This window comes from Streptomyces poriticola (genome assembly GCF_036689765.1).
In the GTDB taxonomy this organism is placed as follows: Bacteria; Actinomycetota; Actinomycetes; order Streptomycetales; family Streptomycetaceae; genus Streptomyces; species Streptomyces poriticola.
Genome location: NZ_JBAGKH010000024.1, coordinates 57,672 through 101,095, shown reverse-complemented (window position 1 = coordinate 101,095; position 43,424 = coordinate 57,672). Strand labels below are relative to the sequence as shown.

The window sequence follows — 43,424 nt, the reverse complement described above, 5'->3', positions numbered from 1 at the left end:
CACCGGGCAGGGCGGGAACGGCGTCGTACGGGTCGTGCAGTTGAGGTTGACGCAACCACGCGCTGAAGATCCACAGCGTGATTGACCGGCCACGTCCCAGAGACAGTGGACTGCTGGGCCTTCTGGGCCTCGTCAAGTAGCTACTTCGGCCTCCAGATCACCCCCTCGTTGGGGGCCAGCACAAGCGAGTCGCCGCTCGCGGAGGCCGCAGGGCAAGTGGAAAGGGACCGCCCCCAGTCACGGCCACCGAGGATCTGGTCGATAGGAACCGTGCGATCAATCAAGTTGAGCGTGATCAGGAGGCTTTCGGCCCCTGGCTGTCTGGAGCGCGTATAGGCCAACACTTCGGTGGGGCTGTCGAGGAATTCGATCACGCCGAGTCCGAGTGCCGGTTGGTTGCGGCGCAGATCCAGCAGTGCCCGTGTGAGCCGGAGCAAGGATCGGGGATCATCTTCCTGCGCTACTGCGGTGCCTCCGGGGGGAAGCGTCAGGGGAAGCCAGGGACATACGCCTGGCTTGGTGAACCCCGCGGTCGGGCCGTCGTTCCAAGGCATGGGAGAGCGTGCGGGATCGCGGCTCAGTCCGGGGGCTCTCAGTCCCCAGGGGTCCCGGATGTCTTCGGGAGTGATGTCCGCGTTTGGTAAGCCGAGTTCGTCGCCGTTGTACAGGATGGCTGTGCCAGGCAGGGTGAGGAGCAGCATCATGGCGTTGGGGGCTTGTGCTGTTCCGACTCGTGAGGCAACCCTCGGGTCGTCGTGGCTGCCCATGACCCAGGTCGGCACCGCCGTGCTGGGAAGCACACGGGTGACGGCGCGAACGAGTTCTCTGATGGCCTGGGCCCGCCAAGGGGTCTGGAGCAGGCCGAAGTTGATGGGGAGATGGATTTCGTCGAGGTCGCGGCCGAAATAGCGGCTCCAGGCCGACCAGTCGTATTCGTGGATCTCTCCCATGGAGATACGCGCGTCCAGACCTTCCCCGTACGAGTCGAGTAGCCTGCGGAAGTCGCGGTAGATCTCGTGGATGTCGGGATGTCCCTGGTCGTAAATGTGCTGCTGGCTGTCGTAGTCGCCCATGGGGCGGTGATGGGCCGTGGCACCTTTTGGTGCCGGGGGGTTGTCAGGTAGTTCGGGGTCTTTGGCAAGGAGCGGGGCGCAGTCCACGCGGAATCCGTCGATGCCGCGGTCGAGCCAGAAGCGCGCTACGTCGAACATGGCCTTTTTGGCCGCCGGATTACGCCAGTTCAGGTCGGGCATGGACGACAGGAATGAGTGCAGATAGTACTGGCCGCTTTCGGGGTCCTGGGTCCATGCGGGTTCCCCGAACAATGTGATCCAGTTGTTGGGTGGCCCGCCGCCGGGGGCCGGATCTCGCCATATGTACCAGTCGCGCTGGTGACTGTCCGGTCCCGCTCTCGACTCGCGGAACCAAGGGTGCTCGGCGGATGTGTGATTGGGCACGTAGTCGATCAGTACGCGCAGACCATGGCTGTGCGCCGTGCGGATGAGTGTGTCGAAGTCTTCCAGATCCCCGAAGAGGGGATCGACCGCGGTGTGATCCCGGATGTCGTACCCGAAATCCTCCATGGGCGAGGAGAAGAAGGGCGACAGCCACAGCGCGTCGACACCGAGGGAGGCAAGGTAGGGGATCCGCTGGCTGATGCCTCGCAGATCACCGACGCCGTCCCCGTTGGCGTCGAGGAAACTCCGCGGATAGACGTGGTAGATCACAGCGCCGTTCCACCAGGACCGCTTGGTCATCGGCTGACAACCCGGCCGCGCTCAGAAGGAGCCGGTCTCGCAACGGCGGACCCAGTCAGTCGCTGCAATTGCGTACGCGGGATCCGGGTTCAGTTTGTCTTCGCGCCGGCAGGCTTCCACGTACTTGATGGCGTGCGGGTCCTCGGTCGAAAGGGCTCGTTCGGCGAGTGTGGCGTAGTCCTGGGCCGGCTCCTCGGGGTGATGCTCACGTTGTCCGGTGCCGTAGGCGCTGCGGATGGCCGCCGAGAAGCGGACTGCGGCAGCGACGCTGGGCCAGTGGAGTTCGGTGGGCAGGCTCGGCAGCACCAGGCGTACCGCCGCGGGCGTGGTGAGCGCGTGGACGAAGGCCATGGGTGTCTTGTGATCGTCTGTGAGATAGCTCCCGGCGGCGGCTAGGGTGAGCCGGCTCAGCGCCCCGTCGGCGTCCTTCTCAGGGAGCAGCGAGTCCACGGCCGGCGCGAAGTCCGGTTCGAGCCATACAGTTTCGAGCCGGATCCTAAAGATCATGCCCATGCCCTGGTCGCTGCGCAGCCTGGGGACGGCCTCCCACGCTTGCGTCAGGTCCCGCTCGCGCGGTGTCGACGGTGCCTCGGGGAGTTCCTGGTACCGGGCGGCCCAGTAGCCCAGTCCGCGGGCGAGTTCCTCAAGGCGCCATGGCGTGTGGGCCTCCGTCAGCATGCGCACAGCGTGCCCGGTACGGATGACGCCGTGGCCTCCTCCTGCAGCGAAGCCCGGCAGCAGGCGCGGCCACCAGCGGGCGAGGACATCGGTCCAGGCGGCGCCGTCGAGTTCCCGCCGGAAGAATTCGGTCCAGTCGCCGAGGAGACGCATGTTGCCGAGGGCGGGGCGCCAGTTGTCGTGGGTGATCTCGTGGGAGCGCCCGTAGGTGTCCTCGTAGAGGATCTTCCGGTACGAGGACACCCAGGCTCCGATCGCGTCGGTGTGCCCGAGTTGTCCCAGGGCTTCGGCAGCCATGGGGCCGTGGTTGCTCACGCCCGGGCCGAACTCGGGCCCGGAGTCGCTGAGATACTGCAGTGCGCCGTCCAGATCGTCCACTGTTCCCCCTAAGATCGCTTCCTCTCCATGGAAGGATGCGGCGGCCCCTTGGGCAACATGGTCGATACACATTGGCTCATTCCGGGGCTGCCGGAAGGCTCGCGGCCGGCGGCCGTCCGGCACCGACGGGTGGGTTTCGGCAATGGGCACGAGGAACCGCGATCATGCATATATGCGAGCCTGTGCAGGCGGTGGCAATAGCCGCGAGGGACACGCCCATACGATCTTGGCTCATTTCAGAGGGATTTTCAGGCTGGCGGAAGCATGTGAAAACAAGACAGTCGCCTGGGCGGCGTTGACTCGGGCATTTGCCAAAACTAGAGTCCTTCCTCGGCCGTAAAGCGGCCCCTCGCCCACGCCCGGCTAGAACCCGATCCGCGTTTCGTCTAAACGCCTCTCACTGCTCATTCAGTCAGCGGTCTTCATCCGCGCCATCAATGTGGCGTCATCGCTCCGCGTGGGGCACACCTGTGCCCGTTCTCCGGGGCTGACACGTGACGACAAGGGGAATTCATGATTAAGCACACGTCGCCGATCAGTGGAATCGACGCCCACGGCGAACTCGTGGTGACCGCCGGCTACGACAACAGAGTCATTCTCTGGAATGAGTCGACCCGCACCGCTATCACCGAGGCACGCCACGACCACCTCGCTAATCAGTGCCGGTTCTCCACTTCCGGTCGCATCGTCGTGACATCGAGCAGTGACTATTCGGCCCGCTTATGGTCCGTGCCCGATCTGCGTCTCATCACGGTCCTCACGGACCAGAAGGACGACGTGGAGATGACCGTGGTCTCGTCCGACGAGACACGGGTGGCCACGGCATCGCGCGACCACATCGCGCGGATCTACGACCTGGACGGGCGGCTGATCCACCGCCTGGAGGGGCACGAGGCCGACGTCCTGTCCGTCGAGTGGGTGCGGGACGGCACCGAGTTGGTGACTACCAGCGACGACGGCACCGTCCGCCGCTGGGACGCAGCCAGCGGATCCCTGTTGAGCACCATCGACCTCGGGGACGTCGAGACGGACACGGTCGCGGTCCTGGGCGTGGACAGCTTCGCGCTCGGCAACGACGAGGGGGAGCTGATCCTTATCAGCCCGTCGGGCACGAGGCGTCACCGTGTGCACGACGCCGGGATCAAGCGGCTCGCCTACGATGCCGAGGGCGGCATCCTGCTCAGTTCCAGCTACGACCGCACGGTGCGGCTGTGGCGCCTGGACCGGGAGACGGACCCCGTCCACCTTCTGACGAGCGAGGTACCGGCCGACGTCTGGCTGCGTTCCTGCGCCAAACTGGATGCCACCCGCTGGGTCTTCGGGACTTTCGGATCGAGTTACGCCGTCTTCAACCGGGATGCCGGCAGTTGGGACCTGACCGGCGTCGAGCCCACGCCGGGCCTGAACGCGGTCGCGAGTACCCCCCTCGGGCGGTTCACGGTCGGTGACAGCGGCACTGTCCGGCGCGATGACGAGGTGTCGGCCGAACTCGGCAGCTGCTGCAACTTCGTCACCCCGGTCGCGGGCACGGTCGTCAGCGGCGGCCAGCTCGGTGCCCTGTACGACGCGACCACCGGTGCGATGCTGTACCAGCACCGCTCTCCCCTCAACTGCGCGGCCGTGCACGCGACACCGGACGGCGACATGCTCGTCGTCGGCACCTACACCGGTGAGGCGCTCGTCCTGCGCGACGAGGCAGGAACCGGACTGAAGCTGGTCGGCGAGCACCGCATCCAGGAGAACGCCATCAAGGGTGTGGCCGTCCAGGGCGACGTGCTCTTCAGCGTGTGCGCCACGGGTGCCGCGAGGTGGCATTCCCTGCCGGATCTCAAGCTTGTCGCCGACAACGACGAGGCGCACGCGCGCATAGCCAACGGCGCGGCGGCTCTTCCGGACGGACGGTTCGTCAGCGTGAGCCGCGACCTGACGCTGAGGATCTGGACCGCCGGCGGGAAGCAGCAGGCAGTCGTGCCGACTCCGCACCGCAACAGCATCAAGTGCGTCACCGTCGACCCGCACACCAGCCTGATCGCGACGGGCGGCTACCACGGCCGGGTCGCCGTCTATGACCCCGTGGCCGGTGAGTGGGTGCGCGACGCGCGGCCGACGACGGCCGGCATCTCGGCGCTGGCTGCCGCAGGCTCGCCGGGGCGGTTCCTGGCCTCCTCCTACGACGGCCGCGTGTACGAGATCGAGGCGCCTGTCGCCGTCATATCCGCCGACCGGAGCAAGTAGGAGCCGCCTGATGACAACATCCGATGAGACGGTGGTGGCACGCCTTGCGAGTGCCCCCGTCCCGGTCGGCTCCACCATCATGCAGCTGACCGTCTTCGGGCAGGTCGGCGCGGACGGCCAGGAGACGGAGGAAGTGGTCACCTTGCGGACGGTCGCGCCGCGGAGCGAATCCGCCGCGCCGCCGATCACGCGCATCCACAGCGCCTGCTTCACCGGGGACGTCCTCGGCTCCGAGAAGTGCGACTGCGGTCCCCAGCTGTCCGCGGCCCTTGCCGCCATCGTCCAGTCGTACAACGGAGTTCTCGTCTACATGCTCCGGCAGGAAGGGCGGGGCATCGGCCTGGCGAACAAGATCCGAGCCTACGCCCTGCAAGCAGCCGGCCACGACACCATCAGCGCGAACCTTGCCCTCGGCTTCCCGGCAGAGGGCCGTGACTTCCGGATGGCCGCCGACTGCCTGCGGCATCTGGGCATCGCCCGGGTCCGACTCATGACCAACAACCCGGAGAAGGTCGGACAACTCGCCGCCCAGGGGATCGTGGTCGAGGACCGGGTCCCGCTCGGAGGCTTCCGTACTCCCTTCAACGAGGCATACCTCGAAGTCAAGGACCGGCTGATGGGCCACCTCGATGCACTGGGCACCACGCGTCCGCTCACCGCACTGCCCGTCGGTGTCTCGCCACAGGGGGCGCGGTGACAATCGATGCTTCCGAGGACGGACAGACCTTCTCCGAAGAGGAGCGGGCCGCGATGGCGCGGGCCGTGTCGCTGGCCCGGCGCGGACTCGGCTCCGTCGCGCCGAACCCGGTCGTCGGGGCAGTGGTCCTCGACCGCGCGGGCCGGCAGGTCGGCGAGGGCTGGCACCAAAAGGCCGGGGGGCCACACGCCGAGGTCCACGCACTTCGCGCGGCGGGACCCCTCACCGCGGGCGGCACCGCCGTGGTCACCCTGGAACCCTGCAGCCGGCAGGGGCGTAGCGGCCCCTGCACCCAGGCCCTGCTCGACGCCGGGATTCGCCGAGTGATCTTCGCGGTCCCTGATCCCACCCTGTCAGGCGAGGGCACGGCAGCACTGCACGCCGCCGGAATCGATGTTCGGTCCGGGCTCTTCGAAGAACGCGCCGCAGAGGTCAACCACGCCTGGCTGACCTCTGCAGTCACCCGGCGCCCGCACGTCACCCTCAAACTCGCGTCCACGCTCGACGGGCGGATCGCGGCGCGCGACGGAAGCAGCCGCTGGATCACCGGCCCGCCGGCACGCCGGGACACCCATTTGCTGCGGGCCAGGACCGACGCGATTGCCGTCGGCAGCACCACCGCTCTGATCGACGATCCCGAACTCACCGCCCGCAGTGCCACTGGCCGCCCCAGGACGCGACAGCCGGTCCGGGTGGTCTTCGACCGCCGACTGCGCACCCCTGTCGATTCGCGCCTCGCCTCCGACGGCGCGGCCCCCACCTGGATCCTCACCACGCGGTCAGCGGGGGACAAGCCCCTGGGGAAGGCCGAGCTGATCACCATAGATCCCGGCTCGGGCTTCCTCACGACCTCCCTGTCCGAGCTCTACAACAGGGGCATCCGGTCGCTCCTCGTCGAGGGAGGCGCCACACTGGCCGGCGCCCTCCTGACCGAGGCACTGGTGGACCGGATCATCTGGTACAGCGCCGCCAGGCTACTCGGACAGGACGGTGCGCCCGCCATCCGCGGTCTCGACGTACCGTCCTGCGGCGCGGCACCGAGCTTCCGCGTCCTCGGCACGCGTCGGCTCGGCGAGGACGTGCGCACGGTACTGGAACCGGAATCCGCCCGCGGGAAGCAGGAGTGACGTGACGTCTCACATCGTGCACGCGAACCTGGTCGACGCCGACATCAACGCCCTGACCGACAGGGCAGCGATGGGGCTGCCCGAAGGCTACGTAGAACCCAGAGCGGAACGCCTTGATCACTTCGCGCAGGTGGTCGGCCGCCCGCCGGCCCAGCTGGCCGACCTGGTCCAGGACGAGTCACTCCCCCTCGAACATCGTGTGGCGGCCGGCACCGCGCTGGCGCTCGCGGGCGACCCCCGGATTCGCTGGGAGACTCCGGACATGCTGCACGTCCCCGCAGGCCGGGCACTCCTCGGAACGCCGGACAGCGAGGTCGACGCACTGCACGCCGACGCCGCACAGTTCGGCGTGCAGCGGTCCTGGGTGGAGAAGGAATGCCCCCGCCACACGCTCCAGATCCCAGCCTTCAACATCGCCAAATACCCGGTGACCAATGACGAGTTCGCAGTCTTCCTCAAGGACACCGGCCATGTGGAGATCCCGAGCAACTGGAACTACGGCCGGTTCGATCCCGCTGCCTCCAACCACCCCGTGTACACGGTCACGGCACAGAGCGCCGACGCCTACGCGAACTGGCTCAGCCGTCGCACCGGCCGCCGCTTTCGTCTGCCCACCGAGCAGGAATGGGAGTACGCCGCGGCAGGGCCGGCGGGGCTGCGTCATCCCTGGGGCGACAGCTGGAGCGCCCAGGCGGCCAACACACTGGAGACCGGCCTTCTCATGACCAGCCCGGTCGGGGCCTTCCCCGAGGGCCGGTCATGGTGCGGAGCCTTGGACATGGCGGGCAACGTCGAGGAGTACACCAGCAGCACCTACGGACCGTACCCGGGCGGGGAAGTGGTGCACGACGACCTGTACGTGAGGCTCGGCGCCTACCGCATCGCCCGGGGCGGAGCCTTCAACCGGTTCCGTGATCTGGCCAGGTGCCAGCGCCGGCACGGCCCCTACCCGCGCTCGCTGTATGCAATGGGCTTCCGGCTGGCGGAGGACGTCCCGGCGTCCGGAGAGGGCTGACGAGCAGTGCGTATCGTCCACGTCCACTGGACCGGACTGCCGGTCACCGGTGGAGTAGAGACCCATCTGAGCGCGGTCGTCAGCCAACTCGGCGCCCTGACAAACGAGATCCATGCCGTCGTGGGCACACAGCACTCGCCCGGCTGCGACTACGACCCGGCCCTCGACATCGGCGAACCCTTCGTCCCCGACCGTGCAGGCGCACTCACCGAACGGTGTCTGGACGCCGACATCGTGCACTGGCACAACCCGCAGTGGCACAAGCCCGAAGTCGTGACCGCCGTCGTGGAGCGGCTGCGGGAGCGCCGGTGGCACGGCCGCCTCGTCTTCGACCTGCACAACATCGACGAGCGGGCCGACCAGTGGGAGTTCCTCGCTGCACTTCCCGGCCCCCTGGTCGCCCACTCCGCCTTCGTCGCCGCCGAGGTCAGAGGCAGGCTGCCCGATGCCGAAGTCACCGTCCTCGGGCTTGCGCTGCCCTTGGAAGAGGCCCCCTTCCGGCTTCCGGCCGCGGGCGGCACCATCGTGCTGCAACCCAGCAGGATGACCCGCTGGAAGGGCTCCCACCTGAGCCTGGAGGCGTCCTTGACCCTGCTGGACGAAGGCGCCGACCTGCACTTCGTCCACGCGGGTACCGAGCACCTCATCTGGCCGCCCGGTATCCCCGAGTCCCTCCTGGAACGGGCTGGCGCCTGGCAGGAGAAGGGACGTGTGCATTTCACCCACTACCGTCCCCAGCAGAGTTGGGCGGCGATCCGCGCAAGCGACATCATCGTCCATCCGACCATCGACCGAGGCGCGCACGGGGAGCCTTTCTCGCTCTCCGTCGCGCAGGCCGTCATCTGCGGACGCCGCATCATCGCCAGCGACTCCGGGAACCTGCCGCTGCTGCTCGGCGACTACTCAGCCGCCGCCATCGTCCCCGCCGACGACGTCTACGCGCTGACCGGCGCGCTCCGGGAAGCCGCGCAGCAGCAGCCGGTCGCGCCGACGGCTGGTGACCTCGCCCTGGCGCAACACCTCCGCGACGGCTTCGCGACCGCCGGCCAGCACCACCTGGCCTTCTACCAGAGCCTCACCAACACGGCATGACCAGACGGGCACCACCACCGCCAAGGCACGGACGCTGATCCGCCGCAGGTCCCCGACCGAACACCTGGAGTCCCACATGCCCACCCCCATCATCCTCGACTGCGATCCCGGCCACGACGACGCGATGGCCATCCTGCTGGCCGTCGGTGACCCCCGCGTGGAGCTGAAGGCGGTCACCACCAGCGCGGGCAACCAGACCGTGGAGAAGACCGCCCTGAACGCACGACGCATGTGCTCCCTGGCCAAAGCCTTCGACGTGCCCGTCGCCGCCGGATACCTCAAGCCGCTCACCGGCAGGCTGCTGATCGGCGACGACGTGCACGGTGAAACCGGCCTGGACGGCTGGGACTTCCCGGCACCGGAGGTGCCGCTCCATTCCGCGCATGGTGTGGACCTCATCCACAACCTGCTGGCCGACAGTCCTGAACCCCTCACCCTGGTGGTCACCGGCCCCCAGACGAACATCGCGGGACTCCTCGCCCTCCACCCGCAGGACAAGGAGAAGATCAAGGAAATCGTGTGCATGGGCGGGGCCACGCACCGCGGAAACACCCTGCCCTACTCGGAGTACAACATCCTGGTCGATCCCGAGGCCGCCCACGAAGTACTCTCCAGCGGCATCCCCCTGACGTACTGCGGCCTCAACGTCACGCACCAGGCACCGGTCACCCGGGACGTGCTGCAGCGGATCACCGACGTGGGCACGCACATCAGCAAGGCGTCGGCAGCCCTCCTCGAATTCCGCTCCAGCACCTACGACCAGATCTGGGATCTGCCCGACGCGCCGCTCCACGACCCCGTCGCCATCGCCCGTGTGCTCGATGCGAGCCTCGTGGAATGCGTCGAAGCGCCCGTCTCGATCGAACTGCACGGGGAGTTCACCCGCGGCGCGACCGTGATCGACCTCTACGGTGTCACAGGCAGGACCCCCAACGCCCAGGTGGCGACGCGACTGGACACCGAACGGTTCTGGGACGTGTTCATCGCGGCGCTCACCGCCCTGGGCTGACCAGTTGACCTACGGAGGCTGACCGACCGTGCCCGTTTCCCCCCTTCCGACGCCGGGTGCCCGCTTACTGACGGCATTGGCCGGGGCGCAGCTGCTGGTGGCGCTCGACTTCTCGATCATCTACGTCGCGCTGCCCGACATCGGGACAAGCCTCCATTTCTCCGCGGTCGCGCTGCAGTGGATCGTGAGCGCGTACGCGATCTTCTTCGCCGGGTTCCTGCTGCTGGGTGGGCAGCTGGCGGACGTCTTCGGCGCCGGCCGGGTGTACCTCACCGCCCAGCTGCTCTTCGCCGCCTCCTCGATCGGAGCCGCCCTCTCGTCCTCCGCCTCGGTGCTGATCGCCGCGCGGGTCGGTCAAGGGGTGGCGGCTGCCCTACTGGTGCCCGCGACGCTGGGCCTGCTCAGCTCCGCCTACCCCGCAGGTCCGGAGCGCGACCGGGCCGTGAGCGTGTGGGGTACCACGGGGGCGGTCGGACTCGCCCTCGGTGTCACGGCCGGCGGAGGCATCCTGGCAGTGGCCTCCTGGCAGTGGATCTTCTGGATCAACCTCCCCATCGTGGCGGTCTGTCTGCTCGCCGCCGGGAACGCGGTCCGTTCCACCTCCGCCGGGACCCGGGCTCCCGTCGCCACGGCGGCGACGCTCTCGGCGTGCGCCGCAGTCGTGGCCCTTGTCCTTGCTTTCACCGAACTCTCCCGCGCCCAGCCCTCCCTCCCCGTCGTCGCCGCCGCGCTGGCGGTGACGATCCTGGCCGGAGCATTCCTCGCACTCAGCCAGAAGCGGCGCAGGCCGCTGGTGCCCCGAGCCCTGCTGCGTGTGCGGACTCTTCAAGTGGCCTGCCTGGTGGCGGGGTTGTACATGGCGAGCTTCGGAGCCGAGTTCTACCTCGTCACCCTCTACCTCCAGGACGTACGGGACTACAGCGCGCTCGCCGCGGGCATGGCCTTCCTCCCGCTGGCCGGCGCCATCACCGTGGGGAACACGGTGGCGGGCCGGCTGGCCAGCCGACTGCCGTTGCGGCGACTGCTGTCCACGGCGTTCCTCACCGGTGCGGCCGGCCTTGTGGTGCTCGCCCTGGCCGTCGGCGCTGAGGGCGGCTACCTGCCGGGCATCCTGCCGGGACTGCTGCTCAGCGGCCTGGGACAGGGGATGGCGTTCACTAGCATGTTCATCACCGGAACCCGCGACCTCCCGCAGGCGAGCAACGCGACCGGGAGCGCCCTGGTGACAACGGCTCAGTACATCGGCGGCTCCATCGGCCTGGCGCTGCTGGTCCTGCTCCACGGAGAGCAGCCGGCAACCCCCGACTTCGTCCGGACGTTCTGCGTCACCGCGGTCATCGCCGCGGCGGCCTCGCCGTCGGCGCTGTTCCTCCTCACCCGGACGGGCCGACAGCCCGCCCCGGTGTCCCGACAAGACCAGCCCTCACAGCACAGGACCGGAGGTCATCGATGAACGCTGCCCGCTTACTCGACAGGACCGGGCTTCCCCCGCAGGCCCGGCAGACGGTGGACGACTTCGAGAAGCAACACGACACGTACTTCAGCCACCTCGTCCACTTCGGCCCCCAACTGCTGGAGTCACTGCATGCCCCCGGCGCCCTGCCGGACAACATACGGATCGCGTCCGCCGACGATCCTTCAGTCATCGAGCGGATGTCCGCCGTCACTGCAGTCGCCAACCTTCCCGAACAGCATGAGGCCGACCGCAGCCGCTACCTACAGGCGCTGCTCGACATCTACGGCATGCTTCCCGTCCAGGCACAGCGCAGCGCCTCTGCGGCAGGAACAACGGTCATCGCGCCGGAGCGCGAGGGCCGCATCCTGGCCGAGCGCCTCGACGTTCTGCCCCAGAAACGGGGCTGGACACCACATGCCAAGCGGATGCCGGTGGCTGGCGGACTGCTCGTCGGTGTGGACGAGTGGCTGCCCTCGCAGGCAGACCGGCTGGTCATCGTCGACGGCGTCGTGGCCAGCGGGGTGACCCTTATGGCGATGCTGCAGCTGACACTCCGGCCGGGAGCCGACGTCGAGATCTTCACCTGCCACTCCACCCGGCAAGGCGCACTCGCCCTGGCCAGGTACGCCGAACAACTGGAGGTGTCGCTGACCCTCCACGTCGGCCACGTGTCCGGGGCACTGAATGGAAAGTTCTACGCCGTGGAACCGGACGCACCCGACCAGGTGCTGCTGGGCGATGTCGGAGACACCATCAGTCCCGTCGCCCCCGCCTTCCCGCTACGCGGACAACGACGTGAACGCGCCTGACCGCCCAGGACTCAGGCCGAAGCCGGTCTCACACCATCCCGTCTCCGGCCATGGACCCGTCGACCGGTACTTCTCCCTGAGCGCGAGGGGCTCAACCTGGCGCCGCGAGATCGTCGCCGGGATCTCGACGTTCCTGGCCCTCTCGTACATCGTGGTCGTCAACCCGGCCATCCTCAGCCAGGGAGGCATCCCCCACGCCGCCGCCTTCTTCGCGACAGCAGCAGTCGGCGGCCTCGCCACCATCGCCATGGGACTGTGGGCACGGCTCCCCTTCGCCGTGGCACCCGGCATGGAGATGAACGCGATGATCGCCTTCTCCGTGGTCGGCACCCTCGCCTACACCTGGCCCCAGGCACTGGGAATGGTGTTCTGGTCCGGCATCGCGATGCTCGCGGTGTCCCTGCTGCGGCTGCGCGAGACCGTGATCAACGCGATCCCCCCGCAGATGCGTTCGGCACTCGCCGCTGCGGTCGGCACGTTCATCGGACTCATCGGCCTGCAGATCGCCCACCTCGTCACCACGTCCGATGGGCGGCTGTCCGGCCTGGGCGACTGGACGGACCCACCCGCCATCGCCCTCTACATCGGCCTCACCGTCGCCCTGGCCCTGGACGCCGTGGGCGCCCGTGCCGCAGCGGTCCTCGGCGGCATCGCAGCCGCCGCGCTGTACTGCGCGTTCGCCGGCATCCGCACCGACGCCGTCCACGACGGCGTCCACGGCAGCGGCGCCGCACTACTCCGCTTCGACCTCACCGTCATCACTGACCCGAGGGCGTGGAGTATCGTCCTCGTGCTCTTCGCCCTCGACTTCTTCGGCAGCATCGCGAAGGTGGTGGGCCTGTCGGCGCACACCCCCCTGCAGGACGGCAACGGACAGGTGCCCGGTATGCGTCAGGCTCTCCTCGTCGACGCCGGCGCCACCGTGGCCGGATCCGCAGCCGGATCCTCCAGCTTCGTGGCCTTCGTAGAGAGCGCGGTCGGCATCCGAGCCGGCGCCCGCACCGGGATCACGGCGATCGTCACCGGACTGCTTCTGTTCTCCTGCCTGTTCCTAGGCCCGCTCCTGGCTCACGTCCCCGTCGAAGCCACCACCGGTGCTCTGGTCTTCGTGGCGGTCAAGATGCTCGCCGCGCCCCGCTCAGGTGGAGCGGACCGCCTGGGCCTGGCCGTCACAGCGACTGCCGTGGGCGTCACGATCGTCACCCTCGCGATCGACCAGGCCATGGCCGCGGCCTTCATCGTGTGCACGGCCGCGAGCGTACTCAGCCGCCGACGACCGCATCCCGCTCTGTGGGTGACGACGTTGGTCCTCACGGCCAGCGTCCTACTGCAATATCTCAACCTCTGAACAGTGCACGCATGAACCTCTCAAGGAGCCTGCCATGCCCCACGACGACGCCCCCCTGCTCGCCGAATCGGTCCAGCAGCCCGACGGCACCCCCGACAGACTGCGCCGCCAGATCGAGTTCATCATCGAGGTGGACCGGCTCAAGGACATTTTCCGGCAGAGCCCGCTGCTGGCCGCGAACCGCAAAGAGAACGACGCCGAGCACTCCTGGCATCTCGCCCTGATGACTTTGGTACTCGCCGAGTACGCGGACGAACCCATCGATACAAGCAAGGTCCTCGCCCTCGTCGTCCTCCACGACCTGGTGGAGATCTACGCCGGAGACACCTTCCTGTACGACACAGAAGCTGCCGCCGACCAGGAAGCACGGGAACAACAGGCCGCAGACAAGCTGTTCGCACTCCTGCCCGCCGACCAACGGGGCCATTTCCGGTCCCTGTGGGACGAGTTCGAAGAACGCAGCACACCCGAGGCGCGATTCGCCAAGGCCATGGACCGGCTCCAGCCCCTGCTACTCAATTACGGAAATCGAGGCGGGACTTGGCGCAGCCCTGGCGTCACCGAGAAGGACGTGCTCGCCCGCAAGTCCGTGATCAAGGACGCCTCCGCAGACCTCTGGCAATACGCACAGGACCTGATCCACACCGGAGCCGCCAACGGCTGGGTCCCCCGAGCAGATCCCAGCACCTGAGGAAACTCCGCGTATGTTCACCGACATGGTGTCGTACGCGAGTGACGAGCGGTGCGAAGCACCGGCGCAGGCGCTTGTGCCACTCTTGAAACGCAGCGGACTGAGGGAGCGGTCGGCGGGCCTTCTGGGTGTCACCGACCCTCCGTTGCATGACGCGCACCGCACGAGTGTCGCACTGCCAGGAGACCCCGAGAACCCCGGCGCGATCGACGACAAGTACCTGGCCTGCCTCCTCGGGCTTCCCGTGCTGTCCAATTCCCTCGGCCTCGGGCCACGTTCGATCGCCGAAGCCTCCGGGATTCCGGTGGCCGAGGACTTCTTCATCGGTAGTGTCACTGGCCAGGTCGACGGGCGCCCATGGAGGGACAAGCCGATCACCGCGTCCGAATTCCCCGAAATTTGTCTGGGTGGTGACGGCGGCATGCTTCGTCATCGTGTCCTATCTGTCGGGTATGCGCCCAGGGGAAAACGGGGCGGAGTTGCATCTGATGCAGCACTCCGCAGGGTCCAAGTAAGCGCGAATCGGCAGGTGATGGGCGTCAGCTCCGTCATCTTCTCGCACTGTGCAGGCGATCTACCAGCGGCTCTTGCGCTCCATCGAGGCTATCCCAACAATGTTGCACCTAACGCAACGGAGGTTGGAGTGGCGAAAGCGGCTGATTTGGCGGGTGCGGCACACCTGGTGCTCGTGGACGGGATCTCCTACCTGGACCCCGAACCTGTCGTGTTCGAGGCCATGCTGGAGGGGTGGACCAAGCAGCAGCGGGCCCGCTTCCTGGAAGTGGGACGGGACCATCAAGCCGCGGCTGTCACTGGTCCGCCGGTTCGCCGAGTACTCCAACCAGTACCCGTGGCAGTGGCAGTCGGCCGAGTTCGAGGCGTTCATCGACCATCTGCGGACGAAGACACCGACGTTCACGGTGTCGAGCGGCCGGAACTACCAGAACCACCTGCGGCTGTTCTGCGAGTACATCACTGACCCGCGCTACGGCTGGATGTCCGTCTGCCAGGAGCGATTCGGCGAGATGCCGGTCCAGATCCTGCACGAGTGGAACACCGTCACCCACGTCAGCGAGTACGAAGGCGACCCGCGCCGCCGGCCGCTGACCTACGACGAGATCCAGGACCTGTTCGACGCTGCCGACGGGCGGGTCGAGGAGGTCCCAAAACGCGGCCGCAAGGGCGCGTTGACCGCGATGCGCGACTCCGCCCTGATCAAGACCTACTACGGCTATGGCATGCGGCGCCGGGAGAACGTCGGCCTCGACCTCGCCGACCTGCGGCGCAACCCGAAGGCTCCGCAATACAAGCACCACGGGGCGGTGTTCGTACGCTGGGGCAAGTCCTCGAAGGGCAGCCCGCCCAAGCGCCGCACCATCTTCACCGTCCCGGAGATGGACTGGATCGTCGACGACCTCGACCATTACCTGACCGAGGTCCGGCCCCGGTTCAACGTGGGCAAGCACCCCGCGATTTGGGTCACCGAACGCTCCGGGCGCCTGTCGCGCCGATCGGCGAACGAAGCCTTCGAGGGAGCCAAGCAAGCCGCTGACCTGCCCGAAGAACTCGAATTGCACTGCCTGAGGCATTCCTATATCACACATTTGACCGAATTTGATTACCCGGAAAGATTCGTCCAGGACCAGGCCGGCCACGGCTATGGCAGCACCACGGCCCTCTATACCGGCGTCTCGGACGAGTACCGCAACCGGCTGCTGCACAAGAAGCTGGGCCAGCGATTCCCCGGTATCTGGGAGGACCCTAAGTGATCAAGAAGATGGGTTACCGCTGGAACCTGCGCAAGCTCATGGCCGACCAGGAGATGTTCCAGACCACCGACTTGGTGCCGCTGCTGGCCGAACGGGGCGTCAACCTCTCGCGCGAGCAGGTCTTCCGCCTGGTCACGCAGCCGCCGCAGCGGCTCTCGATGGACACCCTCGCGGCTCTGTGCGACATCCTCGGATGCCAGCCCAACGACCTCATCGAGGTCCAGGTCGTCAACGAAGAGGTACGCAAGACCGCTGGCGGTGAGACGCCCGGCCCGCTTCCGGCCGTGCGCCGGACCTCGATCCGGCGGCCGGAGGGCCTGTGAGCGCATCCTCTCCGACGGCTCCGTCAACCGTGGCCCGGCTCGCCGCACAGGCAGCCCGCTTGGAGGCCGCGACGGCCGCCGCCGTCGGCCACCTCACCTCGGCTCTGCCGTCGCTCGGCCGCCAGGACGCCGAGGCCGCCCTGGTGACCGCGGTGCCGATCCCCACCCGAGGGGCAGCTCGCTACCTGGAAGAACTAGCCGGACACCTCGCGGACCACCCCGACGCGCTGACATCAGGCAGCTCGCTCTGTCCACCGGTCCTGCTTCGGCTCGCTGAAGTCCTGCACAATGCCGGGCGCCCTGTGGTCCGTCCCGGTTGCGCACACTGCGGAACAGTACGAAGCGACCTGCGCCAACTCCGCCCCGAAGGGCGGCTCTGCGGTTCGTGCGACGCCCGAAGCCGCAAACGCGAAACCTGCGCGCGGTGCCACCGTGATGGCCAGCGCGTCGTTGCCCGGCGCCCGGAGGGCCCGATCTGCAATCGCTGCTACCGCGCGGACCCCGCCACGTTCGAGGAGTGCGCCGACTGCGGTCAGCTCCGTCACCCGGTGGTGCGACGGGACGACGGCCGAGGGCTGTGCATCAAGTGCTGGAAGCGCCCGATGCACACCTGCGTGAGCTGCGGAAAGACAGCAGCCGCCGCTCTCGTTGACGACAACGGGGCACTCTGTCACCTCTGCTACAACCTCCATCGTCGGCCACGAAGGCATTGCGGTCGGTGCGGACAGCTCAAACGCATCGCCCGCAACGCCCGCGACGGGCAGCCGGACCTCTGCGACGGCTGCTACCAGGGCCCCGACGCGACCTGTTCGATCTGCAGCAGGGTCCGCCCCTGCGCCAGCCGCGACGAACAGGGCCAGCCGGTCTGCGCAACCTGCTACCAGCGTCATCGCGCCGGCGAGCCATGCGCCCGCTGCGGCCGGACGAAGCCGGTCAACACCCGTTGGCCGATCGGGCCGGTCTGCATGACCTGCTACACCGCCGTGCTCCGCTCACCAGCCGAATGCCCTCGCTGCGGCATGGTCCAGCCGTTGATCGCGCAGGGTGACGATGGCACCGGAGGTCTGCGGTCCATGTGTCGGGTTCGCCGCCGACTACACCTGTGAGCAGTGCGGCCGGGCGGGCAATCCTCACAGCCGCGGCCGATGCGCTCACTGTGTCCTCGCCGAGCGGGTCAACGTCCTGCTGGCCGGGCCCGATGGCCGGATCACCTCCCAGCTGGAACCGCTTGCGGCTGCGCTGGCGGACGCTCCCTCACCGTTCCCTGCTATCCAGTGGCTCAAGGAGAGCCCGAACACCAAGCTCCTCGCCCGGCTGGCGTCCGAAGGGCACGAGCTCAGCCACGGGCTGCTGGATGAGCTCCCGCCCAGCCGGAATCAGCGCTATATTCGCCAACTCCTCGTGCATACAGGGGTGTTGGAGGAACGCAATGAGGACCTCGAACGCATCCCGGGCTGGCTGGAGCACGAGCTCGCGGACAAGCCGGCCGCACACGACAGCCTCGCCCGTCCCTTCCTGCACTGGTTCCTCCTCCGACGCGCCCGCCAACGGGCCGCCACCCGCCGCCATCCTGCCTCCGCCGACCGCGACCTGCGGCGCCGCGTCAGCGTCGCCCTGGACTTCCTGGCCTGGATGGACCAACGCGGCCTGGCCCTCGCCGACCTCGCCCAGGAACACATCGACGACTGGATCGCCGGGGCCACCAGTCAGCGCCGATACCTGATCCGCTACTTCCTAAAATGGACCACGAGCCGCCAGCTCACCCGCGAACTGACCGTCCCCTCCATCCCGAGCCAGGAGCCCCAGGACCTACTCGACGACGACGATCGCTGGCGGCTCCTCCAACGCTGCCTGACCGACGATGCCTTGCCGACGGACGTCCGGGCCGGCGGCGCGATCACCCTGCTGTTCGGTCTGTCCACCGAACGTCTTTGCCACCTGACGCCTGAACACCTCAAGTTCGGTGACAAGCACGCTCACCTGGTCCTGGGCCGCCACCCCGTCCTGCTGCCCCCACGGCTCGCCGAGCTCCATCGGCAACTTGCCGAACAGCCCCGACTGCGGCCGCAGCTCTCGCGAGCCCACCCAGGTCCTCAGTGGCTCTTCCCGGGCATGGTCCCGGGAAAGCCGATCTCGACACACGGCATGACCCAGAAACTCAACCGGCACGGCATCCCGGTTCGCACCGCGCGCAACGGGGCGCTGGCCGCCCTCGCTGCTGATCTCCCCAGCCCGATCCTCGCCGACGTGACCGGGATGCACCGCCACACCGCACTCCGCTGGGTCGCCTACGCCCGACGCGACTGGGCCGAGTACCTCGCCGCACGAGCCGAAGATGAAGCTGCCGGAAGGTGGGACGGAAGAGCGACGGTTGAAAGGCTGTGATCAGTGGCCACTCTGAAGGTCACTAGCCTGCCCGACTCCACAGTCAAGTCACCGTTCGTTGTCGACAGATCCCCTGCGCCAGACGCGACTGGACCGGGTACCTCGCTGCCGCGCTGAGGGTCCGGGCCACCATCGAGCTTGACCTCCAGTCTACGGCCAGGCGGCGACGACGAGCGCGACCAAAGCCATACCCAGAGAGAGGGTGCTGCCGAAGGCGACACCTGCGCGGGCGAGGGCCGTGGGGATGCTCGAGCTGTCCCAGCGGGCCAAGGCAGCGGCGGCGATGCCTGCGGCCAGGGACAGGGACAGCACGATGGAAAACAGGATCAGCACCATCGTAGTTCGGTCGGGGTACACGCTTAACACCACCTGGAGTTCGAGCTGTTGGAGGTTGCGGGTCTACGATTTCCCGGCGTGCTCCCAGGTGCCAGCAGTTGGATGTTGTGGCATACATAAGCCGGGGGTTATGCCGAAACAATTGGGCGGAGGGGCTGGACAGTGGGAGAGCAGGCTCGGACCGGGCGGCCGTGGGGCCCGGCACGCGGAACCTGCGCGGAGATCAACGAACTCGTCGGGACTCTCCGCTCGTGGCTGGATGAAGCCAGGGTGACAGTACGGATCCTGCACCAGCGGCTGACGGTCGACCACTTCACCAGTGGTCAGGTCCCCACTCTGCACAAACTGAGGGCGCAGCTGGCCGGTGACGGCCTGTCATGGGATCTGGTGGAGGCCGTCGCAGACGTCTGCTTCCCCGACGATGACAGCGATGCCGCCCGCCTTCGGCTGACCGGGCCTAAAGAGTTATGGCACCTAGCGCAGAACGCACCCACAGCCACGGACGGCAGCGGCCCACAGGTAACTGCACGCGAAGTCCTGGAGACCCAGAGGCAGGCCCTTGCCGCATACGAGGAGCTCAACCGGGCCCGCCGCGCCTTCGAGGCAAGCGAACAAGCCCGCCACCAGGCGCTGTTGATTGCCACGTACCTGTTCGGCATGCTCGGCCAAGCCCAAGCGAAGGTCCTGGAACTGACCCGGCGCATCGACGCCCTCAACCGTTCTGCCCTCCGTGAGAAAACCAATGGCCATGGCCTGGAGCAGACGCTGCATCGCGCGGAACAGCAGGAGCTGGAACTGCGCACGCAGCTAGCCCGTGCCGAAAGCGACAGGGACAGAGCACAGAAAGTTGCCGATCACGCAGCACGGCGGATCGACCAACTGGAAGCCGATCTTGCGGCACTCAGGGCGCACGCCGAGGCCGCGGCTCCATCCGGGGACACTTCCGGCGTCCTGTTGCCCGCCCCTCTACCGCAGCCGCGGTCCGACGATGCCGACCTCGACGCCGTGGACAATGCGCTCGAGAAGGTGCGGTTCGCCCTAGACCGGGAGTACGACGCCGTCCAGGAAGCTGCTGAAGACCTCGGTCTGCGCGTCACCGAGCTGGCCCGAGGCGACCAGACGATCCCAGCTCCCGAGAGAACACCACTAACTGCGGATGACCTGGGAAGCACGCAGCCGGACCGTACGCAAGGCCCAGCCCCTTTGTTTGCAACAACTGCGGACAACTCCGTGACCAGCACCTTTTCCCTTCCCGGCGTCTCCAGACAGCCCAGTACGGCCGCGAGTGCCGTCACGATCAGCTTCGCCGGTTTCAACCGGGCCTGGGCGGCCTGGATCGGGGACAGGCTGGAGCGGCGTGGCCTACGGGTCGTGTACATGCGTTGGGACGCCGCGCCGGAGATCTCGCCCGTGGACCTGCTGCACGACCTGACACTAGCTGAGGGCCGAATCCTGATCCTCGTCAGCGAGTGGTACTTTCAACTGGGTCCGCGCACCCACGAGGAGTGGAATGCGGCCCTGCGCGACGTCGTCGCCACCGATCCGTCCCGGTTCGCGGCCGTCTCGGTCACGACCGCGCCCGTGCCCACCGCCACCGCCATGCTTGCTCCGGTGGATCTGACCAACATGGGTGCCGACGAGGCCGAGCGACGCCTGCTGGACCGACTGGGCGTGCCGGGTGATCCGCTGCCGGACTCCGGTGACAGTGAGCAGCGCGGGCCGCGGTTCCCTGCGGCCATGCCCGAGGTGTGGGGCGGTGTGCCGCGTCGTAACACCCGCTTCACCGGCCGCGAACGGCTGCTGAACGACGCCTACCACCTTCTTCAGGGCAGCGAGCCCGGCGCGGGCGTGCTCACACTGCACGGCATGCCCGGGGTCGGTAAGACCCAGCTCGCCGCCGAGTACGTCTACCGCTTCGGCTCCGAGTACGACGTGGTGTGGTGGATCAACGCCGAGAAACGGGTCGCCTACCGGCGACTTCTCGCCGAACTCACCCCGAAACTCGGCCTGTCGACGGGCGCCGAGTACGGCGAGCGGCTGCGGGCGGTACGCGATGCGCTGCGGCGCGGGGAGCCGTACTCGCGCTGGCTGCTGATCCTGGACGGCGCCGACGAACCCGACCAGGTCTGGGACCTCGTGCCATCCGGCCCGGGACATGTGCTGATCACCTCCCGTAACCCGGAGTGGGGCGAGCACAACAGCAATCTGCTCGAGGTCCGCGTCTACGACCGGGACGAGTCGGTGGCCTTCATCCGGCGCCGCGCGCCGCGCCTGACCGAGGAGGACGCGGACCTGCTGGCCGAGGTGCTGGAGGACCTGCCGCTGCTGCTGGACCAGACGGCCGGCTGGCTCAACGACTCCGACCTGTCTGTCAAGGACTACATCGAGTTGCTGGAGGGCGGCGTCGACCAGGACGTCGTCAAGGTCTCCGCCGACTTCCCGCTCGCCTTCCAGACCGCCTGGTCGATCCTGCTGAACAAGCTGCGCGAGACCGTCCCGGAATCCGTCGACCTGCTGCGCCTGTGCACCTTCTTCGCGCCCGGCTTCATCCCCGTACGCCTGCTGCGCGAGATCGCCCACGACGACCTGCCCCAACAGCTCGCCGGGCTGCTCCACGACCCGCTGCTGTGGAACAAGGCGATCAATCAGCTCCGCCAGTACTCCGTGGTCCGCCTGGAGTCCCACGAGTCCACGTCCGACGAGAGCGCATCCTCCGGCGAAGCGCTCTACCTGCACCGCATGGTCCACCAGATCGTACGCAAGGACATACCGGAGACGGACCGGCACGTGTTCATCGACGTGGTCCGCCGCGCTCTCGCCGCCGCCAACCCCGGCCGTCCTACCGACACCCGCCTGTGGGACGCGTACGCCGAGATCGTGCCGCACCTGAAATACGCAGACGTGTTGCAGAGCAAGGATCGCAAGGTGCAGATCCTCGTCCTCGACTGCCTGCGCTACATGTGGCTCACGGGCGAGTACTCGTCAGGTGTCAAGTTCGGCGAACGCGCCCTGAATGCCTGGCGCACCCTGCTCGGCGAATCCCACCCGCGCATCTGGGAACTGACCTACCACTACGCCAGCCTGCTCCGCTCCTCCGGCATCTACAAACGCACGGAGATCATCGAGCGGGCAGCGGCCAAACACCTGCGGCAGGAGCATGGCGAGGAGAACCTCGACCACCTGCGCGCGGCCAGTGGCCTCACCGCCGACCTGTGGGGCCTTGGCCGGTACGACGAGGCCCTGGAACTGTCCGAACGGATCCTGACGATCGATCGTCGTGTTCTCGGCGAACAGGACTCGCGGACTCTCAATGCGCTGAACCACCTGGCCATATCGCTGCGGCTGCTCGGCCGGTACGTAGAAGCCCTGGACATCGACCGCAAGACGGCGGAGGACCGCCGCCAGCTGCTGCGGGCCCGCCACCCCTGGACGCTCTTCTCCCAGGTCTCCTACGCGATCGACCTGCGACTGCTCGGCCGCTACGCCGAGGCCGAGTCCATCCAGACGGCCAACTTTAGAGAGCACCGCGTGGTCATGGGCGCCGATAACCCGCAGACGCTTCGCGCCGAGCACAACCTCGCCCTGTGCCAGTACCGCGGCGGAGAGGTAGACAAGGCGGGACCGCTCTTGGCATGGGTATTGGGGCACTGCGAACGCAAGCTCAGCGAGACCGCTCCGCAGACGCTGGCTGCGGCCGTCAGCCAGAGCTGCTTCGCGCGTGAGCACGGCGACATCGACCAGGCCCGCGAGGCCAGCGAGTTCATCATCGCCCGCTACGAAGCACTGCTCGCTGCAGGGCACCCGTTTATCGCGGGGGTCCGCGCCAACCACGCCCTGATCCTGTGCAGAGTCGGTGAACGTGACCACGCGCACGTACTGATCGAGCAGTCGCTTGCCGACATGACCATGGCGGTGGGCGAGAACCATCCCTGGACTCTTGGCTGCGCCATCAACGCCTCCGCCCTGCGTAACTTGGTCGGCGATACGGAGTCTGCGGCCGCGCTCAGCCGGGACACCATCACCCGCTCCGCCGAGGCCCTGAGCCGCACCCACCCCCTGACCCTCTCCGCCCGGATTGCCCACGCGGCCGACCTGCGCGGCCTGAGGGACCGCCAGCAGGCCGAGAAGGTCGAACAGGAGGCCCTGTCCGAGCTGGAGTCCACCCTCGGCAAGCAGCACGTCGACACCATCTCCGCGCGCTCCCGCAACCGGCCGTACTGGGATTTTGAGCCCCAGGCGACTTGACGGGTATTGCCCGCTGACCACGGCGCAGGCCGCGATCCCGGGTCGCAGACAGGCGGACCGGCCGCTGGACGAGAGGGAATAGTGCACGGCCGGAATAAGTCCCCTCCGCCAGTAGTGTCCAATCTCCGCCGCGGCTGCCGTGCGGAGGATCCCGATTCCGGGGAGCTGCTGGTGCTAGGGCACCGCGGCAAGGGCCACAACCGCACCGCGGCCGAGTCACACAGACCGGCCAGCCGCCCCTGGGCCGTCGTCCGCCCCGTGTACCAGGCCATCGACCTGCTGGAGACGCTCCACGCAACCGACCTGCTCTTCCCGACCCGCCTGCCCGGCAGCAGCGGCCCCAAGAGTCGTCGAATGGGCACCCTGACATGGGGCTCCAGCAAGACCATCCGTGAACTGCAGAGGCTCCAGGACTGGGTGAACTCCACCTTCACCCCCGCCGATGGTGGCGTCGCGATTCCTCCAGATCCCATCAAGCACCTGCACGGGGCACGCTTCCGCCGCACCCTCGCGTACTTCATCGTCCGCCGACCCCGCGGCCTCATCGCCGCCGCCCTGTAGTACGGCCATCTCAAGACGAAAGTCACTCTGAACTACGCTGCCACCGGCGACGACCCCTGGCTGGACGACGTCGCCGTAGAGCGACTGGAGATGGTCCTCGAACAGTCCGAGGACGACTGGACCCGTCTGGATGAGGACAACGAGCACGTCAGCGGTCCGGCCGCAGCCGAGAACCGGCGCCGCACCGCCGGCGCAGCGACCTTCCTCGGCCGCACCGTACGCGCGCAGGCGAGCGTCAAGCGGCTCCTTGAGCAGAGCGACACCGACATTCATCATGGCGAAGCCATGGCCTGCGTTCATCGTGCCGAAACCGCCGAGTGCCGCAAGGAGAAGCTGCTGCTGGGCCTGCCCGCCGACGACGGGCCCGACGAATCGCTGTGTCACAGCGCCTGCGCCCAACCTTGCCTACACCGACCGGGACATCGCCGATCACCGCAGGCGACTGCCCGTGCTGGAAGCCGAGGCGCATGACCCGATGACGCCACGTCCGCGCCGGGACCGAGCTGCCGCAAAAGCGGCGCAGATCTGCGCGGTGATCGAGCGGCACGAGACGTCACGTCCGGAAGTTACGCACATGGAAGGCGGTCGGGTCGCATGACGCGGAAGAACCGAGACCGGGAAGCCGAACGTCAGGAAATACGCGCCGCCGCAGAACGCCTTCTGGCTGGGACGCCCCTGCGCTCGCCCGTCGGAAAGCTCACGGGGACAGAGCTGATCGCCGAGTGCAGGCTCCGGCGCGACGTCGTCTACGGCGATCACAAGGAGCCCGTGGACGAGTTCCGGGCACGGGCCAAAGCGCAGAACTTCACTCCCCAGGTCGTCCAGAGCATGGCCGACGAGAACATCGTGCTGCGCGAAGCCCTGGCGAAGATCAAGGCGGAACTCGCAGCGGAGCGAGAACGGGTTCACGCCCTGGTACGCGCTGCCACCGAGCTGTCCCTGGAGCTGGAGCAGACCCGCGAGGAACTCGCAGCGGTGCAACAGGTCACCCGGCTTCCCGGTCCGCGAGGAACTGGACGAATTCCCGGCTGAAGCTCGGCACACTCCACGGTGCGGTCAGGTTGGGCAGCGTCGGGCCACGGTGTCGGGGACCTCGCGGGTATTCGGGCTTGACTGGTGAGCTCGCATGTTGGGGGTGTCACGTATTCCAGCTCAGAGCGCCCCGATCGGTCACTTTGGGCCATGCGGGCGGTGTCCAGGGTCCGGCCCGGAGTAAGTATGTTCGTCCGATGGCGCGTTCGAAGCGCTTCAGGAGAGGGAGAGTGCCAGTGGACGTCGTCGCGATTATGGAAGCACTGGCTGAACAGGGCGTAACGGTGCTGCTCAAGGCCGACGCTGAGCGGATGGCAGAGAAGGGCAAGCCTTGGACCTTCGTCGCCAGTGGAGCGCCGTTGCGCGAGGACATCCTTGTGCGAACCGATGCCGCGTCTGTGGAGCAATGCCTCGCAGTGTGCTTGCCCCGCCTGCGTGAGCTGGGCTTTTCGTTCCCTGAGTGAGAGAGGGCGTGACCGATCCACCGCCCTGGATGTCAGTGTCGGCTGCTTACATGAGCCCATGGACACCGTGCACACGACCGCCGCCCTCCTCCCGGACCCCGCCGGGCTCCGCGCGCACCTGCGCGCGCTGGCCGTGCTGGACCAGGCGATCTGCCGCGACCCGCGGTTCTCCCGCTACTCCTTCTCCACCACCTGGGGGCCTGGGACGGAGGCGGCCCTGATGGACAACGGCTCGGGTGACGACTTCTCTGTCCTCTTCACCCCGGCCGGTGTGCTCGTCCGCGGCTTCGACCACGAGTCGGAGATGAGCCCGTACGGCATGGATGACGAACAGGTCTGGCCCGGTGTCATCGCCGAGGTGCCCGCCGCGCTGCGCCCGCTCCTGGACGACCCGGCCTTCGTCGACGAGGGCCTCGGCGCCCCGCGGGTGACCGCCTGCCTGTGGTGGGAGACCGGCGGCAGCGCCTGGCGCACCGGCTCGGGCATTGAGTTCCCCTCGGGCAGCTCGGACCCGGACGGCTCCGGGCGCCTCTTCCGCCTCCTCACCGACCGCTCCCCTGAGACCGTCCAGGCGCACTTCGAGGAGGACTACGGGCGGCCCGTCCCCCTCGACACCGTCCGCCACGTCCTCGCGGGCCACCCTCTGACCCCCGAAGCCGCCCGCGGCCTCAACCCGGCCGCCCTCTCCGACGAGGCCCTGCTCCGCCGGATCGCCGCCGACCCCGAGGTCGAGGCGTACCTCGCCTGCGACGGTGAGTTCGACCTCACGCGGACCGACCCCATCGAGTCGATCGCCCTGCCGGCCGGTCTCCCGGTGGAGCCTGTGGCCGGCTGCAACGCGGGAGGGACCCACTACCTCTGCGGCCCGGTCGGCTCCGACCGCGTCCGCCCCGTCCTCTACACCGATTCCGAGGGCCAGGCTTCCCTCATCGCGGAGTCCCTAGCCGAGGCCCTGACCCTGGCCATCGTCCTCCCCTCCTGGCACGACGCCCTGGCCGGCTTCCGTCCCCCCGCGCTCAACGCCGACTACCTTGAGGACAACCCGGACCACCCCGAGGTCCGCGACCGCCTCCTCGCCGCCCTCCGCCTCCCCCCGGCCACCGAGCCCGAGGTCCTGGCCCGCCTTCTCACCACGGCCGCCCGCACCGTCCCGGACGGCTTCCTCCCGGTCGAGGGCGAGGAGGACGCGGCCTTCGAACCGATGCTCCGTCTGCCGGCCGAGTAGGACAGCCCCGCCGCGCGCCGCCTTCCGGACCCGACGCACCGCTACGGCGAAGCCATGACCGCACTGCCCGACTGCATGTGCCCGCCCCGCGCCGAGGGCTGTTCGCGGAGGACGTGGACCCCCTCCCCGAGGTTCGGCCCGGCGCATGCCGGATCTTCGGCAGGAGACTTTGGGGTGATCGACCTCAAGGACGTGGAGGGACGGGTCGTCACCGGGCATCACAACAGCTGAGATCCATGGGCCAAAGTTCCGACAACTTTGGACCCGACAGTCGACTTGCCTAATGAAGGAGCTGGAAGTCGCCGTGGGTCTCCACTCACTCCAGCGGCGCCAGGTCCTCGGCCTGGTGGATCAGCTCACAAACGAACTCCTCATCGCCAGGGGTGAGATGAGGGCGTGCCGCTTCCAGGTGCCGGTCGGCCTTGGCGACGGCCGGGCCGCTGCCTGCGGGAGCCGGCCGCGGTGGCGAGGCCTCGTGGAAACGGCGCGCCAGCACACCAATCCGGCGGAAGACCTCTCGCTCCCGAGCCGGGGCGAGGATCCTGCCGTGCAGGGGCCGGCCGGGCAGCGCGGTGACCACGACGGCCCGCAGTTCCGCGTCGGCGGCCACCAGCCGGGGCGCGGCCGAACCCAGCGACCCGGCCCAGGTCCGCAGCGCCCGGACCTCCCGCCATGGAACTTGTCGTTCTGATGGGCTTTCACGTACCAGGTGCCGCCGGAGGCACCCCGCACACGCCAGACGCGGCTGTTCTCCCTTGTCCATGAGGTGTCGGTCCACTCGGTGATCCGGCCCACCGCGCGCTGCGCGAAGGCCTCGAGCGCAGCATCGGGACGGGTGCCGCGGCCCGGGCCGGTCGCGTCCGGGACCAGGCGGAGACGGTCAGCGCCGGGGTCGTAGGCGATGGCGTCACCGGACCTCTGGAAGTGCACGGCGATCCTGGCACCGGCCCGGTAGGCGTCCAGGCCGGCACGGCAGTACGCCACCATCCCGTCCGGCAGTGCGTCGAGCCACGACCACATCATCGCGTCGCACACGTCCTGCTCGGCGACGTGTGGCTCCCCGAGCCAGTTGCGGACTTCGAAGAAGTAGCCGGTACGCGATGCGCCGCCTGGGCTGCGGTGGTGCACGACGACGGCTCCCCGTACGTCGGCCGGGGCGATGACGACGCCGGTCTCCTCCCGTGCCCCACGCACCAGAGCGTCGACGACATTCTCGTGCGGGCCGTCCAGGTGCCCGGACGGCAGGTGCCACAGCCCGGCCGCATACACCTGCCCGGCCCTCCGCGACAGCAAGACCTCCAGCCCCTGTGCTGCCTCGCGCAGCAGCATCAGATGAACGTCCGCCGGTTCGGTGTGCCGCTGCCCCGGGTTCACCGCGCACCTCCGCCGCGCCGGGCGAGGAGGACCGTGAAGACGGCGTGCTCCGTGAGGGATCCACCGCAGGCGTGGGAGTCGAGCAGAGTCCGGGCCTCGGCCTCGAACGCGGCGTGCCGCTTACCGAAGAGCTCCGGCCTCGCGAAGGACGTGCTGCGCAGGTAGCCGATCACGGCCTTCGGCGCCCAGGCACGGTCCACGGAGTAGGGGTGCTCGGTGACGTCATTCCACGCCGATGCGGCGAGGTCTTCCTCGTACGAGCGGCCAGGCTCACGGTAGGCGGCATCGGTGCCGGCCCGGCGCTCGGCGCCCAGGTAGTGCTGGATGAGTTCGCGCAGCGCCCGGGGCACCGGGGCACCACCCATGCCAGGCGGTGGTGGAACCCCTTCTGGCACACCGTGGGGATCTTCGTCCTGTGGGGTCTGGCTCTGGCGCTCGTAGCGTGGACAGCGAGGGGTCTGGTGATCGCCTTCTTCTTCAATAGTGAGCCCCGTCCCGGGTGGCTTGGGCCCTGGGGGTTCGACCCGGACGACGCTTGCAGCCGTGTCGGTACGTCATGCGGAGCGGTCACCGGAGTGGTGATGCCGCTGCTCCTGCTGGCAACCACGACGTTGGTGTTCCTGGCCGGGCGGCTGTGGCGGGTTCGCCGGTTCGCCACGCGTCAGGCAAGGACGGAGCCCAGCCGCTTCGTGCGGACGGCGGGCAGCCTCATGGACGAGGTAGTAGGTCGCGACCAGCTCTGCAACGCGATCATGAACAACCTGCGTGACAGAAGGGCCCGGCGCCCTCACGTCGTCGTCGGCAAGGTCGGGGCGGGCAAGACGGCCGTGCTGGTCCGACTCGCCGAAAGACTTGCTGCCAAGGGGGCCGTTCCCGTCCCCGTAAGGCTGCGCGACGCCCGGAAGGAGCTGGACTTCAGCACGCTTGCATACAAGCGTTTCAACGACATTGTGCGGCCGAAAGTCCGGTCCGAGGCTGAGGCAGACAGGATGTGGCAGTGGCTTCGGCAGTGGTCCAGGGGGTACGGCACTCCCTGCGCGGTCTCCCACCGGCGGATCGCCTTGTGGTCCCGGCCGACGCGCTCGCCCAACTGGGTCTGGCTCGTACCGCCGACGTATCACCTAACGGTGATCCACCACCTGGTGATCCTTGAAGACGGGCTCCTGGTTCCGGCTTCGCTCGACCGGAGGAATCCCCAGCCACCACAGGGCGTCCGGTCCGCCGGCCGCAGCCCCGCGCCCGGCGAGCTCCCCGGCTGCCCGCCGCAGCGCCACCACCCCGGGTGTGTCCCGCCGGGGCGCCGCCCACGCCAGGAGCGCCGCGCACGGCGGGGCGTCCGCCACGTCGACGTACCTGACCCCGGGCCGGGGGAACAGCTCGCGGCACCCGGCCGACACCAGCCGCAGCCCGTTCCCCTGCACTACCGCGGCCAGACTTCCCTCGAACGTCGTCGCCGTGTGCCCGGTGTACGCCACGGGGGCACCGTCCGGCCGGGGATCGGCAGCCCAGAAGGCCCGCCAGCCCTCCGGCACGTCCGGCGACAGTCCCACCACCGGCACCTCAGCCAGCTCCGCGAGCGTCACGGACATCCGACAGGCCAGCGGATGCCTGTCCGCGAGACACACGACGACACGCTCCGTGGCCAACTGCAGCGACTGCACGCCCGGCGGCACCGGCCCGTAGCACAGCGCCGCGTCGAGCTCCCCGGCCAGCAGCGCCCGGAACTGCTCCACGAAGTCCACCTCGCGCAGCACCACCTCCCGCCCCGGAAGCTGCTTCTGCACCCGCTCGACCAAGGCCGTGATGACCGGCAGCGCGGTGACGTAGCAGCCCAGCACGACCCTGCCGACCGCGGCCCGCTCCTGTTCCCGCACTGCTTCCCGCAGGGCGTCACCCGCCGCCACCGCGTCCCGTACTCGCGGGAGCAGCGCTCTGCCGGCGGCTGTGAGCCGCACCTGCCGCGTCGAGCGTTCCAGCAAGGGAATTCCCCACTGCTCTTCCAGTCGCCGTATCTGCCGGCTCAGTGCCGGCTGGCTGATGTAGAGCCGCTGGGCCGCCCGCCCGAAGTGCAACTCCTGCGCCAGCACCAGCAGCAGCTGGAGCTGACGCATGGTCGGATCCCCGCCTCCAGTCATACACGGGACGTTATCAATCGGGGACGTATGCGCATCAGTGAGCGCTTTCCCCGCGCCCGGCCGGCCGCTGATGATGGAACCACCGCACATACCTGACCGAACCACCGAGCAAGGAGCCGTCATGCCGTTGTATCACCGTGGATTCCGGTCGGTGCTCGTGCTGCTGGGCCTGGTCATCGTGGGCACCGCCCTGGCCGACATCGCCATGGGCCCGTCCATCCTGCCCGGCAGCCCCGAGGTGACCCCCACGCTGGACAGCAACTATCGCTTCTTCGCCGGAATCTGGTGCGCCATCGGTATCACCATGCTGGCCGCTGCCTGGAAGACAGGGCTGCACGTCCACGGGGTGCGGGTGGTGTGCGGGGCGGTGTTCCTAGGTGGACTCACCCGCACCGTGTCGTACCTGGCGGCCGGTGCCCCGCATGCCGTGTTTGTGGTGGGCATCGGCGTAGAACTGCTGGTCCCGCCGCTGCTGCTCCTGTGGTCCGCCCGTGTCCACCGGGAGCCGTGAGCCGTGAGCCTCCCCGAGCGTCCTCGTGAACACCGCGCAGGACACCTTCGCGAGTCAGACCCGGGAGCTCGGCCCCCGGTCCCGAGGGTGATGCAGAGTGGTGAGAATCGAGGCATACGGTCTGTTCGACGACGACACGGGTGCTGCGGATACTCGGCGTTGGCGCCGGCCCGACAGCCGCTCGGGAAGGCGTCGACCACGACCAGAATTGCAGTGCTCTTCAGGGGAGGACCACTCTGAGGGCGACGGTGTCCACCCGCCCTCTCGGCCACCATGACGAGCCAGGATGCCGACGCCCGTGGGCGCCGTTCACCTGCATGGGCGGCACTCTCCCGCATCTGCCGGTCACGTCTGATGCCACGGCATTTCTCAGCCACGTCGGTGGTGCCCGCGCCCTGGGTGGTCACTTCGTGTGCACCTACTGCGACCGGACCGCAGGACTTCGGCGAACGGACCGCTTGATCCCCGTACGCGGCGATGACGACCGTCGGCGCACCTGCTTCCTGGAATACCGGAACGAGGACACGGTGACGGCTCACGACCTGTTCCACCACCGCGACGGCGGCTCCTGGCAACTACGCACCGGCAGCTACCCGGAGCCACGGATCGCCTCTTCGCGGCTCTCCGTGCAGTGCACCGCGGCGGGCCCGGGCATCCGTCAGGACAGCGCGGGGCACGGTGGGGAGGCGGGTCCTTCACGTCGGCACACCCTGACACCTTGCACAGACAGCTGGAGCCCGGTGATCACCACTGCAGTCGTCCGGGGCACCGCGTTCGGCCAGGACGACATCAGACGATGCTGCGGTGATCGTGGACACGGATGAGCGGGGGCTCACATGACCGGGGAACTCACGAAGCAGGTGTTCCGGACGGACGACGTACCCGTCGCGGACCGGTTCGACTCCTGGCGTTCGAGCCTGGCCAGGGCCATGGTGCCGGTTGAGATACGCAGCGACCGCGGCGGTGACTTCCGTGCGGAGATGACGCTGCTGGAGCTCGGCTCACTGCGTGTGGTCTCCGTGACCACGCAGCCGATGAGCCTGCACCGGACTTCGCGCCTCATTCGGCAGTCGGACCCGGGAGTCCTCCTCTGCTCCCTCCCGCTCCACGGCTCGCTAGGAGTCAGCCAGGCCGGACTGGAATCCGTCCACGGCCCCCACGAGATGTCCCTCATCGACGCATCGCTGCCCTTCGACTGTCATGTGCACGGCGGCAAGGCGCTGGTGCTGGAGATACCCCGTGCCCTGCTGGCTGTTCCCACGGGTGGGGCCGACCGGCTGCTGACCCGGCGCATACCGGGTTGGGAAGGAGTCGGCGCGTTGCTCTCGGGGTTCCTGATCCGGTTGGCGACGGACGGTGGCGCCTTCCTGCCCCCGGACGGGCCGCGGCTGGAGACGATACTCGCAGACCTGCTCTCCGCCACCCTGGCCCACCGACTCGACGCCGGCGACTTCCTGCCGCCCGAGACCGGAAGGTGGGCTGTGGCCATGCGCGTCCGGGAGTTCATCCGAGCACATCTGCGCGATCCTCAGCTGACCGTGCAGACCGTCGCCGCCGCACACCACATCTCCACCAGCTACCTGCACGTCCTCTTCCGCGAGGAAGGACTGACGGTCGCGGCATGGATACGCAGCCAGCGGCTGGAACGCTCTCGACGCGACCTGGCCGAGCCCGGGACGCCCGTCCAAGCCATCGCCGCACGATGGGGCTTCTCCCATCCGGCGGCCTTCAGCCGCGCCTTCCGCGCCACGTACGGCATGTCGCCCACGGAGTACCGAAGGGCCGTGCACTGCACCCCCGCGGAAAGGCCCCGGAACCTGGGCGCGGCTACGGGAACTGCAACTCCTTGAGCACGGCCCGGGCGTTCTTGTCCAAGACCTCGTTCACCTGCCGCAACCGCTCGAGTTCAGGATGCTGGGCGATGAGCTCGTGCTGAATACGCCGTTCGACCCGGGTCCACGTCTCCACCAGGCCGACCTCGGACTTGCACACGACATCGGCGACCGCCACGGCCCGTTCCGTATCCGACACGGCCGAGTCGTCCCCGCTCCACTTCCTGTCCGCCAGGGCACTCCGCGGAGACGTGTACCGGTAGCCCTGCGACCGCATGCACGTCTGCCAATCCCGCCATGTGGCTCGAACCTCCGGGTGCTTCTCGGACAGGTCCAGCGACCTCCAGTCCAGGCCGGCGAGCAGCCCGTAGTCGGCGGGCCCGGCACCGCGCCCCAGCCGCTGGCCGGCCTTCGCTGAGCAGCCCTTCCCTCCGTTCCCCTCCGGGCCGAGGAAGGCTTCCGCGGCATCGGGATCCTCCATGGTCCGATCGCGCATCCGGCCGACCTTCTCGGACCTCTCGTCGGGCGGAGCGTGGTAGCCGTACCGCTGCGCGACAGCCAGCTCGATCACTCCGTACCTGCGCACGTTGCGGACGCTCCCGGCGGCCGGCTCGGCAGGCACGTACCAGGTGAATCCCGCGTCCTCCATACACGTGCGGATCAGCAGGTTTCCGGCATGGTCGTAGTCGGCTTCCGCGTCGGGGCTGAGCCGGTAGGCATCGAGCGGGAGCTCCGTGGCCGCGGTGACCGCCGGTTCCTCCGCGGCGGGCTCGGACGTTGCCGACAGGGCGTAATGTCCGGCGCCGCCGACGGTGAGCAGCAGGGCTGCGCCCAGCAAAAGGTTTCTTTGCAGCTTTTTCATGCATCCACCCGGGTCCGAGGTCGGCCCCGCCGCGACACGGGGCGCCGGGGCCGGCACACACTCAGCTCAGCAGAAACGCCGGTGCGAGCTCGCGCGATTGTCACCGATGTTGTTGTTCTTCAGGTACGGGTCCCAGGCACCCGGCTTGAAGGCACTGGCGGCGCCCGAGAAGTTCGGGTGCTGGTAGAGCACCACGGTGCACGGGTTCTTGTTCTTGACCGAGCTCGCCTCGTTGTCGAGGTTGTCGTTGGAGTTGAACCAGTCGTTGTCGCCGTAGTCGCGGTCACCGGTGGTCCACTGGCGTGTGTGGCCGTCGTAGCGATGGTCCGGCTCGTTGTACTCGTAGTTCTCGAAGAGACAGAACTCGCCCGATGTGCAGAGCTGGTCGTTCTTGGCTGCCGAGGAGACACCCGCAAGGAGCGGGACGCCGACCAGCGTCGTGGCCGCGACGATCGCGATTCTGCGTATCATTGCCGAATTTCCTTTCCTGGTCCGTGGTTTCCGCACCCAGCCGAAGGCGTCAGCACTCGGCCTCCGGAACGGAATACACGCCATGTTCTCCGCACGCCTGCCAGAAGTCGTTGGCTGCGACTGCACACTCTCTTGGCGAGGAGCACACGGCTGCGTCCCGGCACGGATCCACCGGCCTTGATGCACATCGATGCCCTTGGAAGCTCACGGGTACGACGGTCTCGATGAATGGGGTCTCCACGGCGGCCGGCAGCCCACGGCCCGCGCCGCGCATCCGCTGACCCGGACCCCGCTGCAGAATGAACGTCGCCCGGCTTGTACCACAGCCGCCGGCTTGCGGCGTCGGCCAACGGCCTCCGGTGAGGCGCCGGTAGTCACGTTCCTCGCGTTGTGGATGCGGGCGGTGTGCCGGCCGAGAGACCACGGCGGCGCGTGACGGCGCGCGGCCCGCACACCTTGATCCGGTGCGGCTATGGGCGGACGGCGGACTGGACGGTGACGACCGGCGTCAGGCCCGTGCCGGGGGTGGGTCCGTACCGTGCCCACCTGTCGGGGAAACGCGACAACGCGGCGGTGACGCACCAGCGGTTCTCCGACGAGAAGGCGGATCAGCGGCCGGTCGTGCCGTCGATGAGTTCGCGGAGGATGTCCGCGTGGCCGGCGTGCCGGCCGGTCTCCTCGATCATGTGAGTCAGTGCCCAGCGGATGCTCGGAGCGGGGCGGTCGGGCCGCGACCGGGGTAGCGTGGCACCGAGATCGGCGTACTCGTCCAGTACGTCGTTCGCGCGCTCGACCGCGTCCCGGTAGCGGGCGACGACATCGGCCGCGCTGTCCGCCGGCCCGGCTTCGAACATCGCCTGCCAGTCGGTGACATCGTGCCCGAGGAACGTCGAGCGCTCGACGAACGTCAGGTGGTTGAGCAGGCCGAGCAGGTTCGTCCCCGACGGCACTGCCGCGGTACGTGCCTGCGGTTCGGGGATTCCGGCGACCTTCGCGACGATCGAGGTGCGCAGGTGGTCGAGGAATCCGCGCAGGACATCGGCTTCGCTGTCTCCGGTCCTGGGCGGCGGGTTGTCGCGGCGGCGGTGGGGACGCGTGGCGTCGGACACCATGGTCTGCCTTCCCTTGCCGGGGACGGTCACCGACCGCCGGGTCAGGCGGTTCGGCGGATGAGGAGGACGTGGTCGGTGACCTCGGCGGTACGCCCGTCCGGGCCGGTCGCGACCCGGCGGGGCGCGTCGGCCCGCTCGACCGCCCATGTCTGCAGGACCAGGCCGATCCCCGCGGCGACCTCGCGCGGGCTCGGGTAGCGGGTGTCGGGGTCCTGGTCCCACGACCACGGCGCGGCCGAGCCGTGGTCCACGACCAGCAGCCGCCCGCCCGGCCGCAGGGCGTGCGCGGCCGAGCGCAGGACCGTCGCCCGGTCAAGGTCGAAGGGGGTGTGCAGGTAGTGGGCGCAGACCAGGTCGAATCCGCCGGGCGGGAAGGACGTGTGTGCCACGTCGGCACGATGGGTGGTGACCTGCTCGCCCAGGCCGTGTGAGCGGGCGAGCGCGGCGAGCCGCTCGATCGCCACGGCCGAGATGTCGACGGCGGTGACGCGCCACCCCAGGCGGGCCAGCCACAGCGCGTCGCCGCCGTCGCCGCATCCGAGGTCCAGCGCAGCACCGGGCGGCAGGCCCGTCACCGTCTCGGTGAGACGGGCGTTGGGCTGCGGGCTGCCTGCTGCCGGTCGCGCCGCGTGGACGCCGTCCCAGAACGCGACCGCATCGGTGGTGCTCATCGAGTCTCCTCGCGTCGGTGTGCACTCAGTCTTGCGAGGCATCCGGCGGCCTGGCACGAAATCTTGCGGCCATGGCAAGTTGCCCGGCGGAACGCGATACGGAAGGCGACGTGCCGGACGCGGTGGGTCCGCGCCTTCGCGCGCCGGGAGCATGCGGTCGGCTCAGCGGGAGTTCCGGCCGAGGCCGCCGGGTCCCGCGCCGATCTGCGCCGCCTGCCGGTCGGCGGGCGGGCGCGGGTCGGCGGCCGGATCCCGGTCAGCTCCCGGGCATCGGCTGCTCAGCCCAGATGACCTTGCCGCGAGGGGTGTAGCGGGTTCCCCAGCGCTGGGCGAGCTGGGCGACGAGGAAGAGGCCACGGCCGCCTTCGTCGGTCATGTCGGCCTGACGCAGATGCGGAGAGGTACTGCTGGTGTCGGCGACCTCGCAGGTGAGCATCCGGTCGCGCAGCAGCCGTACCCGGAAGGGTCCGGTGGCGTGGCGGATGGCGTTGGTGAGCAGTTCGCTGAGGATCAGCTCCGTGGTGAAGGCGGCCTCCTCCAGCTTCCAGTCCGCGAGCTGCCGGAGAACGGCGTCACGTATCTCGGACACGATGGCCGGGTCCGGGGGGAGGTCGTCCCAGCAGGCCATGTCCGAGGCATCCAGACCACGGGGACGGACGACGAGCAGGGTGACATCGTCCTCGGCCGGCCGGGACGGCGGCAGGGCCGCTACGACGGCCCGGCAGGTCTCCTCCGGCGAGCGTCCGGGGTGGCCCAGAGTCTGCCGGAACTCCTCCAGCACGGTCTCGATGCACCGTTCGCGGTCCTCGACGAGGCCATCGGTGTAGAGCACCAGCCGGCTGTCGTCCGGCAGCTCGATCTCCACCGTCTCGAAGGGGAATCCGCCCAGGCCGAGCGGCGGCGCAGCGGGCACCTCGGGGAAGGTCACCGTACCGTCGCCGGAGACGAGCGCCGGCGGGAGGTGTCCCGCGCGCGCGAGACTGCAGCGGCGGGTTGTCGGGTCGTACACCGCGTACAGGCAGGTGGCTCCGATGAAGGCATCCGTGCTGCTCTCCTCCCGGGCCATCCGCGCGACCAGGTCGTCCAGACGCGTGAGGAGTTCGTCGGGGGTGAGCTCGAAGGAGGCGAAGTTGTCCACCGCGGTACGCAGCCGGCCCATGGTGGCGGCGGCATGGAGACCGTGGCCCACGACGTCGCCCACGACAAGTGCGATGCGGGCTCCCGACAGGGGGATCACATCGAACCAGTCGCCGCTGACTCCGGTGTGTGCGGGCAGGTAGCGGTAAGCGACCTCCAGCACGTTCTGTTCGGGCAGATCCTGGGGGAGCAGACTGCGCTGAAGGGCGAGGGCCGTGGCGTGCTCGCGGGTGTAGCGGCGGGCGTTGTCGATGCAGAGCGAGGCGAAGGCGACCAGCTCCGCGGCGAGGGAGACGTCGTCGTCCTCGAAGGGCGCGGATCGTCGCGAGCGGTAGAAGCCGGCCACCCCCAGGGGCACCCCGCGCGCGCTCAGCGGGACGGTGATGAGGGAGTGGACGCCACTGTCGAGGATCTTCGAGGCGCGTGCCGGATCCTGGGTGGCCCAGCAGCGCGAGGCCTTCAGATCCGCCTCCATGGCCGGAGAGCCACTGGCCAGAGACTGGGCCTGCAGGCTGGTGGGGGCGAAGCTGATCTGCTCGTCAACCGCGCAGAAGGGGAGTCCCTCCACTCCGGCCACTGCGGTGCGCTGCATCAGCAGGGCACCGGCTGCCGAGGGCTCGTCCCCGCGAAGCACAGCAGGGTACAGGTCGACGGTGACGACGTCGGCGAAGTTCTCGACCACCACCTCGGCCAGTTCCTCGGCGGTGCGGACGACGTCCAGGGTGGTGCCGATGCGGCGGCTGGATTCGCGCAGGAGTTCCAGGCGTCGCCGCGCCGCGAGGGCGAGCCTGCCGATCCCCGGTTCCCCGACGGCCAGCAGCCATCGGTGCAGGGGCCGCCCGCTCGCGTCGGTGGACGACGCTGCGGTGGGAGCCGGAACCTCGGTCGGCGGATCGCGCCGGGCAGCGGGGAGCCCTGCCGTTTCGAGCGTGTCGGTCCGCGGCACGGCGGGCGGGGAAGCGGGTGTCCTCTCTGCGGAGACCGGCGCGCGATGTCCGGGAACGATGACCTCGACCGCTACCCCCTCGCACACGTCCGCCACGGGGCGCGCCATGAGCGTGGCCACCCGTCCGCCCGAGACGGGTACCTCGATGGCGGCCCTGCGGCCCGAGGCGATCAGTCCTGCCGTCTTCTCCTCCAGGATCAGGCGGTCGGCGCCCGTCAGCAGGTCCTCGGCCGGGACTCCGACGACGATGTGCCTTCCGTCCGTGAACCGGGGTTCCTGCACCTGGCGAGCGGTCTGCATGTAGGCCCGCAGCAGGGAGCGCTCCCGGTCGGTCTTCTGTTCCAGCAGCCTTCGTTCGATAGCACGAGCGGCCTTGCCCGCCATGGTTTCCAGTGTCGGAGTGAATTCGGACAACTGGGTCGCAAGGTCCACAATGCCGACGAGGCGTCCGCTCAATGGCTCGTGCACGGGCACGGCCACACAGGCCTGCACGGTCCAGGCGTCGGCGAAGTGCTCATGGCCGTAGACCCGGCTGGCGCGCCGCTCCGCGAGTGCCAGGCCGATGGACGTGGTACCCCCGAGGGCCTCGTGGAAGCTGAAGCCGGGCGCCCCGCCGCCCGCGGTGTCGAGATAGCGGGTCATCTGCGGCTCGCCGGCCAGGCAGCGGAGTATCACGCCCTCGGCATCGGTGAGGATCACAGTGGACCAGGTTCCGGAGATCGCGGCCGCCAGTTCGTCGAGCACCGGCTCCGCCGCCCGGACGAGTTCCGTGTCCAGATCGGGTTCTCCCAGATAGGCGGTGCCCAGACTCGGAAGCAGACCCAGGGACTGGCAGCGGCTCCATGAGGACAGGATCTCGCTGCGCACCCCGGCGACGGCCGGCCCGCCGGCCAGGAAGCTCTCCCGGCTGCGCGCCATGACGTCGTCGCTGCGACCGTCGCGAGCCATTCGGACCACCCACCTGTAGACAATCAGGTGACGTTACGAAAATACACCAGGCGGTTTCGGACATCGCCTGCCGAGTGACGGACCAGCCCTGGCATCCATGTGGCCCCTGTGTGTCTTCCCGCGGGGGGCTGGTCGCGGCCGGCAGTCACGGAAAGTGCGCACCTGGGTTTCGTATCTCGGCCCACCGGAGGTGCGCCCAGCCTCTGCGGGCTGGTCTTCGCAGGTCAGAGGGCTACTCGCCTATGACAAGGGGGACCGTTCCGGAGGCCCCGCGGGGCGGAGCCCCCGTACGCGGACACGCGGCAGCGCCCGCATCGCGCGGTTCGCGGCCGCCGCATACGCCACGCCGAAGACCAGCGACGCCAGGAACGCCAGATGCCGGGAGAAGCCGTCGATCAGCGGATAGATCTGCCAGTGGGTCAGATAGACGTAGAGCGAGGCGGTCGCCAGGGCTCCGGCGAGCCGGTTGAGCCGCTCGTGGCTGGGGAGTGCCGGGACCCACACCAGCAGGGCGAAGCCCGCCACGATGAGCGCCTCGCGCATGGGCTCTCCGGGGAAGAAGCCCGGCACGGTCGCCAGGGTCAAGGCCGTGACCAGCAGACGCTGTCGCACGGTCGTGGCCTTGGCCGCCGCCCAGCCCAGGGCGAACAGCCAGAAGACGGTCACGGCGTCCGGCATCAGCGAGCGGTCGGGCAGGCCGAGGAGGTCGTAGCGCGTCAGCAGCCCGGCGGCTGCGATGGCCAGCGGCAGTCCGTACGGGAAGCGGCGCTCGGCGCGGTCCGCGCGGCGCAGGGCCAGCAGTGCCACGACGGCGACCAGGATGTAGACGAGTGCCTCGATGAACCAGAAGTGCATTCCGGTGGGGTTGTCGTGCGGCCCGAGGACGCTGTGCAGCAGGGCGAGATTACTGAGCGTGTAGTCGTCCGCGAGCAGCAGCATGCCCGCGATCCACACCATGCTCGGCACCGCGACCCTCGCGATGCTGGTCCGGGCGCGCCGGAGGCGTTCGCGCCGGGGATCGTCGGTGAGGTGGAAGCGGGCGAAGTTGTATCCGGCGACGGCGAGCAGCAGATGGGCGCCGCCCTTGACACCGAAGACATGGATGTGGGAACCGACGATGAAGAAGATCGCCAGGGCGCGCAGGGCGACGCTGGTCTCCAGGGTCCGCCTGCGGGGGCGGACCCCGGAAGGGATCGGTGACGCCGCGGGCTCCCCCGGCTGGGCGAGGTCGCGGATGGGCCTGGTGTGCCAGTCGGGCGGCAGGCTCCCGAGTCGCTTCTCCAACTGGAGGGACATCTCCACGTACGACAGCGAGTCCCCGCCGAGGCCGACGAAGCTGCTGTCGCGGGTCACGTCGGTGCGGTCGAGGATGCGGGCGTAGAGCAGGCACAGGTCGGCGGGCAGCGGCCGGGGGTCGTCGCTCTCCGGGGGGAGCGCACGCAGCGCCTCGTAGTCCGGCTTGCCGTTGGGCATCCGTGGCAGCTCGGCGAGCAGCCGGACGTGGACCGCGCCCGGCGGCAGGTGGCTCTCCCGTACCGCCAGGCCGCGTATTCGGTCCGCGTCGGCGTCCGGGGTGCCGGCCGCGGCGATGAGGAGGGAGGTGTCGTCGCCGGTGCACAGCGCGGTGACGCCCTGGCGGGCGAGGGCCGTCTCGATGCGCTGCGGGTCGATGCGCAGGCCGAGGATCTTCACGAAGCGGCTGCGCCGGCCGACGATCTCGTACAGCCCCTCGGGGGTGCACCGGGCGAGGTCGCCGGTGCGCAGTTCCCGGATGTCCCGGCCCCGTGCCAGGTCAGCGGGGGTGCGGGCGTAGCCGAGCATCACGTTCGGCCCGGTGTAGACGAGTTCCCCCGCGTCCGGGCCGGGGCCGTCGTCCACGGGGTCGAGGCGGAAGGCGCCGCCCGGCACGGGGACGCCGATGGACGCGGGATGGGCGGCCGCGAGGCCGGGCGGCAGATAGGCCATGCGGGCGGTGGCCTCGGTCTGGCCGTACATCACGAAGAGGTCCCAGCCGCGGCGCTCCCCCAGTTCGGCATAGCGGGTCACGGTCTCGGGGGCGAGGCGGCCGCCGGCCTGGGTGACATACCTCAGGTGCGGCAGGTCCATGGCGTCGAAGCCGACCCGGTCGAGCAGGTCGAAGGTGTACGGGACGCCGGCGAAGGCGGTGCCGCGTGCGGTGCGGAACAGTTCCCAGAAGCAGGCGTCGGCCACCGAGAGGCCGGTGAGGATCAGGCCTGCTCCGCGCAGCAGATGGCTGTGGAGGACGGACAGCCCGTAGCAGTAGTGCATGGGCAGCGTGGTGGCGGCGCGGTCGGTCTCGCGGATGCCCAGGTATGCGGCGATCGACTCCGCGTTCGCCTGCAGGTTGCCGTAGGAGAGGCGGACCAGCTTGGGCGAGCCGGTGGAGCCGGAGGTGGACAGCAGCAGGGCGAGGTCCGGGTGGAGGTCGTGGGTGCTCCCCGTGCGCCGTTCGTCGAGGACCCAGGGCTCGCCGGGAGCGGCGGGCCGTACGACGACATCGGGATCGTAGGCCTCCGTCAGCGAACGCAGCGCCTCCGGGTGGCCGCCGGGCACGAGCAGGACGGGGTGGCCGGCCGACAGGGCGGCGAGGTGGACGATGAGCGCCTCCGGCGAGTTTGCGCCAGGCAGCAGCACCAGACGGCGCTCGGGGCCGAGGCGGCGGGCGGTGTCCGCCACGCGTGCGGCCAGCTCGCGGTAGGTCGTCTCCCCGTCGGGGGTGAGCAGGGCCGTACGGTCGCCGTGGGCCTCGAGGTCCCGGGCGAGGGGCAGGGTGCTGCCGCTGGTGAGCAGGTCGGGGTGGATCGTCACGGCGGGCATAGTAGGTAAGCCTGGCCTTATTCGGAAGGGGGTGCGCGCTGCGGCGCGGGTGCGCGGAGTGGTCGTGCGCGCCGTCCGCGGGGCAACTGCTTCCGCCCACAGGCTCATTGGGTGCGAGCGAAAGGATCAAGCCAGCCGGCGCAGTCGGCTCCTCGCCGGTTTCGCGGCCGAGCCGTTACATCCCACCCTCTTGACGCTTAGGTTAGCTTTACCTTATCCATACTGCTGTTCCTCGGTTCCTCCCCGGCGCCGATCCACCGCCCTTCGCCGGCCCCTGCCCCGGGGCGGCGCGCCGACGACGGGCACAGCAGGAAGGCACCCCCGCTCATGCGACGCCCGTTGGCCCGCACCCTCACCGCCCTCGCCGCGGCAGCCCTCGTATCCCCCTTGCTCGCGGGTTGCGGCAGCGATGAACCGGCCGGCCTCGTGATCTACTCGGGCCGCAACGAGAAGCTCGTGGGATCCCTCATCGACAAACTGGAAGAGTCCCTCGACACCCGGGTCGAGGTCCGCTACGGAGGCAGCGCGGAGCTGTCCGCGCAACTGCTGGAGGAGGGCGACGCCACCGAGGCGGGCCTGTTCCTCTCCCAGGACGCCGGCGCGCTGGGAGCGCTGTCCAAGGAGGGCATGCTGGCGCCGCTGCCGCAGACCGCCCTGGAGAAGGTCGAGCCCGCCTACCGCGGCGCCGCCGGGGACTGGGTCGGACTCAGCGGACGGGTCCGCGTCATCGCCTACCACCCGGATAAGGTCCCCACCCCGCCGGACTCCGTCCACGAGGTGGTGGAGCCGGAGTGGAAGGGCCGGGTCGGCTACGCCCCGACCAACGCGTCGTTCCAGTCGTTCGTCACCGGTATGCGCGTGCTGGAGGGCGAGGACGCCACCCGTACCTGGCTCAAGGGGCTCAAGGCCAACGGCAAGCCCTACGACAACAACCTCGCCGTGATGGACGCCGTCGACTCCGGCGAGGTCTCGCTCGGCCTGGTCAACCACTACTACTGGTACGAGCGGGTCGCGGAGAAGGGCGAGGACGAACTCGACGTCAGGATCCACTACCTCGCCGAGAGCGACCCGGGCGGCCTGGTCAATGTGGCCGGCGTCGGCATGCTCAAGGGCGCGGACGCCGAGCAGAGCGGGTACGCCCGCCAGGCCGTGGACTTCCTGCTGTCGGCCGAGTCCCAGCGGTACTTCGCCGACAAGACCAAGGAGTACCCGCTGGCCGCCGGCGTCACCAGCGAGGTCGAGAACCTGCCGCCCTTCGAGTCGCTGACCAAGCCGGAGATCGACCTGGGCGAACTCGACTCCCTCAAGGACACCCTGGCCATGCTCCAGGACGTCGGAATGGTCTGAGGTGACCGACCCGACGACCGGGCACTCCGCCGACCGCCCGGCAGCGGAAGCCACGCCGCTCGCCGGGCGGCGGCGCGTCACAGCGGACCGCCGCCCGTCCCCCGTGCTGCTCGTCCCCGCGTGCGCCGCCGCCCTGCTGGCGGTGCTGCCGCTGGGCTATCTCGCCGTCCGCGCCCTGGAGCGCGGCCCGGCCTACGCCTGGGACGTCATCGCCGACGACCGTACGGCGCTGCTGCTCGGCCACAGCCTCGGACTGACCGCCACCGTGGTGCTCGGCTGCCTGGTGCTGGGCGTCTCGCTCGCCTGGCTGACCGTGCGCACCGCGCTGCCCGGTGCGCGGATCTGGTCGGTGCTGGTCACCCTGCCGCTGGCGGTGCCCAGCTATGTGGCCGCCTTCGCCTGGCTGTCGGCGGCGCCGGGCCTCGCCGGCTTCGCCGGCTCGGCGCTGACGCTGACCCTGGTCAGCTTCCCGTACGTGTACCTGCCCGCCGCCGCCGCGCTGCGCCGCACCGACCCCGCGCAGGAGGAGGTGTCGCGCTCGCTGGGACACGGCAGGGTGCGCACCTTCCTCCGCGTCACGCTGCCGCAGCTGCGCCCGGCGGCCGCCG

35 protein-coding genes and 1 pseudogene (1 of these 36 only partly in view) are annotated in these 43,424 nt (G+C 69.1%); 23 read left to right on the top strand and 13 right to left on the bottom strand.

Annotation, left to right across the window (positions count from 1 at the left end):
* Positions 1–140: 140 nt before the first annotated feature.
* Complete coding sequence (locus V5O46_RS24510) at positions 141–1,727, bottom strand: alpha-amylase family glycosyl hydrolase (RefSeq protein ID WP_332886837.1); 1,587 nt, start codon at positions 1,725–1,727, stop codon at positions 141–143.
* A 51-nt stretch (positions 1,728–1,778) separates the two neighbouring features.
* Positions 1,779–2,813, bottom strand: a complete 1,035-nt coding sequence (locus tag V5O46_RS24505; protein ID WP_332886836.1) for a questin oxidase family protein — start codon at positions 2,811–2,813, stop codon at positions 1,779–1,781.
* 513 nt (positions 2,814–3,326) lie between these two features.
* On the opposite strand from V5O46_RS24505, the gene V5O46_RS24500 reads away from it, so the two are divergent.
* The 13 genes from V5O46_RS24500 to V5O46_RS24440 all read left to right on the top strand — a co-directional run bounded on the left by V5O46_RS24500 (position 3,327) and on the right by V5O46_RS24440 (position 18,769).
* Positions 3,327–5,048 carry a WD40 repeat domain-containing protein gene (locus V5O46_RS24500; RefSeq protein WP_332886835.1) on the top strand — a complete coding sequence of 574 codons (1,722 nt, stop codon included), beginning with the start codon at positions 3,327–3,329 and terminating at the stop codon, positions 5,046–5,048.
* A gap of 10 nt (positions 5,049–5,058) precedes the next feature.
* Complete coding sequence (ribA, locus tag V5O46_RS24495) at positions 5,059–5,745, top strand: GTP cyclohydrolase II RibA (protein WP_332886834.1); 687 nt, start codon at positions 5,059–5,061, stop codon at positions 5,743–5,745.
* The gene (gene ribD, locus V5O46_RS24490; RefSeq protein ID WP_332886833.1) at positions 5,742–6,872 is read left to right on the top strand and encodes a bifunctional diaminohydroxyphosphoribosylaminopyrimidine deaminase/5-amino-6-(5-phosphoribosylamino)uracil reductase RibD; all 1,131 of its coding nucleotides are present in this window, start codon (positions 5,742–5,744) and stop codon (positions 6,870–6,872) included. Before ribA ends, ribD begins: the two co-directional genes overlap by 4 nt.
* 1 nt (position 6,873) lies before the next feature.
* The gene (locus tag V5O46_RS24485; RefSeq protein ID WP_332886832.1) at positions 6,874–7,887 is read left to right on the top strand and encodes a formylglycine-generating enzyme family protein; all 1,014 of its coding nucleotides are present in this window, start codon (positions 6,874–6,876) and stop codon (positions 7,885–7,887) included.
* A gap of 6 nt (positions 7,888–7,893) precedes the next feature.
* Positions 7,894–8,979, top strand: a complete 1,086-nt coding sequence (locus V5O46_RS24480; protein WP_332886831.1) for a glycosyltransferase family 4 protein — start codon at positions 7,894–7,896, stop codon at positions 8,977–8,979.
* A gap of 76 nt (positions 8,980–9,055) precedes the next feature.
* Positions 9,056–9,988, top strand: a complete 933-nt coding sequence (locus V5O46_RS24475; RefSeq protein ID WP_332886830.1) for a nucleoside hydrolase — start codon at positions 9,056–9,058, stop codon at positions 9,986–9,988.
* A 76-nt stretch (positions 9,989–10,064) separates the two neighbouring features.
* Positions 10,065–11,441, top strand: a complete 1,377-nt coding sequence (locus tag V5O46_RS24470) for an MFS transporter (protein WP_332886829.1) — start codon at positions 10,065–10,067, stop codon at positions 11,439–11,441.
* Positions 11,438–12,253: a hypothetical protein gene (locus tag V5O46_RS24465; protein ID WP_332886828.1), complete on the top strand. Its 816-nt coding sequence runs from the start codon at positions 11,438–11,440 to the stop codon at positions 12,251–12,253. Before V5O46_RS24470 ends, V5O46_RS24465 begins: the two co-directional genes overlap by 4 nt.
* Entirely contained in the window at positions 12,240–13,601 is a 1,362-nt protein-coding gene (locus tag V5O46_RS24460; protein WP_332886827.1) for an NCS2 family permease, read from the top strand. The genes V5O46_RS24465 and V5O46_RS24460 overlap by 14 nt, the downstream gene beginning before the upstream one ends.
* A 34-nt stretch (positions 13,602–13,635) precedes the next feature.
* Complete coding sequence (locus V5O46_RS24455) at positions 13,636–14,292, top strand: HD domain-containing protein (RefSeq protein ID WP_332886826.1); 657 nt, start codon at positions 13,636–13,638, stop codon at positions 14,290–14,292.
* 563 nt (positions 14,293–14,855) lie between these two features.
* Positions 14,856–16,061, top strand: a complete 1,206-nt coding sequence (locus V5O46_RS24450; protein ID WP_332886825.1) for a tyrosine-type recombinase/integrase — start codon at positions 14,856–14,858, stop codon at positions 16,059–16,061.
* A complete protein-coding gene (locus tag V5O46_RS24445; RefSeq protein ID WP_332886824.1) occupies positions 16,058–16,384 on the top strand; it encodes a helix-turn-helix domain-containing protein in 327 nt (108 codons plus the stop codon). The genes V5O46_RS24450 and V5O46_RS24445 overlap by 4 nt, the downstream gene beginning before the upstream one ends.
* Before the next feature lie 1,050 nt (positions 16,385–17,434).
* Positions 17,435–18,769 carry a hypothetical protein gene (locus tag V5O46_RS24440; RefSeq protein ID WP_332886823.1) on the top strand — a complete coding sequence of 445 codons (1,335 nt, stop codon included), beginning with the start codon at positions 17,435–17,437 and terminating at the stop codon, positions 18,767–18,769.
* 150 nt (positions 18,770–18,919) lie between these two features.
* Here the strand turns inward: V5O46_RS24440 and V5O46_RS24435 are convergent, their stop codons facing one another.
* Positions 18,920–19,105 (bottom strand): hypothetical protein, encoded by a 186-nt coding sequence (locus V5O46_RS24435; protein WP_332886822.1) that lies wholly within the window; start codon positions 19,103–19,105, stop codon positions 18,920–18,922.
* A 1,230-nt stretch (positions 19,106–20,335) separates the two neighbouring features.
* Here V5O46_RS24435 and fxsT point away from each other — a divergent pair.
* The 6 genes from fxsT (at position 20,336) to V5O46_RS24405 (ending at position 26,632) form a co-directional block, all read left to right on the top strand.
* Entirely contained in the window at positions 20,336–23,350 is a 3,015-nt protein-coding gene (gene fxsT, locus V5O46_RS24430) for an FxSxx-COOH system tetratricopeptide repeat protein (protein ID WP_332886846.1), read from the top strand.
* 171 nt (positions 23,351–23,521) lie between these two features.
* Positions 23,522–23,911: a hypothetical protein gene (locus V5O46_RS24425; RefSeq protein ID WP_332886821.1), complete on the top strand. Its 390-nt coding sequence runs from the start codon at positions 23,522–23,524 to the stop codon at positions 23,909–23,911.
* 90 nt (positions 23,912–24,001) lie between these two features.
* A complete protein-coding gene (locus V5O46_RS24420; protein ID WP_332886820.1) occupies positions 24,002–24,382 on the top strand; it encodes a hypothetical protein in 381 nt (126 codons plus the stop codon).
* Between the two features lie 123 nt (positions 24,383–24,505).
* Positions 24,506–24,943 (top strand): hypothetical protein, encoded by a 438-nt coding sequence (locus tag V5O46_RS24415; protein ID WP_332886819.1) that lies wholly within the window; start codon positions 24,506–24,508, stop codon positions 24,941–24,943.
* A gap of 236 nt (positions 24,944–25,179) precedes the next feature.
* Positions 25,180–25,407, top strand: coding sequence for a hypothetical protein (locus V5O46_RS24410; RefSeq protein WP_332886818.1), 228 nt, complete (start codon positions 25,180–25,182; stop codon positions 25,405–25,407).
* 58 nt (positions 25,408–25,465) lie between these two features.
* Positions 25,466–26,632 carry a hypothetical protein gene (locus V5O46_RS24405; RefSeq protein ID WP_332886817.1) on the top strand — a complete coding sequence of 389 codons (1,167 nt, stop codon included), beginning with the start codon at positions 25,466–25,468 and terminating at the stop codon, positions 26,630–26,632.
* Between the two features lie 316 nt (positions 26,633–26,948).
* On the opposite strand, the gene V5O46_RS24400 is transcribed toward V5O46_RS24405, so the two are convergent.
* From V5O46_RS24400 to V5O46_RS24385, 4 genes and pseudogenes are all read right to left on the bottom strand, one after another.
* Complete coding sequence (locus tag V5O46_RS24400) at positions 26,949–27,395, bottom strand: phosphotransferase (protein ID WP_332886845.1); 447 nt, start codon at positions 27,393–27,395, stop codon at positions 26,949–26,951.
* A gap of 299 nt (positions 27,396–27,694) precedes the next feature.
* A pseudogene (locus V5O46_RS24395) lies at positions 27,695–27,961 on the bottom strand (NUDIX domain-containing protein); the annotation flags it as partial.
* A 41-nt stretch (positions 27,962–28,002) separates the two neighbouring features.
* Positions 28,003–28,371, bottom strand: a complete 369-nt coding sequence (locus V5O46_RS24390) for a hypothetical protein (protein WP_332886816.1) — start codon at positions 28,369–28,371, stop codon at positions 28,003–28,005.
* Positions 28,372–29,127: 756 nt separating this feature from the next.
* The gene (locus tag V5O46_RS24385) at positions 29,128–30,117 is read right to left on the bottom strand and encodes a LysR family transcriptional regulator (protein WP_332886815.1); all 990 of its coding nucleotides are present in this window, start codon (positions 30,115–30,117) and stop codon (positions 29,128–29,130) included.
* Between the two features lie 145 nt (positions 30,118–30,262).
* Here V5O46_RS24385 and V5O46_RS24380 point away from each other — a divergent pair, with 145 nt between their 5' ends.
* On the top strand, positions 30,263–30,652 hold the full coding sequence (locus V5O46_RS24380) for a DUF4345 domain-containing protein (RefSeq protein WP_332886814.1): 390 nt from the start codon (positions 30,263–30,265) through the stop codon (positions 30,650–30,652).
* Between the two features lie 836 nt (positions 30,653–31,488).
* Positions 31,489–32,502, top strand: a complete 1,014-nt coding sequence (locus tag V5O46_RS24375; RefSeq protein WP_332886813.1) for an AraC-like ligand-binding domain-containing protein — start codon at positions 31,489–31,491, stop codon at positions 32,500–32,502.
* Here V5O46_RS24375 and V5O46_RS24370 read toward each other — a convergent pair.
* The 6 genes from V5O46_RS24370 to V5O46_RS24345 all read right to left on the bottom strand — a co-directional run bounded on the left by V5O46_RS24370 (position 32,480) and on the right by V5O46_RS24345 (position 41,460).
* Positions 32,480–33,346: a hypothetical protein gene (locus V5O46_RS24370; RefSeq protein ID WP_332886812.1), complete on the bottom strand. Its 867-nt coding sequence runs from the start codon at positions 33,344–33,346 to the stop codon at positions 32,480–32,482. The genes V5O46_RS24375 and V5O46_RS24370 overlap by 23 nt on opposite strands.
* Before the next feature lie 66 nt (positions 33,347–33,412).
* Positions 33,413–33,817, bottom strand: a complete 405-nt coding sequence (locus V5O46_RS24365) for a peptidase inhibitor family I36 protein (RefSeq protein ID WP_332886811.1) — start codon at positions 33,815–33,817, stop codon at positions 33,413–33,415.
* A gap of 608 nt (positions 33,818–34,425) precedes the next feature.
* Positions 34,426–34,929, bottom strand: a complete 504-nt coding sequence (locus V5O46_RS24360; protein WP_408649046.1) for a DinB family protein — start codon at positions 34,927–34,929, stop codon at positions 34,426–34,428.
* Between the two features lie 41 nt (positions 34,930–34,970).
* Positions 34,971–35,600, bottom strand: a complete 630-nt coding sequence (locus V5O46_RS24355; protein ID WP_332886810.1) for a class I SAM-dependent methyltransferase — start codon at positions 35,598–35,600, stop codon at positions 34,971–34,973.
* 256 nt (positions 35,601–35,856) lie between these two features.
* Entirely contained in the window at positions 35,857–38,631 is a 2,775-nt protein-coding gene (locus tag V5O46_RS24350; RefSeq protein ID WP_332886809.1) for a SpoIIE family protein phosphatase, read from the bottom strand.
* A gap of 240 nt (positions 38,632–38,871) precedes the next feature.
* Positions 38,872–41,460: an AMP-binding protein gene (locus V5O46_RS24345; RefSeq protein ID WP_332886808.1), complete on the bottom strand. Its 2,589-nt coding sequence runs from the start codon at positions 41,458–41,460 to the stop codon at positions 38,872–38,874.
* Positions 41,461–41,796: 336 nt separating this feature from the next.
* On the opposite strand from V5O46_RS24345, the gene V5O46_RS24340 reads away from it, so the two are divergent.
* Together V5O46_RS24340 and V5O46_RS24335 are read left to right on the top strand one after the other, a co-directional pair.
* Positions 41,797–42,816, top strand: a complete 1,020-nt coding sequence (locus tag V5O46_RS24340) for an iron ABC transporter substrate-binding protein (RefSeq protein ID WP_332886807.1) — start codon at positions 41,797–41,799, stop codon at positions 42,814–42,816.
* Position 42,817: 1 nt separating this feature from the next.
* Positions 42,818–43,424, top strand: the 5' portion of a protein-coding gene (locus V5O46_RS24335) for an ABC transporter permease (protein ID WP_332886806.1). Its footprint extends 983 nt past the window's final position; 607 of the gene's 1,590 nt are visible here — the first part of the coding sequence; it begins with the start codon at positions 42,818–42,820; its stop codon lies off the right edge, out of view.

What these genes read in the sequence shown, in the direction of transcription:
- V5O46_RS24385 (WP_332886815.1), bottom strand. Translation starts at nt 30,117, where the DNA reads ATGCGTCAGCTCCAGCTGCTGCTGGTGCTGGCGCAGGAGTTGCACTTC.
- V5O46_RS24455 (WP_332886826.1), top strand. Translation starts at nt 13,636, where the DNA reads ATGCCCCACGACGACGCCCCCCTGCTCGCCGAATCGGTCCAGCAGCCC.
- V5O46_RS24365 (WP_332886811.1), bottom strand. Translation starts at nt 33,817, where the DNA reads ATGATACGCAGAATCGCGATCGTCGCGGCCACGACGCTGGTCGGCGTC.
- V5O46_RS24500 (WP_332886835.1), top strand. Translation starts at nt 3,327, where the DNA reads ATGATTAAGCACACGTCGCCGATCAGTGGAATCGACGCCCACGGCGAA.
- V5O46_RS24435 (WP_332886822.1), bottom strand. Translation starts at nt 19,105, where the DNA reads ATGGTGCTGATCCTGTTTTCCATCGTGCTGTCCCTGTCCCTGGCCGCA.
- V5O46_RS24380 (WP_332886814.1), top strand. Translation starts at nt 30,263, where the DNA reads ATGCCGTTGTATCACCGTGGATTCCGGTCGGTGCTCGTGCTGCTGGGC.
- ribA (WP_332886834.1), top strand. Translation starts at nt 5,059, where the DNA reads ATGACAACATCCGATGAGACGGTGGTGGCACGCCTTGCGAGTGCCCCC.
- V5O46_RS24390 (WP_332886816.1), bottom strand. Translation starts at nt 28,371, where the DNA reads ATGGGTGGTGCCCCGGTGCCCCGGGCGCTGCGCGAACTCATCCAGCAC.
- V5O46_RS24405 (WP_332886817.1), top strand. Translation starts at nt 25,466, where the DNA reads ATGGACACCGTGCACACGACCGCCGCCCTCCTCCCGGACCCCGCCGGG.
- V5O46_RS24475 (WP_332886830.1), top strand. Translation starts at nt 9,056, where the DNA reads ATGCCCACCCCCATCATCCTCGACTGCGATCCCGGCCACGACGACGCG.
- V5O46_RS24400 (WP_332886845.1), bottom strand. Translation starts at nt 27,395, where the DNA reads ATGGACAAGGGAGAACAGCCGCGTCTGGCGTGTGCGGGGTGCCTCCGG.
- V5O46_RS24375 (WP_332886813.1), top strand. Translation starts at nt 31,489, where the DNA reads ATGACCGGGGAACTCACGAAGCAGGTGTTCCGGACGGACGACGTACCC.
- V5O46_RS24340 (WP_332886807.1), top strand. Translation starts at nt 41,797, where the DNA reads ATGCGACGCCCGTTGGCCCGCACCCTCACCGCCCTCGCCGCGGCAGCC.
- V5O46_RS24420 (WP_332886820.1), top strand. Translation starts at nt 24,002, where the DNA reads ATGGTCCTCGAACAGTCCGAGGACGACTGGACCCGTCTGGATGAGGAC.
- V5O46_RS24350 (WP_332886809.1), bottom strand. Translation starts at nt 38,631, where the DNA reads ATGGCTCGCGACGGTCGCAGCGACGACGTCATGGCGCGCAGCCGGGAG.
- V5O46_RS24355 (WP_332886810.1), bottom strand. Translation starts at nt 35,600, where the DNA reads ATGAGCACCACCGATGCGGTCGCGTTCTGGGACGGCGTCCACGCGGCG.
- V5O46_RS24370 (WP_332886812.1), bottom strand. Translation starts at nt 33,346, where the DNA reads ATGAAAAAGCTGCAAAGAAACCTTTTGCTGGGCGCAGCCCTGCTGCTC.
- V5O46_RS24440 (WP_332886823.1), top strand. Translation starts at nt 17,435, where the DNA reads ATGGCACCGGAGGTCTGCGGTCCATGTGTCGGGTTCGCCGCCGACTAC.
- V5O46_RS24360 (WP_408649046.1), bottom strand. Translation starts at nt 34,929, where the DNA reads ATGGTGTCCGACGCCACGCGTCCCCACCGCCGCCGCGACAACCCGCCG.
- V5O46_RS24465 (WP_332886828.1), top strand. Translation starts at nt 11,438, where the DNA reads ATGAACGCTGCCCGCTTACTCGACAGGACCGGGCTTCCCCCGCAGGCC.
- V5O46_RS24415 (WP_332886819.1), top strand. Translation starts at nt 24,506, where the DNA reads ATGACGCGGAAGAACCGAGACCGGGAAGCCGAACGTCAGGAAATACGC.